The sequence below is a fragment of the Acinetobacter sp. ANC 4779 genome, assembly GCF_004331055.1.
GTDB lineage: Bacteria > Pseudomonadota > Gammaproteobacteria > Pseudomonadales > Moraxellaceae > Acinetobacter.
This window is the reverse complement of record NZ_SJNU01000008.1, coordinates 1-57,671: the sequence shown is the minus strand read 5'-3', so window position 1 is coordinate 57,671 and position 57,671 is coordinate 1. Positions and strand designations below refer to the sequence as shown.

Below are 57,671 nucleotides of genomic sequence, written 5' to 3'. Positions count from 1 at the left end.
TATTCCTGCGCCGTGTTGAACACGCTATTCAGGCCTTGAATGACCAACAAACCCAGTCCTTGCCAAGTGAGCCGGATTTACGTCAGCGTATGATTGAAACTTTAGGTTTCGCTGATTGGGATGTTTTCATCGCATACCTAAATCAGAAACGTGCCAAAGTTATTTTTCAGTTTGAACATCTGATTAAAGAAAAAGAACCCGATCCTTTGATTGAAAGTTTTAGCTTGTTGGAAAAACGGCTAAATGAGGTGCTGGATGAGAATGCAAAAAAGCTCATCCACGAATTTTGGTATGGGCATGCGCTAAAAAAATTGCCAGCAAAGGCCGTACAGCGTTTAAAAACCTTTTGGCCGCATCTGATTGAAGCAATTTTACAGTCGGACAAGCCGCAAGTCGCACTCTTGCGTTTAATGCCCTTGGTAGAATCAGTGATGCGCCGTACCGTGTATTTGGTGATGCTGATTGAAAGCAAAGGTGCACTGCAGCGTCTGGTGAAAATGTCTACCGTGAGTCCGTGGATTTGTGAGGAACTCACTCACTATCCAGTTTTGCTCGATGAATTCTTGTCGATGGATTTTGAATTACCGAAACGTCAAGATTTGGAAGATTCACTGCGCCAGCAACTGCTCCGTATCGAAATTGATCAGGTTGAAGATCAAATGCGGGTGCTGCGATTATTCAAAAAATCCAATGTGCTGGCGGTTGCCGCCAGCGACGTTTTAGCCGAAAGTCCACTGATGAAAGTATCGGATGCACTCACCGATATTGCAGAAGTCTCGGTCAATGCAACCTTACATTTGGCATATCAAATTACCGCTAAAAAACATGGCTATCCGCTGGATGCCGAAGGTCAGCGTTGTTCGCTCGATCACATGGCATTTGTGGTTGCCGGTTATGGCAAAGTGGGTGGAATTGAACTGGGTTATGGTTCGGATTTAGATTTGGTGTTTATTCACTATATGAGTGAGCAGGGCGATACTGACGGCACCAAGCAAATTAGCGGTTTTGAATTTGCCATGCGTGTCGCACAAAAATTTATGTCACTGATGACCACGCAAACATTAGATGGCCGTGTCTATGAAATAGATACCCGTTTGCGTCCTTCAGGCGAAGCAGGATTATTGGTGACCAGCTTAAAAGCTTTTGAGCAATATCAACTGAAAAGTGCATGGTTGTGGGAACATCAGGCTTTGGTGCGTGCACGCTCCATTGCCGGTGAAAAAAGTTTACGTGAAATATTTGAAGCATTACGTTGCCGTATCCTGACTCAACCACGCGACGAAGCCAAAGTTCGTGAAGAAGTTTTGAAGATGCGTCAAAAAATGAAAGACCATTTGGGTTCATCTAAAGAACAGCAAAAAGATGGAATTTTTCATTTAAAACAGGACGCAGGTGGTATCGTTGATATCGAATTTATGGCACAGTATGCGGTGTTAGCCTGGAGTGGGTCGAATCCCGATCTCGCCCATTACTCCGACAATGTACGAATCCTTGAAGATGCCGCAAAAGCAGGTTGCTTATCCAGCGACGACGCGACAGCATTGATTCAAGCTTATCTCAGTGAACGAGCCGAGAGCCACCGTTTAGCCCTTGCAAATCAATCCATGCAAGTGAATGCTGCGGACTGGCACGATACCCGCGTGATCGTTTGCAAGTTATGGCAAAGATTAATTGATCCAACTGCAAATATTTGTATTGGATAAAGATGACTGTGTATAAAAATTTGGAGAGTGCGCCATGAACTTGGCTGATCGTGATGGTTTTATTTGGCAAGATGGACAAATGGTTGATTGGCGTGAGGCTAAAATTCACGTCTTAACACATACCTTACATTATAGTATGGGTGTGTTTGAAGGTGTCCGTGCTTATGAGACTCCGAATGGAACTGCAATTTTCCGTCTTCAGGATCATACAAAACGTTTGCTTAACTCTGCAAAAATTTATCAAATGAAAGTTCCATTTGATCAAAAAACTTTAGAGCAAGCTCAAATTGATGTCGTACGTGAAAATAAATTAGCGTCTTGCTATTTGCGTCCAATTATCTTTATCGGTTCTGAAAAACTGGGTATCGCTGCAACTGACAATACCATTCATGCCACTGTTGCTGCATGGAGCTGGGGTGCTTACCTTGGTGATGAAGCGATGGCAAAAGGTATTCGCGTTAAAACGTCATCGTTTACCCATCACCATCCTAATGTGACCATGTGTAAGGCAAAAGCATCGGGTAACTATACTTTGTCGATTCTTGCACATCAGGAAGTAGCACATTCTGGTTATGACGAAGCAATGTTGATGGACCCACAAGGCTATGTATGTCAGGGTTCAGGTGAAAACGTATTTTTGGTAAAAGATGGCGCTTTGCATACACCTGATATCTCGGGCGGCGCATTAGACGGGATTACCCGTCAAACCATTATTACCATTGCCAAAGACTTGGGCATTGAAGTGTTCGAACGCCGTATCACCCGTGATGAATTCTACATAGGTGATGAAGCATTCTTTACCGGTACTGCAGCTGAAGTCACCCCAATTCGTGAATATGATGATCGCGAAATTGGTTGTGGTTCACGTGGTCCAATCACCACACAAATTCAAAAAGCATTCTTTGATGCAGTGCAGGGTAAAGACCCTAAATATGCACATTGGTTGACTTACGTAAAATAAGTTGATCAGGTAAGATCAAAAGGCGAAAACTCGGTTTTCGCCTTTTTTATTGATTAAGATTTGAGTTATTTTCTTTTAAGGACACTTTTTATGCATATTGTCTATGTTAGTGATGGCAAAGCAGGACATCGCTCGCAAGCAGTCGGCTTATATAAAGCAATGCAAAGGCAAAGTGCAGATGAAGTCAGCTTTGAGGAAGTCTTAATAGATCAATTGCCAATTTTTAGCCTGTTTTCAGGAATTTTAAAAAAGAGTATAGCAGCGCTCAAGCAACCGCCAGATTATATTTTTGGTGTAGGCAGTCATACTCAATTGCGCGTTTTATTGCTTGGTCACGCTTATCCTGAAGCGAAAACGATTATTTTAATGAAGCCAAATTTTCCGGTGACCTGGTTTGATTACGCCATTATTCCTGAACATGACGGTGTAGCAGCATCAGAGCAGGTGATTGTGACTAAAGGTGCGCTAAATCCGATTATCAATGAAGGACGGCATCAAGCTAACCGAATTCTGATAGCTCTAGGTGGTTCTTCAAAAAGGCATCAGTGGAACGAAGCAAAAGTTTTAGTTGCAATTCAACAAATCGTTAATCGACATCCTCTAGCTGAGATTATTCTGACCACTTCACGACGTACACCGAAAGAGTTTTTGGCTCATTTAAATGAAAAATCATTTAAAAGTCAGCTAAAAATATTTCCTGTTGAGCAGACTCCGCAAGGCTGGATTTTTGAAGAAATGCAGAAGGCTGAAGCGGTTTGGGTAACTGAAGATAGTGTTTCGATGATTTTTGAAGCCTTAACAGCGGGATGTCGGGTGGGTATCATTGAAATAGACCGGTTGAAATCTGATAGAATTACCCAACTGTTAGATCAGCTTTTAACCCAGGCGTTATTGGGTGAGAATAAAGTTAAATTGTTAAATCTAAAAATGGATGAGGCAACGCGAGTTTCTGATATATTATTGAAAAAATAGAGTTTTTATGAAAATTTTACATATTGCGAATTTTGGTTTTAATAAGCAAGGCGCACATTTTTATTGTACAGACCGTAAAATTTCTGCAGGTCTGATTGAAAATGGTCATTTTGTTTATGACTTTAGTTTTCGTGATATGGCGCGCATGGGCACAGTATTTAAAACTAAAAAACTGGGTGCAAGTTGGGCCAATAAAGAAATTTTAAAAATTGTGGATAATATTGAGCCAGATTTAGTTTTGATTGGTCATAGTGATTTAATGAGTCCGGATGTACTCAAAGAAATCAAACAGCGTTATCCGCAAACTAAAATTGCCTTTTGGTATGTTGATCCATTGTATTTAGAACATAAACTAGGTTTTGTACGTGAATTTTCACCTTATCTAGATGCAATTTTTTGTACTACTGGTGGTGAATATCTTGAAAAACTCAAACAACCGCATTTAAAAGTGGCTTATATGCCTAATGTGGGACACCGTAATGTTGAACAATTAAAACAGTTTGAATCAAACAATATAGATAAAGAATTTATTTTCTGTGGCGTGGTTTATAAAGAACCGGAACGTGAAAAGTTCTTAAAAGATTTAGCTGAGACTTTAAAAAACAACCATGTGCAATATCAATATTATGGCTGTTTTCAACAGCCAGGTGTTTATGGTAAAGGTTATTACAAGGTACTATCCCAATCCCGCATGGGCTTAAACTATTCACGTAAAAACGATGTGACTTTATATAGTTCAGACCGAATTGTGCAGCTTACAGGAAATGGGTTGCTGACTTTTACTCCGCGTATTCCGGGTTTCGATAAACTCTATACCGAACAAGAAGTGGTTTATTTTGATGATCAGTTCGACTTAGCTGAAAAAATTCAATTTTATGCAACCCATCCACAAGAGGCAAAGCGTATTGCTGAAGCGGGTTGGAATAAAACACGTACAAGTTTTAATGGCAAACGAATTACACAGTTCATGGTTGAGGTGACTTTTGATCAACCTTTGTCTGAAGCCTATGAATGGGCAAATGAGGTTTATCTATGATCTGGCTACTTTATATGGTGATTGGCATAATTGCTCTGACTGCGGTGCTCTATCTATTGGGTAACTATACTTTTTGGTTACCTTTTCGCGGTGCGAAATTGCCTAGAATTGTAATGTTGCATCAAGTGACACCACATGAAGCCGCCTCCGGGATGAATATGCCCCCCCAAAAGTTTGAACAGCTACTGCAATATCTGGTTAAAAAACGGACTCATTTTTGTTTTGTCTCTGAACTAGATCAGTATCGGGGAAAAAAAAATGTTGTAGCGTTATCTTTTGATGATGGATTTTTAGATAACTATCAATATGCCTATCCATTAATAAAAAAGTATAAGGCTAAAGCCACGATATATCTTGCGACACAAATTGAAGGAATTGATACATTAAATGCTCAGCAGATTCATGAAATGTTTGGTTCTGGTGTAATCGAGTTTGGTGCGCATACGCAACATCATGTGAATTTACTTAAACTGGATGATGAAGAAGCCTATCAAGAAATACAAAACTCTAAACGTGATGTTGAGGCATTAGTCGGACGTTGCACAAGTTTTGCTTATCCTTTTGGGCGTTTTAATGAAAAACATCAGCAAATGGCAAAAGAGATTGGTTTTAAAAATGCAGTATCCACACGTAAGAAAGTTGAAGCCTACACCGAATTAAATCAATTTAATATTCCCCGAGTTAGTACGCATGGGGCGATGAATGCTTTACAAATGCGTATTGCGTTAGCCAAAGGACGTTATAAATTATGAGTATTCCATGTAGTGTTTATATCGTCACTTTGAACTGTGGTGCATGGTTGGAAGATACCTTGAACAGTGTTGCTGATTTTGCGGAAGTGATTATTTTAGATTCAGGCAGTACCGATCATACTTATGAAATTGCGCAAAGCTTTCCCAATACACGAATTTCTCATCAGGACTGGCTGGGTTATGCAGCACAAAAAAGTCTTGCTTTAGCCCAGTGTCAAAACGACTGGGTGCTTAATTTAGATGGCGACGAAGTGCTATCTGATGAACTCAAACAAGAAATAGCCAAAACCATTCAAGCCAATCAAATTGATGCCTTAATTATCCCAATTAATGATGTTTTTTTAGGGGTGCCGAACAGTAAGCATACTAAAAAACATGCCAAAGTCCGTTTTTTTCGTAAAAATAAAGGCCAATATGACCTGGAAAATAAGGTCCATGAAAATGTGATTGTGGATGGTCAAAGTATTCGTGCCGAAGGTGATATTTACCACTATGGCGAATCAAGTATTTTTGTCAAAGTCGAAAAAAATAATCAATATTCAAACTTGAAGGCAGCAGAGAAATTTCAGAAAGGTAAAAAGCCAAGTCTATTGAAATTAACGTTGGTCATGCCAGTAACTTTCTTAAAGTCTTATTTTATTCGTCGTAGTTGTTTAAATGGTTGGCGTGGCTTTGTAAACAGTATGATCAATTCTTTTTATGCTTTTCTAAAAGAAGCCAAGCTTTTCGAACAGCATTTGCAGGCAAAAAAGACCAAGCGGGATGATGCATGAAGATTGTTCAAATCCTTGCAAGCAGTGGCGGTATTGGCGGTTTAGAGCAGCATACCTTTAATTTGACCAACCAGCTGGCCGAATCCAATGATGTTCATGTAATTGCACATCCATGCTATGCCGAAAAGTTTAATGAAAATGTCCAATTTCATGCGGTCGATTTTTCTAGAAGCCGCTGGAATATTAGGTTGCTCTGGCAGCTAAAGACACTGATCACTCAAATTCAGCCCCAGATTGTACATGCCCAAGCGGGTAAAGTATCTGAGCTGATTGCTAGAATTCATCCATTTTTAGCAGATATTAAAATTGTGACGACAGTGCATGGAACTAAAAAGAATAAGTCTGGCTATTTAGTCGGAGATGCGGTGATTGCAGTCAGCCAAGCATTGACACTTGGTATTCCAGAGTCAAAAGCGCATATTGTTTATAACGGTGTTTATCCGCAAACAGCATTGTCTGTAGATGCAAAGCAGAGCTTGAAACACAGCATTGACCAACAATTTCCACATTTGGATTCAACCAAAAAAATAGTCATGTGTATTGGGCGTTTGGAGCCAGTTAAGAATATCGCTTTACTGATCCAAGCAATGCAGGGCATTGATGCAAATTTGTGGATTATCGGTGATGGTTCATTGCGACAATCACTTGAAGCCCAAGTCAAACAACAAAACATGCAACATCAAGTGGCATTTTTAGGTTTCAGAACGGATGCTCGTGATTTAGTCCAGCTTGCAGATGTGGTTGCTTTATCTTCAGAACGTGAAGGTTTTCCTCTGGTGATGGTGGAAGCTTTGCAAGCGGATAAAGTTATGGTATCCACCAAAGTAAATGGCGTAATTGAGTGGTTACCAGAAGCCTACCTTGCAGAAATTGGCGATAGTACAGCATTGCAGCAAGCACTCAAGAAGGGTTTGGAAAGTACGGCACTTGCTGATTTTGAAAAGTTATTTACGCGCGCTAAAAATGAGTTGACTGTGGATGCTATGGCGCAGCAAACGCTTCAAATATATGAGCGTTTGCTAAATAAATAATTAATTATGCTTTGGGTGATAGTCGAATGGCGTCAAGAACCACAAAGTCATGTTCAGCATTAATGGTATGACAGCCATCATCCTGATTATTCCAATGGGGTAAAATCACTTCTAACAATTGTTCCTGATATTCTGTGGGGCTTAATTTGATAATTTCTTTAAGCTCAATATTGCCGCCATAGCGTTTCAACGAGTCCTGGCTTGGGCGAACCAGTTTATTTTGATAAATAAAAGGCTTACCAGCCATTCGAAACTGTTGATGTCCTTTACATACAGGGTTTTGTGGATGTTCTCTCCAGACAGGTTGTAAAATATCTTCGGTGTAAAATAAATCTAGGCGATCACCAAATTTTTTACAGTTGCGACGGGTGGAGGTAAATAAATACCACATGCCTTCATGATAAAAAGGCGTTGTATCAACAGCTTCCATGTCCTCTAAAAGGTTGGAATGTTTTTCCCAATGCGACGGAAACTCAGTGCATTTCCATAGCTCAACAGTTTTATTGGCGCTGGTTTCAGGAATCATGTACCAATCATTTTTAACTTTGAATATACAGGGATAAGACAGATGATAATCCAGTTTTAAAATGGTCTGTGGTTCTGTGTAGGTGCCATCTTTAAATATTTCTAAAACAGATAAAAAACCAACGGGGTGTTGCTCATCGACTTCTTCAAAGAAAATGAAATGTCGCTCATGATCTTCCACATAAAAACAATCGGCAAAAGTAAACTTTTTAGGCGAATGGATTTCAAATAAATGAGTTAATTGACCTTGATTGGTCAGTGGCTCATTCAGCCAGCCAAAGCGAATATACCAATGAGAGTCGTAGTCTTTACTCTTGTTGGTTTGAGAAATTTTATAAAATTTCTTTTTTAACAGACGCATCAGAGGCATTGAATTTTCCTTATATTTCTAAATTTCAGTTGGATATAAATCACTTTTTTATTTTTAGAAAGTCAGCTAATCGAATGATCTTTTTAAAGACAAATAGTGAAATAAATCTAGAAATGACATCATTTTTAATTTTATTAAAATTTTTTTTGAATCGATTAGGTTTTTTCATAAAGTTTTTACGATCATTGGCAATATGACTTTCTTGAGCATCATCATGTTCAAAACAATAATAAAAAGGTGTACTTATTGAACCCGCTAGCAAATATTTCCAATCATCAATATAGGTTAAACTTTTGATTTGTTTGTATACAAAATTTCGAGCAGTTTCAGGTGTTAATGAATAAGCATAAGTTGCTGTGTAGAGATCTTTAGGACCCGTCATATTAAAATACTGTTGATCTTTACTTACATATCCTCGAATCCGTCTGCGTGATGGCTCAGAATGTCCACCTAAAAATGCAAATTCAGGATTTTCCTTTAACAGTGAATTTAGTTTTTGATGGATATTTTTAAAGTCTAGGATAATGTCATCTTCAATTATAATGACTCGATCATAAGTTTTATAGTCCCCTTGAGAAAGTCTTTGCCAAAGTATCATATGGCTTAAAAAGCAGCCTAGTTCGCTGGGTCCTAAATCATGCTCACATTGATTGGCAATCTGCCGACTTATATTCAAAAAAGTAAGATATTCTGGCTGAAGTTTTTTCCCATATACGGCATCAAAAAAAGAAAATTCAATTTGAATATCTTGAATACTATTTTTTAGTGTAATTAATTGTTTCGTAATTTTTTCTTGACGATCTAAACTTTCTTTTAAAGAAACACATAATATAAGAATTTTTTTCATGATTATTAAAGTTGAAACACTACAGTTGAGGTATTCTATACTGCTGTACGTATGGTTGAAAGAGTCGATATGATAGATATAGCGATACAATGAAATTTTTACGCTTTAGATAAAATGCCTCTATTTAATATAAGTTCTTTAATCATCATATATTTATTTTATAAAATATGATGTTTATTTTATATGTTCGAATTTTATATCATTAAGAAAAAATGAAATAAGGTTGTAAATGATGTCAACAAATTTACCTGTAATTCATGCACTGTGGATTGGAAATAAGCTTGGAGCTATTTCTAGTAGTTGCCTTCGTTCTTTTGTTATGAGGGGACATAAAGTTCAGCTACATACATATGCAGATGTTGAGGATATTCCAGAAGGTGTCACAAAAGTAGATGCAAACAAAATAATATCAGAAGATAAAATTATTAAGCATAATGAAACGGGCAGTTATGCGCTCTTCTCAGACATATTTCGTTATGAATTAATGCGTAAGGTAGACGGCATTTATGTGGACTGTGATGTTTATTGTTTAAAACCATTAACAATACCGGAACATGGGTATCTACTTGGTTTTGAAGACGATAATTGGATTAATGGAGCAGTTCTAAGAATCCCATCAGATAGTAAACTTTTAAAGAGTTTATTAAAGGCTGCTTATGATCCACAGTTTATTCCACCCTGGTTTTCTCATAGCCGTAAATTTAAGCTTAAAATAAAAAAAATATTTGGGATTGGTACGAGTATAGCTGATATGCCTTGGGGGGTAATTGGGCCTAAAGCTATTACGCACTATGTACGTGAATATCAAAATGTTAGAAATGTTCAATCTATAGATATTTTTTACCCAGTGCATTATCAGTGTATTAGTCAATTGTGTGATCCAAATCTAACTGTTCAAGATATTACAACTTCACGGACTTTAGCTATTCATTTATATAATGAAATGTTAAGAGGAATCGATTTATTAAGTTTAGACTCCAGTTCTACTTTAGCTCGATTATTAAAAAATGAAATATAAAGGATGATAGTGAGATGATTAGAGTTGGATTAATTATTGATGAATTTTTTGGTGGTGCAGGAACTGCATTTGGTGGATATGGATTTTTAGCTCGGGAATATATCTCTAAATATATCCCTAATGAAGACATTGAAGTAGATGTTTTATTAGGTAAAGGTTCAAAAAAGCTCTGTGTTGAAGAATATGAAATTGATAATATTTCTGCTTATCGTTTACCTCGAAGAAAATGGTTTGCAAAAAGATGGCTTAAAAAAAGAAATTATGATCTTTATTTAAGTATTGAACTTACAGATAATTATATCTTAATGAATGAGCCAAATAAAAACAAGAAATTAATTTTATGGATACAAGACCCAAGACCAAAATATGAATGGGATGAAATTGAGACTGTAAAATTGTTTCCTGAATATAACTACTATAATCAAAATATTTATGATTTGGTTCATGATTGGTATAAACAAGAGCGTGTAAAGTTTATTTCACAAGGGAATTTTTTGAATCAAAAAGCAATCGATTTATATAATTTGGATAAAGATGTAAATATACAATATTTACCGAATCCTATTGATATAGATGAACGTTTTGACGTACAAAATTTTCCAAAAAAAAATATGATTATTTTTCTAGGAAGAATTGAATCTGTAAAACGTGGTTGGCTCTTCTGCGAAATTGCGAAAAAGATGCCTAATTATGAGTTTTATGTATTAGGCAAAACGCATCGTGAAGAAAGTAAGAATTCAGAAATTATGTCCGATTATTACGCTATTTCAAATTTGCATTTCGTAGGCCATGTAAAAGGTTTGGAAAAAGAGAGGTATTTGAAAGAAGCTAAAATTTTGGTCAATACTTCAATTCATGAGGCTCTACCTATTTCTTTCTTGGAGGCTTTATCTTATGGAACATTATTGGTAAGTAATAGAAATCCAGAAGACCTAACATCTAAGTTTGGGATTCATGTGGGGGATGTATTAGGGGATGGTTTTGATAAAGTTGATTTATATGTGGATGCAATTAATCACTTACTATCGAATAATGAAGAGAGAGAAAAAATTTCAAAAGAGGCAATTGAATATATTAAGACTATTCATAATGTGCCAAAATTTATAAGTGATCTTAGAAAAGTCATTGTTGAAGAGTCTAAATAATTAGAATTTATAAAACAGGAACTGTAAACGTTCCTGTTTTTTGCTTTAAATCCAGATAATCATATAAATCAAGCCAAAAAAAATTACAAAAGCACTAGGCATACTATTTATGCAGAAATATAAAATATGTTGGTTAATCTCGACTACAAAAGATTACTCACACAAAATGTAACGCATGAAAAGCAATTGCATTATAGAAAAACACAATGAGCATGATGCCTCGATTACGAGCAGTAGTACATATAGCTATGCGAGGATTTACTGTACTCAATCATTCAAATATTATGCCATTTCGAGGATTTATCTCAATTGTATAATGAACGGCATTAAAGGATATTAGACTAAACTGATTTTTTGATAAATATTTTCTTGACCTTCAACTTTACGAAACCGCTTATAAGACCAGATATACTGCTCAGGTGCGACATTAATCATATCTTCTAAATTTTGATTCAAGCTATCCACAGAAGTCTGCAGATCTTTTGATAAAATATCATCCGATAAAGGTAGGCAATGTACATTAAATCCTGATGTTTCATCACGAATACAACTGAGTCCAATCACATTGCATCGGATTTTACTGGCTAGTTTTGAAACCAGAGTAGTGGATAAGGTCTTTTGCCCAAAAAACTCTGAATAAATACCGCCTGATTCTTTAGGGAGATGATCAGGTAATATCACGGTCAAGCCACCTTGTTTAAGGTGTTTAAAAATCGCACGTACGCCATTTTCATCCGTTGGAACAAGAGTCGCATTCACGCGTTGTCTTGCTTCCAAGATAAAACGGTCTATTGCTTTATTTTTATGGGGCTTATACATAATCATGGGGGAGCCGTACTGATTAAGCCATGCATTTAAAAGTTCCCAACAACCAAAATGGGCAATCACCACAATCACGCCCTTTTTATTGGCTAAGGCTTGAGTAAAGTAGTGTTCACCATAAATATTTTTCAACAGCCCCAGATTATATTCAGGCGACATACCCCAACATTTAATCGACTCAATGTAAGTCATACATTGGCTTTTTAAACTGCTTTTGGTTAAGGCTTGATGTTGTTGCTGAACCGTTAAATGCGGATAAGCCAATTTCAGATTAATCTGGGTAATCTGTTTCATGGATGAATTATAGCTATTGAGGAGGAGTGCAATGCAAGATGCAATCCATTGCAACACACAGAGCGGAAGTAAAGAAACCACTTTAAATAAAAAATACATAGAAACGCACCGCTCTTTATAGCCAAGATCAATATAAAAAGAAAATTTTGGAAAGAGTTTTATTACATCAACGATGCTGCGCCATTTCTAAACCACAGAAAATGAGGTCAAAAGTCTTGAGAACAAAATAAATAAAAAATGGGATAAAATCACTAAAAGAATTTTATCAATCCAGTGGAGACTGGAAGATGATTAAGGTTTGTCAGCGTTGCCTTTCAATACCATATAAATCAAACTCACAAAAATGATGAGCGCTCCACCTAAACTACTTACACAAAAATAGAGAATACGTTGATTAGTATCCATATTGAACAAACCATTGGCCAAGATATAACGCATAAACAACCATTGAGCTATAGCAAATACAATTAACACAAGTGCACGACGACGGACAGCAGGACGCATAGCCATAAAGTTGCTCACCACAAAGCAGAAATAGGCAGCTATTATGCCATTCTCAAGTCTTGATCTCAATGCAATAAAAAACCCTGCATAAGCAGGGTTTTTTATCACTGAATTAAAGTATTAATCTTCTACTTTAACTTCAGCTTTAGGTTTTTCACGTAAACGAATACCTAGGTCACGTAATTGATTTGGTTCAACTGGCGCAGGTGCTTGAGTCAATGGACATTCAGCAGTCTTGGTTTTAGGGAACGCAATCACTTCACGAATTGAAGTCGCGCCAGTCATTAACATGACTAAACGGTCAAGCCCAAATGCCAAACCACCATGCGGAGGCGCACCGAATTTCAAGGCATTTAACAAGAAGCTAAATTTCTCTTCCGCTTCTTCTTCAGAAATACCCAAAGCTTCAAAGATGGCTTTTTGCATTTCTAAATTGAAGATACGCAGTGAACCACCACCAACTTCAGTACCGTTTAATACCATGTCATAAGCAACAGACAATGCAGCACCTGGGTTATTCTTCACTTCTTCAACGCTTGATTTAGGCAGCGTGAATGGGTGATGTACAGAGGTCCATTTACCATCATCAGTTTCTTCAAACATTGGGAAGTCAACCACCCAAAGTGGTGCCCACTCGCAAGTCGACATTTTCATGTCATGACCGACTTTGATACGTAAAGCACCCATTGCATCGTTCACAACTTTGGCTTTATCTGCACCGAAGAAGACGATATCGCCATTTTCAGCGCCAACACGTTTCAATAAATCAAGCACGATTGGCTCGATAAATTTAACGATTGGAGATTGAAGACCTTCAATGCCTTTTTCAAGTTCGTTGACTTTGATGTAAGCCAAACCTTTCGCGCCATAAATACCAACGAATTTAGTGTATTCGTCGATCTGGCTACGTGGAAGTGAACCTGCACCCGGTACGCGAAGCGCAACAATACGGCCTTTAGGATCTTTCGCAGGACCTGCAAATACTTTGAACTCAACGTCCTGCATCATGTCTGCAACGTCAACCAGCTTCAAAGGAATACGCATATCCGGTTTGTCAGAGGCATAGTCACGCATAGCATCTGCATAAGTCATACGCGGGAATTTATCGAATTCAACGTTTAGAAGTTCTTTGAACATCTTGATGGTTAACGTTTCCATCAAATCCATAATGTCATCGTCACTCATGAACGATGTTTCAACATCGATCTGGGTGAATTCTGGTTGACGATCGGCACGCAAGTCTTCATCACGGAAACATTTTGCGATTTGGTAGTAACGATCAATACCGCCCACCATCAACAATTGTTTGAATAATTGTGGTGATTGTGGAAGGGCATAGAAACTACCGTTCGATACACGACTTGGCACTAGATAGTCACGCGCACCTTCTGGGGTTGCACGTGTCAAGATCGGAGTTTCAACATCCAAGAAACCATTTTCTTCGAAGTAGTTACGAATAAGGTTGGTCAATTTAGAACGGAAACGTAAACGATCAATCATTTCAGGACGACGAATATCAAGGAAGCGATATTTCAAACGTACTTCTTCAGAAATATTGGTATTTTCGTCATTCAATGGGAATGGCGGAGTTTCAGAAGCAGCAAGAACTTCGATTTCTTTGGCTAGAACTTCGATTTGACCGCTGACCATGTTGGCATTTTCTGTGCCTTCATAACGACGACGCACACGACCTGTAATTTTTAATACGAATTCAGAACGTACCTTGTCAGCAGTTGAGAATGCTTCGGGAGTATCTGGATCAATTACGACTTGAACAAGACCGTCACGGTCACGCATGTCAAGGAAGATCACACCACCGTGGTCACGGCGACGGTGTACCCAACCGCATAATGTTACGGTCTGGTCAATTTGGGCTTCGGTTAAAGTACCGCAGTAATGAGTTCGCATCATAGCGTAAAAAATCCAACTATATGGGTTAAGGTCAGCGTATACGTAAACAGCGTACCGCTTTTGAATAGTGAATTATGCCTCTTTGAGGATTTTGTCACAAGAACTAGATCAAGAATCACCACAATTTCAATGCTGAGATTGCCTGATCGGGATAATATGCCTTAACTTTTGATGGTTTATTTATCTAGACGATGATTTCTGTCTAATATTAAAAAGAGAACACAGCCCAGACTAAATACAATTAAGAATGCACTGGCAAATTGATTGACGGATCGGCCAATAAATGAATATAGGTCAACTGACCCTAGAGTTGATCCAAGACTCTGTAAAAATTGCAGATAATAATAAGCAGCAGTGAGCAATGAAATCAGCACAATGCATAAAGCAGAATTTTTTATTTTACTGGAAATCGGTTTTAACTGCCTATATTTCAAATAATAGTGGATTCCCATCCAGAGCATAAATGGCAAAGCCAGGATTGATGTGCCAATCTGTAATACCCGGTGCATCGGATAGATGTGGTTAAACAATGAAACCGGTCGATTCAAAAAATGATCAAAGGCAAATGTTCTAAAATCTGAATGGGTCAGTCCGTCCCAAATTAAATGGCTAGAAATCCCAACAATCAAAGCCATAATTACACTGAGAATAAATCCCGTCATTTTATCGAAAGAATCACAATCCAGTGGCTTTGTTATCCCGATCCATCGAAAAATCACTGGTCGATACAGAGAATACCACAGCAAGCAAAAACCTGAACCAATCAAGAGATTTGGAAAAATCAAGCCCTGCCATTGGTGGGTTATATTGTAAGTTTCTGAAGTAAATAGGCGGTAAAGGTCAGGTGTCATACTGCCAATGGCCAGTGCCGAAATGGGCAAGCGGTAACCGGTGAGTTTGGCAAGAGGTGGAGCCAAAACAGCATGTGAGATCGTAAAGGGCATATTTAAAGAGGTGACTGAAGAGGGTTAAAACAATGTGAATCACCATAGCAAATTATTAAAAGTAATATGTTTGAGAAAGCGGTTGTTTTGTAAAAAAATGATAAATACAGGTAACTTAAAATGAGGGGTATTTTTGATTAATTGGAAGATCGATATTGCAAAAATAATGAAATGTTATACTATAACATTATTCAGAAATTGCAGCTTTGAGCCAGTTCCATGTCCTTTCATAAGAATTTAATTACACTCTCTATTTTTGCCATCATTACGCCTGCTGTTTTTGCAGAGGACTCGAGTCAAAACCAACAATTAGAAACGATCAAGTTACAAGCGCATCCTTTGGTGCAGTCGGCTGCCGATTTTGCAGTGGCCGATCAGGTGATTGATCATCAAAAGCTTGCCCAAGGTGGAGTGACCATTGGTGATGCTTTGGCGGGTGAACTGGGCGTATCTTCAAACCAGTATGGTTCGGGTTCAAGCCGCCCAGTGATTCGCGGGCAAGATGGGCCACGCGTGAAAATTTTACAACATGCTTCTGAAACGGCCGATGTCTCCACCCTTTCACCGGATCATGCGGTAACGGTTGATCCTATTTTGGCCAAGCAGGTTGAAATTATTCGTGGTCCATCGACCTTGCTATATAGCGCAGGTACTGTCGGTGGATTGGTTAATGTGACCGACAATAAAATTCCGACCCAAATGCCGGAAAAAGGGTATGAAGGGCAAGTCGGTTTACGCTACAACTCGGGCAGTGATGAAAAGTTAGCCAGTGCCGGGGCGACCGTGGCTTTAACCGATCAAGTGGCTTTACGTATTGAAGGTTCAAAACGTGATGCCAATAACTATATTGCTCCGAATTATATTCATGAAGGTGAAAAAGAGCGTCGTGTAGACAATACCTTTGCAAAAGGCGAAACGGTGAATGTCGGTTTATCTTGGATTCATGATCGAGGCTTCAGCGGTATTTCATATAGCAATCGTCAGGATCAGTATGGTTTGCCCGGGCATAGCCATGAATATGAAGACTGTCATCCGCATAGCAATAATTTACATTGTGGTGACCATGACGACCATGTGCTGGATCACAATGGACATGCTCATGATGAAGAGCATGAGCACGCTGCTGGGCCGTGGGTCGATTTAAAATCAGAACGTTATGATTTCCGTACCGAACTGAATGATCCTTTTGCCGGTTTTCAAAAGCTGCGCGCCCATGCCAGTTATACCGACTATAAGCATGATGAAATTGAAGAAAACTCAGTCATGACCAATTTTAAAAGTCAGGGCTATGATGCACGTTTGGAACTGGTTCATAACCCCGTTGCGAATTGGGAAGGTGTAATTGGTGCTCAATATAATCAGCAAAAGCTCGATATTACGGGCGAAGAATCTTTGCTGGATCCGAGCAAAACTCAAAAGTGGAGCCTGTTTGCTTTAGAGCATAAGCAGTTTAATGATATTCATGTTGAACTGGGTGCACGTCTGGATCAGCAAAAAATTCAGATTGATTCAAACAAAAAAGATTTTGATGATTATGGCTTTTCTTACTCGGGCGCTGTGAACTGGGAATTTGCACCAAGCTATAAATTATCGCTGGTCGGTTCTCACCAAGAACGTCTGCCTTTGGCGCAAGAACTGTATGCCAATGGCAAACATTTCGCGACCAATACTTATGAACGCGGGAATGAAAATTTAAGCGCAGAAAAATCCAATAATCTGGAGCTTGGCTTGCATTATGAGCAAGATAAGTTTGATTACCATGTGCATGTTTATCACAACTGGTTTGATAATTACATTTATGCAGATACCACGGCATACTACAAAGATTTCCGCTTGGTGGATTACACCCAAGATAAAGCCAAGTTTTATGGTACAGAAGCCCAAGCATCTTATGCCTTAAACGATACTTATAAAGTGGGAGTATTCGGTGACTATGTCCGTGGCAAAATTGACAGTGAAAATGCACCCCGTGTTCCGGCAGGTCGACTCGGTACTAAAGTCGATGCGAATTTTGATGACCACTGGTCGGGTCTAGCCGAGTATTACCATGTGTTTAATCAGGATGAAATCACTAGTTATGAGCAGGAAACCGCTGGTTATAATATGCTGAATCTTGGTGTCTCTTACGCTGGACAATATGCTAAAAATAATGATTACCGTGTGTATTTTAAAGCCAATAACTTGCTGGATGAACAGGTCTATTCACATGCTTCATTCCTGTCGAATATTCCGCAAGTCGGACGTAACTTTAGCGTCGGTTTAGAATTTGGTTTCTAGGAAAAAGTTGGATTAGATGAGTTTGTTCAAGATAGAGTCACAGAAATCCTCTTGAAAAATAAAGCAATAAAACCTAGTCTGATGACATTGAACTAGGTTTTTTGTTATGCGTATTTTTCAACGAATTCATCACAAACTGCATTGGTCACGCCGCCATTATGTAAGCGTGATCATCGGTTTATTGGCTTTAGGATATCTCTCCTCTGCAATTTATCACACCTATAAACCTTTGCCAGAGGGTTTGAATTTTACCGGTAATTTGCGGCATGCCGAGGTGAAGTTTTTAGCAGATCAAACCTATATTGATGCAAGTGGCAAACAGCAACAAAATCAGGTCATTTTTAATGAAATGTTAAAAATGATTGATGACGCGCAAAGCACGATTGTACTGGATATGTTTTTATTCAATAAAGAGGTCGGGGAATCGAGCTTGGTACATCGTCCACTGACGCAACAGCTCACTGATGCCTTAATTGCAAAACGTGGTGTTCAGCCCAATATTGACATTAAAGTCATTACCGACCCGATTAATTCCGTTTATGGCGGTGTTGCACCAGCGCATTATCGTCAGTTACGTGCAGCCGGTATTGATGTGATTGAAACCGATTTAAGACCGTTACGCGCATCTAATCCTTTATGGTCGGGTTTCTGGTATCTCTGCTGTCAGGATGCGGGCAATAATTCTGAAAAAGGCTGGCTTGCCAATCCATTTGGCCATGAAAAAATCACTTTGCGCAGTTATTTCAGTCTGTTTAATTTTAAGGCCAATCATCGTAAAACTCTGGTCGTCGATACGGCTCAGGGCTGGAAGGCTTTAGTCACGTCTGCAAACCCGCACGATGGTAGTTCACGTCATTCTAATGTAGCTTTGGTGGTTTCAGGTAATACTGCCATTGATGTATTAAAGACAGAACAGGCTGTGGGACGAATGTCCAAAGGCGACATTCCGATGGTAATTGTTGGTGAGTTTGAAGGCGAAAAATCGTTGCCGCAAGTTCAGGTGCTGACTGAAAAAGCCATTTTTGATGAAACATTGAAGTTGATTAAAACAGCCAAGCCACAACAGCAGATTGATTTGGCGATGTTCTATTTGTCTGAACGCCATATTGTAAAAGCTTTAATAGCAGCGCATGAACGTGGGGTAAAGCTTCGTGTGTTACTCGATCCCAATAAAGATGCTTTTGGTCGTCAAAAGAATGGTATTCCCAACCGCCAAGTGGCCTCTGAATTGAATGATGCAGGTGTGCCTGTGCGCTGGTGTAATACCCAAGGGGAGCAGTGTCACAGCAAGATGATTGTGAAGCGAGATGCACAGAACTCGGAATTGATTTTAGGTTCTGCGAATTTCACTGCACGTAATCTTAAAAATTATAATCTGGAAACCGATTTGCATGTTGTGGGTGCATCAAAAGCGCCAGTCTTTATCGATGCCAAGCAATATTTTGATAGCGCCTGGTCAAATCTGGACGGTAAAAATATGAGTGTCGATTACAGTCAGTATGCAGATGAATCGAAATTCAAATATGGTATTTATTGCTTTATGGAGTGGAGTGGGTTGTCTACGTTTTAAATCAGTTTCATCTCCTTGCGGAATATATTCCTCATCCAGAGGAGGAATATATTCCCTCTCTTTTTAGAAGAGAGCCAGGGAAAGGTGAATAAAAAAATTTATAAAGGATTCGGTGGAATTAATTTATCCAGATCGGCATCTTTCATTTTATCAAGTTCTTTTAAGTCCGTCTTGATTGTCCACTGACTTTCATCTTCAACCGGTTGCGGTAAACGCGCTTCTAACCAGTCACAAACCACATCAGGTGAAAAGTCAGGATGATTGCATTGAATCACCCAAGCCAAAAATTCTTTCGCTTCACCGTTCATATACGGCGGGGGTGAAACAGGCAAAAACTGGGTTGGAAGACGTTCATTCTTGGAAATGTAATTCAGCACATGAGCCAGTTCCTGAACAGTTTGCCATGCAAGCGGGTGTTCCACATTGATTTGAAATTTAAACCACCATGCATGTTGACCATCTGAACCATAAGCATCAATCAATACTTCTTGTACGCTCGGTACTTTACAAAAAAATTGATGTAGGCGGTCAAAACTTAAATCAGCCACTCTGTTTGATCCAGTAACAAAAAAGAATATCTTAGCATAAACATAACAACTGCCTAGATGCACTAAAGCATCAAATTACCCGATGATTTAATTTACAAAACATTGCACTAGATGGTTTTTTATTCATTCTTTATCCTAAACTAGGGACTAAAATAGGCTTTATAAACTATATACGATGTATGTCGTTCGGAGGCTCTAATGAAACTAGCAGTCATTTGTGCTCTTGGGGGCATGGTGCTCTTGGGGGCTTCTGCGACTACGCAAGCGGAAAATCAATGGTCTAATTATCGCGGTGTGGATACCAACAAGTATCAACATCGGCCTAATTATCCGCAAAATAACTATCCACAGCAGCGTCCTAGCTATCCACAAAATAGTTATCCATATAATCATTATCCTCAAAATAATTACCCGCAAAATCGCCCCAATTACCCGCATTATCCATCACGTCCCCCACATGGTGGATATCCGCCGATACAAAATGGCATAAGTATTCAATATCAGGCACCAACGACGATTACCCAGAATTCGCAAAGTTATAGTTGGGTAAATGGCGATCCCAATACGACACGGATTGAAAGTTCAAGCTATACTTTAATTACGGACTGGAAACGTTTAGGGTTGCCGCCACCACCGACTGGAACCTATTGGATTTTTGAAAATGGGCGCTATGTATTAGTGCCAAATCGTTAAAATAAAGATTAAAAAAGCAGGCATAGGCCTGCTTTTATTTTGTCTTTATATCCAAATTGGAATTTAGCCTCTCCCTTGCGAACTCAGAATATATTCTGATGATTCTCATCTCCTACAAGGAAAGTGAATGAAAGGACATTAAGCCAACTCGTCATCTTGTGGACGTGGCGTTTTACCTTCTGGTAATGAATTCTCACTATGTTTGTCACGAATCACCGATGGATAGGTCCAAGACGCATAACGCACCACCAAAATTGCAAACGCCATAATCAGAATTGAACCGGTAATAATCACCAGATCCATATCTGCTTTATGGTCGTGCTGAATATCTGAAATGAGCAAGCGAGTGAGGGCGGTAATGGCAATATAAATCAGGAAACGTACTGGCATATGATTGGTTTTAAAATAAATACCCACCATGGCACCCAGTTCAAGATAGATAAATAGCAGCAGAATATCGTCAATGGTAGCGAATTGTTTTACGGTTAAAATGTGGAATACGGTATGACCTGCAGACCAGATCACCATACAGCCAATAATAAACAGCGAAATATAATGAAAGCTTTCTACAGCAATATTGCCGAAACGGTCGAGGAGGGTTTCAATTCTTTCAACTTTAGCATCACGTTTTTGCATGTTCTACCTCCTTTATATTAGATCAGTATTCGTGTGAAACTGCTATTAAACAGTATGCAAGTTTCATGCACATTGAAAGTTAAAAAATTGAAAGTTATAAATAATTCAATGGAGTGTGTTTTTTTTATACCGAATTGATATATTGTAGGGGTGGTTATTCATTAATCAGGGAAACGAAAATGTTAGAAACAATTCAAACAAAAATTAATAGTCTACAAAATGGAAAAAAACTCATTCTAGGTTCGGGTATTAAAGTTGATGAAATGCAGAAGGTGATTGCATTATGTGAAAATTTACAATCCGAGGGAGTGATTAAAATTGTGAAAATTCATCAAGATGCACAAAGCAGCAAAAAAATCTCAGATTCCATCATTGTTGAAAAAATCTGATTCATTTTGATAAAAAACGCCTGACAATGCAGGCGTTTTTTATTTCATTTAAATTAAGACTGGTTAGTAAAATAATCTTCACTAAAGTTCATGATCACTTCCGAACCTGCTTTTACTTTGGTAATGCGTAGTGCAAGTTCAGGCAAAATACGTTGCGCAAAGTATTGAGCAAGCGACACCTTGTTTTGATAGAATTCACCATCTTTGGCTTTCGCTGCATTGGCAATTTTTGCGAACATGTAAGAGAAGCTTAAAAGACCTACGACATGTAGGTAATCTACCGCAGCAGAGTTCGGGAATTCAATATTTTCACGCGCTGCTTCAATCACGTATTGAGTTACCGATTCAACTTCAGTGGCGGCATCTAATGTTGCATCTTTAATGAAGTTAAGATCTGCATCTAAACTATTTGCGAAGTCACGAATTTCCTGAATATATTCAGCAATAAATTCACCATTGCATTTAATGGTTTTACGACCAATCAAATCTTGCGACTGAACACCGTTGGTACCTTCGTAAATTTGTGCAATACGTAAGTCACGTACGCATTGTTCCATGCCCCATTCACGAATGTAACCATGTCCACCAAACACCATTTGCGCATCAATCACGGCATCAAAAGCAGTATCGGTTAGATAGGCTTTTGCAATTGGGGTAAGTAGGGCAACGCGATTATTGGCAGCTTTCACTGCTTCAGGATCGGTAGAGAACTTGGTGATATCCAGTTGTTGACCGACATAAACTGCGAAAGCACGTGATGCTTCATTATTGGCACGGGCATTGAGTAGCATGCGACGTACATCACCATGTACCAGAATACTGTCCGCTGCTTTGGCTGGAGATTTCACGCCAGACGCACTACGACCCTGAATACGGTCAGTCGCATATTGTGCAGCATTTTGGTAAGCAAATTCAGAAGCGCCCAGACCTTGAATTCCCATGGATAGACGTTCGTAGTTCATCATCACGAACATTGCAGCCAAGCCTTCGTTTTCTTTACCCACAAGGTAACCTTTGGCGCCGTCGAAGTTCATAACACACGTTGCAGAGGCTTTAATCCCCATTTTGTGTTCAATTGAACCTGGGCCTGCATGATTACGCTCACCTAGTGAACCATCTTCATTCACCAGGAATTTCGGTACAATGAACAACGAAATCCCGCGTGAACCTGCAGGTGCATCCGGGGTTTTTGCCAAAACCAAGTGAATGATGTTTTCAGCTAAGTCGTGGTCACCGCCCGTAATAAAGATTTTAGTACCCGTGATGTTATAGGTACCGTCTTCATTACGTTCAGCTTTGGTTTTAATAATGCCTAAGTCAGTCCCTGCATGTGGCTCAGTTAAGCACATGGTGCCTGACCATTCGCCAGAGTAAATTTTAGGTAAATAGGTTTGTTTTTGCTCTTGAGATGCATAGCTGTTGAGCGCCATACCTGCACCGACAGAAAGAAGCGGGTAGAGCAGGAACGATGGATTGGTTGCGAACAGCATTTCATCTGCAAGCACAGTCAGCATTTTAGGCATGCCTTGACCGCCCCATTCTTCGTCTGCACCTAAGCCGATCCAGCCACCATCTGCATATTGTTTGAATGCTTCCTTAAAGCCTGCAGGCGTGGTTACATTGCCATTTTCAATTTTAGCGCCTTCTTCATCACCGCTACGATTAATCGGTAAAGTGACGTTTTGCGCAAATTTCGCCATTTCTTCAAGAATAGCTTCAGCTGTTGCAGCATCTACGTGGGCAAGGTTTTCATTGGCTTGCCAGAATTGCTCTGCATTAAAAACATCATTCAGGATGAATTTCATGTCTGCAAGCGGTGCATTATAAATTGGCATAAGGTGTTACCTGTTTATTGTTTGAGTCAGTTCGGTTTAGTTGAGTCTAAGCGATGAAAAGTATTGTTGTTAGACGACTAAAGATTAATTTTTGCATCTTTTATAAAGAAAAAGGACTGCCAAATCAATGACCGTCCTTCTCCTGTTGATCAAGTTAAAACTTGATAAAAATTAAAATGCGAAATGTTCAGCATCTAATGCAAGTAATGGGTCTACACCACCTGCAATCACGTCTACGTGTGAACGTACGCGTGGCAGGATTTTCTTGAAGTAGAAACGCGCAGTGGTAACTTTAGCGTTGTAGAAGTCAACTTCAGTGGTGCCTGCAGCAAGCGTTTCTTGAGCGAGAAGCGCCATACGAGCCCATAAGTAAGCGAGGGTTACATAACCCGAGAAGTACAGGTAATCCACTGCAGCTGCACCGACTTCATCCGGATTTTGCATTGCACGCATACCAATCTGCATGGTCAAGTCGCCCCACTCTTTATTTAGAGCAGCAAGCGGTTCAATGAATTCTTTCATTGCAGCATTGTCTTTGTTTGCTTCAGCAAATTTGTGGATGATCTTGGTGAAGTCTTTCAACATTGCACCTTGAGTACCCAAAACTTTACGGCCTAACAAGTCAAGTGCCTGAATTTCAGTCGTTCCTTCGTAAAGACATGCAATACGTGTATCACGAACAATCTGTTCCATGCCATGTTCAGAAATGAAGCCATGACCACCGAATACCTGTACACCATGTTTTGCAGATTCAGAACCTGTTTCAGTCAAGAATGCTTTAGCAATCGGGGTAAGAAGAGACAACAGGTTGTCCGCAGATTTGCGTTCTTCTTCAGTGGTAGCGTGTTCAACCACATCGGAATATTGAGCTAACAGGTAAACCAGTGCACGACCACTTTCTGCATATGCTTTTTGAGTTAAAAGCATGTTACGCACAGCAGGGTGAACAATAATTGGGTCTGCTTCTTTTTCTGGCGCTTTAACACCTGAAAGTGAACGCATTGCCAAACGATCTTTGGCATAGGCAAGGGCACCTTGGAAAGATGCTTCAGATGCAGCAAGACCTTGTACAGCAGTACCAATACGTGCACTGTTCATAAAGGTGAACATGCAGTTTAGGCCACGATTTTCAGGACCAATCAAGAAGCCTTGAGCTTTATCAAAGTTGATTACACACGTTGCGTTACCATGGATCCCCATTTTGTGTTCGATTGAACCACAACGTACAGGATTACGTTCACCCACTGAACCGTCTGCATTTACAATGAATTTAGGAACAATGAATAACGAGATGCCTTTCGTGCCTTTTGGCGCACCAGGGAGGCGAGCAAGAACGATATGGATGATGTTATCCGCCATGTCGTGTTCACCAGCAGAGATAAAGATTTTCTCGCCAGAGATTGCAAAGCTACCATCAGCATTTGGTTCAGCCTTGGTACGGGTAATACCCAAGTCAGAACCTGCATGAGATTCAGTCAAGCACATGGTGCCTGTCCATTCACCTGAAACAAGTTTAGGCAGGTAAGTGTCTTTTTGTTCTTGAGAACCGTGGTGTTCCAAAGTACGTACCGCACCATGGGAAAGACCCGGATACATGCCCCAAGACCAGTTTGCAGTACCGACCATTTCAGAAATGGTAATACCTAAAGAATTCGGTAAAGCTTGACCGCCATATTGCTCTTCAGCAGATAACGATGGAAAGCCAAGTTCGATATATTTTTTATATGCTTCTTTAAAACCGGTAGGCGTTGTTACAACACCGTCATTCCAAGTACAACCTTCACGGTCGCCCACTTGGTTAAGAGGAGAAAGTTCATTTTCACAGAAGTCAGCAGCAGCTTCTAAATATTGATCAACCAACTCACGGCTTACGGTTTCTTGAAATGCAGGGAGTTTTGCATAATGTTCTTCAGAGTTTAGTAACTCATGGAGAACGAATTGCATATCACGTAAGGGCGCTTTGTATTGTGGCATATCGGTTTCCTCAATACTGGTTTAACCAGCTTATAATCCTAATCAACATTTGAACGTGCCTTCTATGACACGTATTTGTATGGCTTAATCGTGCAACATCTTCTGGGTTGGTACAAGCGTTTACATGCTTTTTCTTAGTGACTGTAAAGTCAAAGATTTCTGCCTTGAAATTGCTAAGTATCTTGAGTGTAAATGCTTTTATGCTTTATTCGATGTCATAAATAGTCAAATAGATACATTTTTATGTCCAATAAAAAAGACGCTCGAAAGCGTCTTTTTAAATTTAGCTAGAACTCTTTATGCGGCAGATTTAACTGGAGCAGCTGCAACAGCTACGGGTGCCTTAGGCTGGAAGCGAACTTCGCATTTACCATTGATGGTTTGAGTACCAACTTTAATTTGAACCGCTTTGCCATTTGCTTGACCTTGACAGGCTTTTAAAATGGCCTGTTGTTTGGCTTGACGTTCAGCCAGGCGTTGATCGTATTGCTTGGTCAATTCTGCACGTTTGGCATCCGTCAACGGGTGACCCTGTTGCATACGCATGCCTTTCATCTCGCCACGCATTGGGCGATGTTCACCTTTCATTTGATGGTGTTCAGCACGCATTTTTTTCATTGCTTGATGGTCAGCTTTAAAAGTCATCACGCAAGTACCTGCAATGGTTTTATCGCTGGCCTTGATTTGCACTGCGCTACCTACAGCTTTGCCATCACATGCCTGTTTGATTTGTTCACCGATTTGTTTGCGTTCTGCACGCACTTGCTTGAACTGTTCACGTTGTTCTGGCGTCATTTTACGATCATGCTTTTGCTGATGGCCGTGCATCATGCGAGCTTGGTCGCTATCTTTATCTTTCACCGTATTGGTAGACTGACAGGCAGTTAAAGCACCGATACTTAGAACACTTGCACTTACTAAAGCAATTTTTGTCATGGAATTCATTGTTTTTATCTCCAATGAAAAATAATGTAATTTCGATAGGTTAATAATAAATAATAATGATGTAGAAACAATGAAGAGTTTTTTGGGACAGTGTTGGTTACAATAATCAATTGAGAAGAAATATTGAGACTTTGCTTTTGAATATTCGCCGTGTTCCGATCGCCTTACGCCTGTTTTTGACCGTATTACTCACGACTTTAGTGATTACCACTGTCAGCCTGGGTGTTTTGCACTGGACCATGCAAAAGAATTTTGCCAAATATGTGGCGGATGTCGAAATGCAAAAGCTGGATCATGTCATTGATAATTTGGCCGGGGTATATACGGTTTATCATGACTGGGGCAACGCAATTCAGGCGCAAATTTTGCAGATTGAGGGCAAGGCCGATCCTGATGACTATGACAAGTTGTCGCGCTGGTGGTTACGTCGTCAATATGACATTGCTATGCAACAGCGCTATTTTCAGGAAAATACTTTAATCAATGCTTCACCCAGTTTAGAAAAACCGGGGCAAAGCAAACCGATTATAGATGAAGAAGAACTACGCTTGATGGAATTAAATTTGCCTTCGGAATATCAGCCTTTTGGCGGACTGAAATTTCCTTTAAGTTCTAATGAAAATATGTTTCGGCCTCCTCAAAAAAATGCAGGAGTGCAAACAAATTCAACAAATAACTCAAAACAGAAAAAGCAATTTGTTTCCATGCCTGACCGTCTAGGCCTAAGTTCCCGATTATCCTTATATGATGCCAATAAACAGTTTGTGGTCGGTGAACCATCCGATAGTCCTGTGTCCTATCGTCCAATTATGGTGAACAATAAAATTGTCGGCTATTTGGGGTTGAAACCGGTGCTGGATCAGGATGATGCCTTAAGTATCAATTTCTTTAGCAATCAGAAACGCTATTTATTACTGGTGTATGGCTTAACTTTCTTAAGCAGTTTAATTGCCGCGTTATTGTTGGCAACCTATTTTAAAAAGCCGATTCAACGCTTGCTCAATGCGACCCGTGAATTGACCAAAGGGCATTACCAGCATCAGGTGAAAATTAACCGTAATGATGAGCTAGGCGATTTATCCAATGAAATTAACCAATTGGCAGTGATTTTAGATCAGCACGAACAGTCGCGCCGTCAGTGGGTAGCCGATACCTCGCACGAGTTAAAAACACCATTGGCGGTGCTGCAAGCACAAATTGAGGCGATGCAGGACGGCATTCGTAAACCAACGCCGGAACATTTTGAATCCATGCTGCGTCAGGTGACCAGCCTGAAAAAACTGACTCAAGATCTGGCAGATCTGGCGCAGGCCGAAGCCATGCAGCTTACCTGCTATATGGCTGAAATAAATCCCTGGAATGTCGTATTCCAAGAAGTGGAAAACTTTAAACCCAAGTTTGCCCAAGCCGATCTCTCTATTTCCGTTCAGGGAGAAGGTGTAAATTTACAATTAGATATAGATCGTTTTAAACAAATTATGGTCAACTTACTCGGCAACAGTATTCGTTATACTGAAGCGGGTGGGGAAGTTCGTGTGCATACCGAACAATCGGCGACCCATTGGAGCGTGATTGTCGATGATAGTCCGTTTGGACTGAGTGATGAACAACTGGCACGTTTAGGCGAGCGTTTTTATCGCGTTGATGATTCGCGTACCCGTAGTACTGGCGGTACAGGGTTGGGTTTAGCATTATCTGGTAAAATTGCGCAGGCATTGGGTGGGAAGTTGAGTTTTGAACATTCTCCATTAGGTGGTTTGCGTTGCAAATTGACTTTTCCAAAACAGTTAAATAAATAAAAGGATGAGATCCATGAAACATGTCATGCTGGTTGAAGATGAAGTTGAGCTTGCACAACTGGTGCGAGACTATCTGGAAGCGGCTGGTTTTGAAGTCAGTATGTTTCATGATGGTCAAGAAGCGTATGACAGCTTTATTCAGCGTAAACCAAGTTTGATGATTCTGGACTTGATGGTTCCACGCATGGATGGTTTGACCATGTGCCGTAAAGTACGTGAACAGTCTGATTTGCCAATTATTATGGTGACGGCACGAACTGAAGAAATTGACCGTGTTCTGGGCTTGAACATGGGTGCAGATGATTATATTTGTAAGCCTTTTAGCCCGAAAGAACTGGTGGCTCGGGTCCAAGCCGTGTTACGTCGTTTGGATCGTCATGCAGAACCTGAACAGAACAGTTTGTTCCGTATGGATAAAGCCCAGCAACGCATTTGGTATCAGCAAAAAACCTTGAACTTGACGCCTACTGAATTCCGCTTGCTTGAGTTGTTCTTGGAACATGTCGGACAGGTTTATTCACGTGCGCAATTGCTCGATCATATTAATCCTGACAGTTTTGATGTTGCAGATCGCGTGATTGACAGCCATATTAAAAACCTGCGCCGTAAAATTTCCGATGCCGCTGAAACCGGTAACCGTCATGAATGGATTCAAGCAGTGTATGGAGTGGGTTACCGTTTTGAATATCCTGAAGATTGATTCAGAATAAAATGTAAAAAAGCGAACCGGAGGGTTCGCTTTTTTTATGGAGCTGTTTTTAATAGAGCGATACGTTTTTGCTGCATTCTATTCAATTTGCTGACCACTAAATCATATGAGTTCAGTATTAAATCCTGAACCAAAGCTTCATCCATATTTTCATCTTCATAAACCGAAATCCAATGCTGTTTATTCATATGCCAACCTGCACGAATATAGGGATAAATATCTCGCAGCATTGCACCATCATCCGGAATGACTTTTAAGTTAATGGCTGCTTTAGCTTCTAAATGAAAACTCAGCATAAAAACTTTATTTATGATTTTAAATACGTCACAGCCATCGCCAAAAGGCTGAGTCACAGTAACCTCAGGAAATTGGAGGGCGGTTTGGCTGGCAAGAAGATGTAAGCACATGGTTAAATTCTTGATTTGATCTTTATATTTTAAATAGCACTGTGGATAATGCTGAAATTATCCACAGTTCACAGGTTTTGTTGATCAATCTTAAGATGAACAACTCACCATCACTTCCGGAACATCACTTGGTAATGGTGCTAAATCTTCAGGCTGCTCTAAATTAGGCTGTTTAATATAAGGCTGACTGAGCAATTTAAACAAGCGATCTACTTCGGAAAAATCATCCCGTTCCGCCAGCTCAATCGCTTTCTGCGCCATATGGTTGCGTAAAATATATTGCGGATTGGCGTTAAACATCTCAGCATCCAATTCATCAGTATTCTGATGTGCTCGAATACTTTCATACTGAGCCAAGAAACTGTCAAACTGGTGTCGGTCTAGACAGTCATCTTTAATCACTTCAAATTCTTTGTTCTGAAGTCGAATAAAACTTTGGGTGTAGTCGAGCTGTTCACTTTGCAGCATTCGCAGGAAAGCCATAGCACAATCAAAACTGTCTTTATGGAAGTTAGGTAGCCCCATCTTTTGACATAGCCCAAGAGTATAATGTTCCAAGAAAGTCGCTTCAAAATGTTCCAGACATTGAGCTAAATCTTCTTTGAACTGTTCTTTCTCGCTTGAATCTTTTTTTAGCGCAATAAGGTTGTTTAGCCAAGTCCATAAATTCCAATGACCAATACTCGGTTGCTGCTGATAGGTATAGCGTCCTTGATAATCCGAGTGATTGTTAATCCAGTTCGGACGGAAACGCTCCATAAAACCATAAGGTCCGAAGTCGAGCGTTGATCCTGTAATATTCAGATTATCCGTATTCATCACACCATGCGCAAATCCGACCAGTTGCCATTTGGCAATCATCACTGCAGTACGCTGGATGACTTTAGTTGCAAAAGCCAAAACAGGCTGTTCAGCCTCGAGACATTCTGGATAATGCCATTCAATACATTTTTCCACGAACTGAGGCAGTAACTCAGGTTGATACTGATTAATCCATTCGAAATGACCAAAGCGAATATGGCAGTCTGAAGTACGCAGCATCATTGCCCCAGCTTCCATTGTTTCGCGCTGTATGCCTTGGGTTGAAGAGGTGAAGCCAACGGCATTACTGGATGCAATACCCAACGCATTGAGTGCATGACCTGCCAGATATTCACGAATAACCGAGCGTAAAACTGCACGGCCATCGCCCATACGCGAGTAAGGTGTTGAACCTGCACCCTTTAAATGCAGGTCGATGGTTTGATTGTTTTTATCTAGAATTTGTGCAATCAGTAAACCGCGCCCATCACCCAGTTGTCCTGCCCATTGTCCAAACTGATGTCCTGCGTAAACCATCGCCAGAGGTTCAAATTCAGCAAAAGTTTTTTGTCCACTACAGATTTTTACCCATTGAGCTTTATCTTCATCTGACCACTGTAATTCGTCCGCCAGCGCCTGATTAAAATGACCGGCTTTTGCTCCTTTTAAGGGAACAGGCATTTGATGGTGAAAAAGCTTGGGATTGAGCGAGGAATAACGCGGATTAAATTGCATAGGACAATCTAAATAGTGGGGAGAGATGACCTCACTATAGCAAATTTAAACGGTCAAAATAAATAAAGCCCCAAGAGTGGGGCTTTATATTGAATCAGATTTTACTCGGAAATGGTGTTCTTTTTAATATTGCGCATCAGAATTTTTAAGGTATTGCGATGATGAGAAAGACGCTGTTCAACCAATTGAAAATCAACTTTAAGTTTGCTGTCGATTTGGTGAATCTTTTCAGCAACGGAGGCTTTTTTCGCTTGAATCTCTTGTTCTTTCAGCTTTGCCCAGTCATTTAATGTGTGGGTAAACGCTTCATATTCCTGTGCAATACGGAGTTTTGCTGTCGCCATATCTTCATTGACATTATGACCATAAACTGCCAAATCCTGTTCAGCATATTTAAAGCGCATCGCCAATTCTGCTTTTTTAATATTAAAGCTTGGAATACGACGTAAGTTCTTGGCTAAACCAAGTTTTGAACATGACCAGATCAGCCATTTCGTTGGATCATACTGCCACCATTTCACACCATTTCGGTAGTCATACTGGAAGATGTGATGATAGTTATGATAACCCTCCCCCCAAGTTGCAATCGCTAAAACGAAATTGTCACGTGCAGTATTTTCGTCAGTATATGGACGTTTGCCCCACATGTGGCAGAGTGAGTTAATGAAGAAGGTGACATGATGGCTCAAGATCAGGCGCAGTAAACCACCCAATAACAATACGCCCCACATATCGCCAACTGCCCAGCCTACAGTAGTAAGAATCACGGCATGTACAGCAATAACCAAAGGAACATAATACTTGTCTTGGAACATTACCACTTTGTCATTTAACAGATCGGGTGCATTTTTATAGTTTGCTTCTGCTGCTGGATAGTTGCGAAGCATCCATCCGATATGCGCATACCAAAAGCCGTTATTAATTGAATATGGGTCTTGTTCGATATCATCAACATGACGGTGATGGGTACGGTGACCTGAAGCCCAGAACAAAATGCTATTTTGAACGGCAAAAGTACCCATAAGCATTAAAATAATTTTTAATGGCAAGGTTGCTTCATAAGCACGATGTGCCCATAAGCGGTGATAACCCGCAGTAATCCCTAAACTACTCACACCGAGTAGTACAAATAAGCTGATCCATGCGCCTAAGCTAAAATCATGATGATAAGCATATAGTGGGATAGCGATTACAGCCACAATGGGTAAAAGTACCAGTGCGAACATTGCAATCCAGTTAATTGGGGCTTTGGGTAGGGGAGCATTCATCTCCAACAGCACTCCTAGAACCTTTTAAAAAGGTAAAGGTAAAGTATAAGAATTTCTTAATTCAATACAGTTTGTAAGGATTAAGATTTTTTCAATATTAGCATGAGCGAACAAATATTAACTAGCATTATTCTACAGGTGTATTGTACTAAACAGTAACAGAATACTGGTTTATGTTGATTGATTTTATCGAAGACTTAGACCTCTTATTTATAGATCTACGATAAAGTTTAAAAAACGATATTTGAACAATAGATTAAGAGATTGTTCTGCTTGGAATTATCAAATCCCCTCCATTTTTTTGCTTCAATTTGAGGACACTATTTTCTTCTCTTGTGACCTTATCCTGATAAGTGTTGCAGCATCATTTTAGGAAAATCAGTAATCAATCCCTCAATGCCTAAGCTTTGCAGATGCCGGGCGCGTTCAATATCATTCACCGTCCATACACTGATGTTTAAATCCGCTTTTTGGATGGCTTCAATGATTTCATCTGTAGCCAATTGATTCATCCAGCCCATTTGGCAACAACCCAGTTCCAAAGCCTGCTCGATGGCACGTTCTTTAATGTCTTCTTCAATCAGTAGACTACGTTTGAAGATCGAGTACTGCTGTTTTAAGGCCTGATGGATTTTTAAATCGAAACTGGTGATCACTACAGTTTGTACAAAACCGTGCAATTGTTTTTCTAATTCTAAAACCAGTTTCTCAGCTTCCGCCATAGTTGCAACCGCTTTGACTTCAACTTCAATATGTTCAAAATCTTGCATGATTTTAAGCGATTGTTGCAGGGTGGGGGTTACTTCAAAGTATTTCCAGTCTAACCAAATCGACGCTTGGTTATATGACTGTAATTCAGAACTGGAACATTGGTAAATATTTTTATCGATACCTGTGGTACGCAGAAAATTGTCATCGTGCATGATCACAAGTTCGTCATCTTTAAGCTGGCGAACGTCGAATTCAACGGCTCGAATCCCCAAGTCATGAATATATTGAAAGCCACCAAGTGTGTTTTCAGGGGCTTCACCACGTGCACCACGATGTCCGATGATTCTCATTCAATATTCTCGATATGCTTTCTTTTAACCTCAGATATTACAGCGGCGTCTTACTCTTTGTAATAGGGGGAAAGGAGTTCATAGCTTACTTTTCTTTCGGAAAACCAGAAGCAACACTGCGCAAGGAAATCATCTTGCGGAATATTGCTTCTCAGCGCTGAACTCCTTCACTACCGGCGCACATTTATAGCGTTGCAGAAACAAAGCTTTTAAAAGAATAACCTGTCTCGATCAGCAGCATATGACATTTTTGCCTGTCAGATTGAATATCAATCCAATAATGAATTATTTTATTTAACTATATTTATGAATCGAAATTCAGATCGTCTCATTAATATTTTTCTGCCACAGTACTTCAGATCCGCCTTCAGCACGTTGCAAAGTACGCGAAGCTACAAATAACCAGTCAGAAAGACGGTTTAAAAGTTGCAATGAAGTGGCCTGAATATTTTGATCGCGGTTCTGTACCGTCAACAGGCTACGTTCAGCACGGCGACATACGGAACGAGCTTGATGTGCATAGCTGCATGAAAGTGTGCCTGCAGGTAAAATAAAGTCTTTCAGCATCGGTAAAGCTTCATTCATCCGGTCAATTTCATTTTCCAGAAATTCAACTGAAACCGGGAGCACCATATTGTAGTTGGGAATGCAGACTTCCCCGCCCAAATCAAATAACCAATGCTGAATCAGGCTAAGTGATTTATCCCAAGTCGCTTTGTCTTCTATCGAGCTGACTGCAATTTGTGAACGTAAGATCCCGATGCAAGAATTCAGTTCATCGACATCGCCTAAAGCAGCAATACGTAAATCATCTTTGGCGACACGGGAACCGTCGCCTAGTCCAGTTGTGCCAGAGTCGCCGGTACGGGTATAAATTTTACTTAAACGGTGGCCCATTTGAATTCCTTAAATTTTTGATCTCTGAATATAAAAAGGATAATGCCATAGGCATGACATTATTCTACAAAAGTATTTACTTAAACTTGGCTGAAATTAGTATTTGAATGTCACACCCGCAGAAGCTAAACGACCACCATTTAAATAGTAGTAGCCTTGATCCTGATAAGACGCTTTATATTCTACATCACCAATATTTTGAATATTGGTGAACAATTTGACATTGGGATTTACATTCCAATATGCATTTACATCTATAGTTGCATAACCGGGATTTTGATAATTTTTATCCCAATCTTTTGAGTGAGATTTAGCAATTAAAGATGCACTAATACCATATGTTTCATTTCGAATACCCGTCGTTAAAGTTAAGCCTTGACGCGGACGACGGCCTAAATCTTGATGAGTTTCATCATTTTTGGGTTTGACATAGCTATAGGTGGCTTGAGCAAATAAATCATTTTGTTGCCAAGCTAAATATAGCTCGCCACCTTGATAGGTTGCTTTATCAATATTATCCAGTGGACCATAGTTTTCTGATGAAATCAGGTCTTCAACCTCGGTGTAATAGGCCGATAAACCTGTTTTAAAGCCAAAAGGCAAAGCTTGGTCGATGCCTGCTTCATAAGAAATACTTTCTTCTGGCGCAAGATCGGGGTTGCCGTTCCAGGCATTGTAGAGTTCATTTAAAGTCGGTGATTTAAATGCTGTTCCAATATTGGCATAAAGACTGGTAGATGAAACTATCTGATAGCGTGCTGCAACTTGCCCTACAGTATGTGTGCCATACTTTTCATTATCTTCTACCCGTATACCGACTTGGGTATTCAGCTTTTCACCATTAAATTGATGTTGCACATAATATCCAGTGGAATCGACATCTTCCTTATAAGGTGCACCATAGGATAGGATATCTCCATCAAGATTACGGTGTGTTACACCGGTAAGGAGGATGTGTTGAGGTTTGAAGTTCCACTTGCCGTAAAGTTCAGCTTCTTGTGTCGTACTATGCACAAAATCGGTTGAATCTTTTTGATCGACTTGATCTTTAAATTGAGATACTCGTCCATTTAGTTCAATATTTTCTGAAACGTTAACGCGACCGCGCAAATTGACAATTTCATTTTCAAAATCTTGTTTAAGCAAGCTGCCATCAAATGCATAGGCATCATACAAACTTGTACCTTTATTTGTACTGTAATCAATAGATGCCGCAAATTGCTGTTTTTCTACGCCCAGTTTGGCGCTATAACCTTTTTGATCAAATGAAGCTGTTTCCGTACTATTCGTTTTTTGGTTGGTAACTTGGGTTGCGTCAGACTCTAGGCGTTGGCCACGAATCTGGGCATAAAAGCCATCGTCAAACAAGTCTGCGCCAATAACCGATTTATAGGTTTGATGTTCGCCCACTTCACCTGTCATAAATGCACTGGTTTTTTCAGGTCTCTTAGAAACCAGCTGGACAACACCACCAATGGCATCTGTGCCATAGAGTACCGATGCCGGCCCTTTGAGCACTTCAATCTGCTTGATATCTGTTGTATCAATAAAGGTTAAATTGGCAGTACCAGATGAGGGGGTGTTCAGTCGAATACCATCACGTAATATCAGGGTGTGGTCAGATTCCGTACCGCGTAAATACATATCTGCAAGTTGTCCCATTCCACCATTTTGCACTATGTTAATTGCCGCATCATGTTTGAGCAGGTCGGGAAAAGATGCAATAGGTGATTGTTCAACAATATGAGGTTGAATAATTGAAATACGGGCTGGAACATTCTCAATTTTATCTTCAGAACGTGTGGCTGTAACCACCAAAGTTTCTAAAGCTGAATTTACTGCAGTTTTGGTAGGAGTTGCATTTGCAGAAACGCTGGTTGAAAAACCCAGTGCAATAGCGATTGCACCTACAAGAGTAGTAGGTTGAAAAAGAGTAGACATGTTTTTTACGCTCCATACATTCACCCCCCGTGAATGATTGAGTTTAAGGGCGCAACAAGAGGTATCCGGACTTAAATATAAATATTGATATTCAATATTGGCATATCCACCTTCCCACATTTCTGCAGTGGTGTAAGTGAGAGCTTATAAAGATATGTTGTTCATTTTACCGTTGCGGGGGCAGTGTTGGATTCTCACCAACTTCCCTAAAGCCTGAGCTTGGACTCGTTGCAATTGCGCGCAGTATAAGGTTTGTGTATGCATTAGACAATCATGTCAATATTATTCCGGATGAACTTTACTCAAGCTTTTAAAATTGCATTACAATGATTCGGCCCATATTTATAGACTGTTTATGAATCGGGTAAAGTTTAAGCCCAAGAATTAGAGCGAAGTGTATGCGAACCCGTGCCAAAATTTGTGGAATAACACGAATAGAAGATATACATTCTGCTGTGAATGCAGGGGTGGATGCGATTGGATTTGTCTTCTATGCACCCAGTCCACGAAGTGTAACCATCGAACAAGCGAAAGAATTGGCAAAGCATGTCCCGGCTTATGTACAAATTGTAGGATTATTTGTGAATGCAACCGCTGACGAAATTACTCAGGTTGTAGAACAAATACCTTTGGATATGGTGCAGTTTCATGGGGATGAAACTGCAGAACAATGTCAGCAGATTGCAGTACAATCCAAATGCCGTTGGTATAAAGCCATTCAGGTTAAACCTGAGCTAGATATTATAAAAGCCATAAAAAACTATCAACATGCAGGTGCAAGCGCAGTATTATTAGATGCCTGGCATCCTGAGCTAAAAGGTGGAACAGGGCACCAGTTTGACTGGTCACAGTTCCCGAAACTGAATGTTCCTTTAATTTTGGCAGGTGGTTTAAAACCTGAAAATATTGAAGACGCTATAAAGACGACTAGGGCTTATGCAGTAGATGTCAGCGGAGGCGTAGAATCCGCTAAAGGTATAAAAGACCAACAACTCATTGAACACTTTATGCAAGGAGTCCAGCGTGGATCAGCAAACTGTTAATCAGAAAGATCAGGTGACTGACTATACCCAATTCCCCGATGAGCGTGGGCATTTCGGTATCCATGGCGGACGTTTTGTGTCAGAAACACTGATGGCAGCATTAGAGGATTTAGAAAAGCTCTATTTCCGCATGAAAAATGATGCACAGTTTTTGGCAGAATTCGACCGTGATTTAGCCTATTATGTAGGTCGTCCTAGTCCACTTTATCATGCTGAACGATGGTCAAAAGAGTTGGGCGGTGCGCAAATTTATTTAAAACGTGAAGACCTGAATCATACCGGTTCGCACAAAATCAATAACACCATCGGTCAGGCACTACTTGCCAAACTTTCTGGTAAAAAACGGATTATTGCAGAAACTGGCGCAGGTCAGCATGGTGTGGCTACAGCGACTATTGCTGCACGTTTAGGGCTTGAGTGTGTGGTATTCATGGGTGCAGACGACGTTAAACGTCAAGCCATGAACGTGTACCGTATGCGTTTGTTGGGTGCGACTGTCGTGCCTGTACAAAGCGGCTCAAAAACCCTTAAAGATGCCATGAACGAAGCGATGCGTGATTGGGTCACCAATGTAGACAGCACTTATTATATTATTGGTACTGTTGCGGGTCCGCATCCGTATCCGCAACTGGTTCGTGATTTCCAGTCGATTATTGGCCGTGAAGCGCGTAAGCAAATTCAGGAACAAGCCGGCCGTTTACCCGATGCTTTAGTGGCGTGCGTGGGTGGTGGTTCAAATGCGATGGGCTTGTTCTATCCATTTTTAAATGATGAAGATGTGAAAATGTATGGCGTCGAAGCAGCAGGAGATGGCATTGAAACGGGTCGTCATTCTGCACCCCTCAATGCAGGTCATGTTGGCGTACTGCATGGTAATCGCACTTACTTGATGTCGGATGAACAAGGTCAGATTATTGAAACGCATTCGATCTCTGCGGGCTTGGATTATCCGGGTGTCGGTCCTGAACATAGCTTCTTGAAAGATATGCAACGGGTCAATTATGTGCCAATCACCGACAATGAAGCGCTGCAAGGTTTCCGGGATTTAACCCAGATTGAAGGGATTATTCCGGCGCTTGAAAGTGCACATGCCATGGCGTATGTGACTAAACTTGCGCCAACGATGTCTAAAGATCAAATTATTATTGCGACTGTTTCAGGTCGTGGCGATAAGGACTTGATGACTGTTGCGCGTATTGATGGTGTTGAGATGGTTGAGATGTAAATTCTTTTATAAGCCTCTTCCTTAGGAGGGGTTTGCAGAGTATGAATTATAGAATCGTGTTGGATTAATTCAGCACGATTTTTTTTACTTAAATCAGTATAAAATTTAGAATACTTGCCTTTCAATAAAATGGTTTTGTTACTTTTGTCGAAACCAAAGTAATCTACTCGCTAGGACTGAAAACTCAAGTCAAATTCAACTTTGTGGTTATGAAGATCTCTATATTTGGAGTTCGCAAGAAAGGCATCTTACGGCTCAGTACACCTCATCGCAAAACCCGTCATAGACTTGGAGAGAAATAATGCTTCGCAGCAACATTTTTAGCAGATTAAGGTTGGACTCGAACAATTGCGAATAACACTAACGTGGATCAAATAGAAGTTTTAAGTCATTAGATTATTTTAGGGAATATTATGCCTAGCCTATTTATCGTCATGCTTGGCGGTCGTCATGCACGTGCCAATACCGAAGTCCATGATGTGGTACTCGCCGTGGGAGATTCATTAGAAGAGACCTATCCTCAACTTAAAACTGCATGGTTTGGGGAACAAAAAGGCTTGCATATTGATGCTTGGGCACAAATTAATGGCGTGGAATTTGAGGGTGAAAAATATCAAATCCAATTCAGTAACGCACAGCCGAATTTATCCGAACAAAAGCTGTTTTTAATTAATTTGGGTGGTTATGATGCGCGTGAATTTGGTGAATTGCATCGCTATATTTTAGTGGTGGCACAAAATGCCATGCTGGCAAAACAACGTGGTAAAGCTTACTTTGCCCAGCATTGGCAGAAACAGCATACCGACCGTGTATTGGAGGTAGATGACTGTATTGCAATCGATCAGGTGCATGGTCGTTATGTACAATTGGTGCAAGGTGAATTTAACGGGAATAGTTGGGAAAATACCTATTTAATGTTATCTGCTTACTGATTTATATCCCTTTGATTAATAAATTATATTTATTAGATATCAAACATCTGGGAATAATATGATTTTTTGTATATTTTCGATGAAAAGATGCTTTTTGATACTTTTAAGTTCGATTTATATAGGCATAATAAGATTAAGGATTTGTGATCTCTTGGCTAGATGGAATTTGATAAATGGATTTGATTCAATCAAATGGACAACCTCATTATGGACGTTTTAGTACTCTCCCAAAGACCATTGATTTAAATAAATACCAGTATAAAACACCTTATGGAAAGGTTTTAACGGGTTGGCGCAAGCGATTAAAGTATAAAAAATTTAAATTCTGCTGCATTCAACATGAACATTACACCCTTGGTTTGGCCATAGCTGATATTGCATGGGCAGGGCATGGTTTTTTCTATATCTATGATCATCAGCGCGCTGAAGTTTTAGAATGGAACGCAATTAATCTTTTGTCACGACATACTGCGGTTGATGAGCAGCCGCTTTATAACCAAAGTTTTTTCTCCAAATCACCTTTTCAAATTGATATTCAGCATGCCAATGGCGTGCGTTATATCCATGTGACTAAACATGGTGAAATTAAGCTGAGTGCACGAATCTTTTGTGCAGGCACAGATCCTTTAAGCATGTGTAGCCCGACGGGAATTAATGGCTGGACCTATACCCAAAAACTCACGACTTTGGGCTGTGAAGGCTTTTTTATTAATAAACAGGGTCAAACCATACAGTTTCATGAAAAAACTTTTGCCTCACTCGATGATACCTGTGGTTTTTTACGTCCAGAAACAGCTTGGTTCTGGTTATCCTGTAATTTTTGGGATGCCCATAATAATCGTATCGGATTGAATTTGGCTTCAGGCGTAAATGAAAGTTTTGGTAACGAAAACTGCTTGTGGATCAATGGGGTTTTATATCCGTTAAGCGATATTTTATTTCAGCATCTGGGTGATGATCATTGGACCATTCGCTCACTGGATGAAAAATTGAATCTGGATGTGAAAACGGGCTGGCGACGCTATGAAAATCTGAATTTAAGATTGGTCGGCAGTCAGTTCAGTCAATGGCAAGCCAAAATTAGCGGAACCATTCAGCAGGATGATCAGGAAATTATCTTGTTAAACGAATATGGGCTGTTGGAACAGCATTATGCCAAGTGGTAATAAAACGATTAAACCAAGTCTAGACTCATCTGGACTTGGTCGCTTTTAAACTCAAACAAGACGCTCTAGTCTTTAGCCGCCTGCCAAAAAGCCTCACCCGCTTGGATTGGATCACCGGTTTGTTCCAAGGTTTTGATCCAGATATCATACTGCGCGATAATTGGCTGCTGACTTGGATGGAAATCTTTGTTAAACCAGTCACGATATTGCTTGCTCATTTTGCTAAGCTTGCCGTTTTTACCAAAAAACCAGGGTAGGCCACGAATGTTCATTTGCAGACGCTGCAAAGATGTAAAACCATCATATTTTAACATTACGTTGGCGCGGTAAAGGGTAAAACCAAACATTAATGTGGTTGTCCATGCCAGGGTGAATTTGCGTGTAGTTTCAGGCACATTACCCACCTGTTTCATGACATCAAATGCCACATCACGATGTTCCATTTCCTCAATCGCATGCCATGCCAACAGGGCACGAACATAGGGATGTGCATCACGCAAGGTTTCTTTATGACTGTAAAAAGTTTCTGCCATCAGCGCAGTTAAATGCTCAGCTGCCGCTGTCATGGCAATGTTGTATTGAGGTGAGCGTTTTTCCAGTTCGAATTTAAAAATTTTATTTAAACGCTGAATGAATTGATCGACTGGCATGCCTTGCTCTTTCATGACCTGATTCATTTTGTCATGCGCGATACCGTGCTGCGCTTCTTGACGAATAAAATCCGCAACCCGGAGCTTTAAATCCGGATCGGTAATCTGATCGCGGAACAGACGCACAGACTGAATAAAGTAACGTTCCCCATCCGGAAAAGTCAGGCTGAGAGCATCAAATACCCGAGTGATAAAGGGATCACCTCCAAACCAGAAACGCGGCACTTCATGCAGTTTAAAATCAAGATTGCTGCGAACCACAGGTTCGACGTGGTATTGGGCAAGAGCATTCATTTTATTTTACTTAAATCGCCTTGGATAATTACAGTATGTCGGGCTTTTTTAATTTTGTTTTGACAGGACTTGCCATTTTTTATACATTTCACGACAAGCTAAGAATTTAAAATGTCAAAAAAACAAGGATCAATTGTGCAAGAACTGCAGATTCCCAATGGTTATTTTCAGCTGCTAAATATGTATTTGCTGCAGCAAGGCATGGATATTTTTGCCTTGCCCTTTCTGCAACAGCATCACACCCAATTGCGTCATGTCTTGTCCTTGCCGATTGATTCGCAATCGACCTATTCATTTTTTTTAGAGGTGGTAGAACTTACCCGTCAACACTTACATTGCCCAGAACTGGTTTTGGAAATGGCCCGGTTGATTCGTCCTGAACATTTTGGTGTGTTGGGCTATATGGCCTCGCGTAGTAATAGCGTGGCGGAAGCCTTGCACAACATTATTCGTTTTAGCCGTCTGGTGATTGATGGCGCAGCAGTGATTCCTATGCAACTGCTGCATCAGGAGAAAAAGATTTATCTCTCTTGGCCGCTACATGATGCACGATATGCAATGATTAATGAGCTGACCGCAGCATGTATGGCACATTTGGCCAAGCAAATTTTCCCTGCCTCTTTGCAATTGCTGAGTATGCAGTTTGCGCATACCCCTCAGATGGCGCGCTATCATTATGAAAAGTTTTTTGGCTGCGAAGTTGGCTTTGGTCATACCCAATATTCTTTTGTGATTAGTTCGGACAGTCTAGATTTAAAATCGGAACTGGCTGATCCTTCTTTAATGCAACTTTTACTGCGTCAGGCAGAAGAAGCCATTGCTTCCAAGCCCCGTTATGAAAACTTAGATCAGCACATTCATATGAGAGTAGCGGAGTATTTACGTGTGCAAAAGAGTGTGCCCAAAATTGAGCAGATTGCGAATGAATTGCATGTCTCTGCGCGGACACTGCAACGGCAATTGAATGACCTCAATTGCTCTTTTAAGAGGATTGTTGAGATGGAGCGGATGAAGCGCTGTGAACAATTGCTACAGCAGGACATACCACTGAGCGATATTGCCATGCAATTGGGCTACTCAGATCAGTCTGCCTTAGCACGGGCCTATAAAGCCTTTAGCGGCCAAACCTTATTGCGCAGAAAACAACAGTTGAAAGCATCAGCTGAGTGATAAAAAAAACGACCCAATTGGATCGCTTTTTAAATATCTACTGAAATCAAGCGGGTTTGAATCGAGGGAATTGAAATGCGATGGCCAAGATCGCCACGATGGCCAATATCCAGCAATAGTAAATGTTCCCGATCAGCTCGATAGGCGACATCTTCGCAATAGAACAGGCGAGCAGTAATTGCGCACCATATGGAATGATGCCTTGAACCACACAGGAAAAAATATCCAGTAATGCTGCGGCACGTTTCGGATCTACGCCGTATTCTTTGGCTACTTCACGTGCCATGTCACCCGACAAAATAATTGCAACGGTATTATTGGCAACAAATAAATTGGCGAATACCACCAGAAAACTTAATCCCAACTCACCGGCACGCTGGCGCCCCACTTTAAATAAACGGGTCATGCTGTAAATACGTTGGATAAGCCATTGCAGTCCACCTTCTTTTTGCATGATGGCGGACAGGCCGCCTAACAACATCGAGAGTAGCGCAACCTCAAACATGCCAACAAAACCATTATAAATCGTATTGTTAAGCTTTAAGACACCGAAATCAGGGTTGACTATCATCCCCATTAGCCCAGAGAGTAAAACGCCAATCGTTAAAACTGCCAGTACATGTAAACGTGAGAATGCCAAAAAGAACACCGCCACATAAGGCAAAATCAGCCACAGGTCATAAGTTTTGTATGCAATGCTCTGTGAGTCATGGCTAATAAATGCATAAATCAAAATACTGAGAACTGCTGCAGGAACCGCAATCCAGACATTGACTTTAAATTTATCGCGTAGCTGAACTTTTTGACTGCTGGTTGCGGCAATGGTGGTGTCTGAAATCAAGGATAAGTTGTCGCCAAACATAGCACCGCCCACCACTGCCCCAATGGCATAGACAGCTTCAATACTGGTGACTTGGGAAAAACCAAAGGCAATCGGGGCGCAGGCAGCAATGGTACCCATTGAAGTTCCCATCGCTGTTGCGATAAATGCCGAAATAATAAACAGCATTGGAAGCACAAATGACGGCGGAATAATCGAGAGACCCAATTGTACCGTCGCGTCGACACTGCCGATGGCACTGGTAGTGCTGGCAAATGCCCCGGCCAGCATAAACACCATAAACATCAGAATTAAATTGGGATGACTGGCACCTTTTAAAAATTCATCAATGGCAGTATTTAATTTTCCACGGTAAAGCACTACGGCCACAATAATGGCCGGTAGAGCCGCCACCGGTGCTTTAACCTGATAAAAAGCAAACTCGCTACCAATGAGGGAATGATAGATACCACTGCCTAAAAAAATGGCTAAAAATACAATAAGAGGTAGCAGTGCCAACGCACGAGCGTGCACTTCACCTTGAGATTCGGGAGTCATATAAAATAAGAAAAAGGAAAATCGTGCGTAGTATAGAGCAGGTTTTGCTATTAGATAAAACATTAAATTTAAAAGCTAACTCAATTATTTTTATCATTTTTTTAGCAATAAAAATAAGTTTATCTTAATGCTGGATATTTTTTTAAATAGCAAAATTAGGCATCTTTGATCATTGAGAAAAAATCGTAAATATCAGTAAATGGTGTTCTCGGATTGTTCTGAAAAAATGAGATTGTCAGTTGAATGTAGCGCGAAAGGTTTGGACTCTGTTCAATGGGTAAAAAATAGCGTTACAATACGTTGTCTTGTATTTCTACAAAGCCAACTCCTCAGTTTTTAAATAATTCAAGGAAAGCATAGCCTTATGTCACGTTTAGCCACTCGTTTTGGACAGCTTAAATCTCAGCAGCGTAAAGCGCTAGTTTCTTATGTAATGGCAGGTGACCCTCATCCAGAAGTAACTGTTCCCTTGTTACATCAAATGGTTGAGGCAGGAGTAGATGTGATTGAGCTTGGTCTTCCATTTTCAGACCCTATGGCAGATGGTCCAGTGATTGCCCTTGCAGCAGAACGTGCATTGGCAGGTGGGACCAATACCCTGGACGCTTTGAATATGGTGAAAGAGTTCCGTCAGAAAGATACCGAAACACCAGTGGTTTTGATGGGTTATTTAAACCCAGTCGAAGTGATTGGTTATGAAAAGTTTGTATCGATTGCCAGTGAATGCGGTGTTGATGGGGTACTTCTGGTGGATTTACCGCCTGAAGAAGCAAAAAATCTGGACGATGTGTTGAAAAAATTCGACATGGATCAAATTTTCTTGCTTGCACCGACCTCAACTGATCAGCGTATTGAGCATGTGGCGAAACAAGCCCGTGGTTTTATCTACTATGTGTCCTTGAAAGGGGTAACCGGTGCAGCAACTTTAGATGTGTCTGAAGCTGCAGCCCGTATCCAGAAAATTAAAGCTGTGACTGATATTCCTGTTGGTGTGGGTTTTGGTATTAGCGATGCTGCCTCTGCGAAAGCCATGGGTGTAGCGGCTGATGCGGTAATTGTGGGCAGTGCTTTTGTCAAACAGTTTGCGAACCTGGCACCCGAACAAGCTGTTGTCGAAACGGTTAATAAAGTCAAGGAGCTTCGAGCTGCGCTCGATGAGTTAGTATGAATCAAGAAGTGAAAGCAGGCCAAATTCTTAGCCCAGCGACGCCGTGGACGGAACGTCATGTTCCGGGTATTCACACCCCCGATGAGCAAACCGCACTCAAAGCAACTTTTACAGAGCCAACCATTGAGTGCCCTGAGTGTCACGCACTGGTTACCCGTACGGCCATGTCATTTAATGCCTATGTTTGCCCGCAATGCGACGAACATTTGCGTATGAAAGCACGTGAACGTTTAAACTGGTTCTTCGATCAAGTTCAAAATGAAATGGGTCAGGAATTTGTTGCCAAAGATCCACTGAAATTTGTCGACAGCAAGGCATACCCAGACCGTATGGCTGAAGCACAAAAGAAAACCGGTGAAACTGAAGCATTAGTGGTTATGCAAGGTTTACTCAAAGGTATTCCTTTAATCGCATGTGCATTTGAATTCGACTTTATGGGCGGTTCAATGGGCACTGTGGTCGGTGACCGTTTTGTGCAAGCTGCTGAACGCGCCATTAAAGAGAAACAGCCTTTAGTCTGCTTCGCGGCATCAGGTGGTGCGCGTATGCAAGAAGGCATGTTGTCGCTTATGCAAATGGCACGTACTTCAGCAGCAATTCAACGTATGAAAGATGCAGGTTTGCCGTATTTGGTGGTATTAACTCATCCAGTTTATGGTGGCGTAACCGCTTCACTTGCAATGTTGGGTGATGTGCATATTGCTGAACCTAAAGCCATGATTGGTTTTGCGGGTAAACGTGTGATTGAGCAAACCGTACGTGAAAAACTGGAAGAACCGTTCCAACGTGCAGAATATTTGCTTGATCATGGTGTAATTGATCAAATTGTTCATCGTCACGCATTACGTGATACAGTCTATCGTATTGTCGCGAAACTGATGAATTTGCCTTGAACACAGCACCACTTGCAACAGACTCTTTAAACACATGGCTCGATTATTGGAGCCATGTTCACGTTACGGGGATTGATTTAGGTCTGGAACGCGTCATTCCAGTGGCTGAAAAGCTGGGTGTGACACGACCACAGGCAAAAGTACTGACCGTAGCGGGAACCAATGGCAAAGGTTCAACCACCACCACTTTAGCTGCCATTTTAAATGCGCAGGGCTATCAAGTGGGATTATATCAATCGCCGCATATTTACCGTTTTAATGAACGGGTGAAATTGTCGGGCATTGAAGTGGATGACCAGACGTTGGTGGATGCATTTGTTGCAGTGGATCACGCTCGTCGTGATTGTAATCTTAGCCTGTCTTTCTTTGAAGCCACCACACTGGCCGCTTTTGTTATTTTTAAAGCTAAACAATGTGATGTCTGGGTACTTGAAGTCGGACTGGGCGGCCGCTTAGACGTGGTTAATGTGATTGAGCCAGATGTTGCAGTGATTACCAATATTGGTTTAGACCATACCGATTGGCTGGGCGACACCATTGAAAAAATTGCCTTTGAAAAAGCCGGAATTATTCGCCCGAATATTCCTGTGATTTTCGGTGGTTTACAGCAACTTCCACAAGCCATTCAAAATAAAGTTGATGCATGCAAGGCGACATTATATGTGGCTGATCGTGATTATTTCTATCAATACACGGACGATGCTCAGTCGTGGCTGTTTGCATCTTCAGGTACAACTTTAAAATTACCGACAGGTGCTTTGGCGTTAGAAAATATTTCCACGGCTGTGGCCGCAATTTTGCTCAGTGGTCTAAAAGTGACTCAAGATGCCATTGCACAAGGCATTCAAAATGCAAAATTGCCAGGTCGCTTTGAAATTCGCCAGATTCAGGGCAAAACGGTGATCTTTGATGCCGGCCATAATCCGCATGGCGTAGATTTTTTGTTAAATCAGTTGCGAAAATTCCTGGAATACAATAAACAGTACACAGAAGTGATCAGTGTTTTTTCCATGTTGGCAGATAAAGACATCAATTCTGTCGCAGAGTTGTTGAAAGATACTGTTTTAACATGGAAAATTGCCCCATTAGCGGTTCCGCGAGCAGCTTCAATCGAACAGCTTGATGAAGCGTTACAGGGTGAAACAGTACAGCACTTCGAAAGTGTTCAATTGGCTTTTAAATCAGCGCTGAATGAAACGAAGAATAATCAGCTGATCTTGGTATGTGGTTCATTTCATACCTTAGAAGCGGTATGGGAGTATTTGGAAGAATGTCAATGAATAGCAAACAACGCTGGATGGGTGGCGTTGTTTTATTAGGTGGTGGTGTTTTATTGGCAGCATTGCTCCTGAAAGGCAAAGAAGAAATATATCAAAACGAACAGAGAACCCCAGAGCTTGCAGCTCAAGTCACGCAACAAAAGCCTGCTCCAGAAGGTGAAATAGTTCAGCTGCAACCTTTAACGGTCGATGTTGAAACAGAAAAGCGTTTGCTTGAAGAGCAACGCCGTGGGCGTGAAAAAGCAGTTGCAGAACAAGAAGCACGTGCCGCTGAATTTTTAGTAATGCAGCAGCAGGCTGAAGCAGAGGCTGCACGTAAAGCTGCAGAAGAATATGCGGCTTTAAATGCCCATCGTACTGGCGCACAGCAGAGTTCAGACAATATTCCTCCTGAACTGATTGAGGATGAAAAGGTTAAACAAAAGCGTTTAGCTGAAGAAAAGCTGCTTGCACAAAAAAAGTTGGATCAGCAGAAAGCTCAACAACAGCGAACTGATGCTGATAAAAAAGCAGTTGAAGATCACCGTAAAGTCGAAGCGGATAAAAAATTAGCAGATATTAAAGCGGCTGAAAAGAAAGCAGCAGAGAAAAAAGCGGCTGACGAAAAAGCTAAACAGGATGCCGACGTAAAACGTAAGGCAGCTGAAAAACAAGAAGCAGAGAAGAAAGCCGAGGCTGAACAGAAAGCGCGAGCAGAAAAGAAAAAAGCAGAAGAAAAACGTGAGGCGGATGCCAAGAAAAAGGCAGAGGCTGAAAAGGCACGTGATCTGTTGGAAAATGGCGAAAAACAGTGGATGGTACAAGTGGCTCTGGCCGCCAATGAAGCCAATGCTGATACTGTTGCAGCCAAGTTACGGGCTAAAGGCTACAAGGTCACCAAAAGTCCAACCTCGAAAGGGATTCGCATTATGGTCGGACCCTCTAAAGACCGAGACTCTGCAGATGCTGCACGCAAGAAAATCAACAATGATGCCAGCTTGGGAATGAAGTCGGCTTGGGTAATTGAGTGGGTGCCTTTAGACAAACGCTAACTCAAGGCTAAGTTAAAAATTAAGATGGATTCGACAGTTGCTGTTGAATCCATTTTACATTTTCAGGGCTGAATATTTTTTCGATATTCATCCAAACCGGATGAAAGCCATAGCCGCCATATTTCATCTCACTCAGTGCATCTTCAATTTTCCAGTTTTCAAAAATAATTCGATACATGGCAATGCTCGCACCGGTACGGTCTGAACCGTGATAACAATGAATCAGTACCTTTTGATCGAGTGCTTTGGCTTGCTGAATCTGTCGCATCACCTGTAACAAATCTTCACGCGACATTGCCCAGGTATGAATGGGTAAATGAACCAATTTGAAATCGGGGGAGGGCAATATATCTAGATCGGCATTTCTGGATCTTAAATTAACCACCACATTAATGTGGTGGGCTTTTAATTGCGGAATCAGTTCAGCTGTGGGTTGTTCACTACGAAACATATGCTCGCTAATTTGATAAAAATTATCTGTTTGATTCAGCATGACTCCCCAGTATTGAGGACGCTGTTCCGATGAAAGTGGGGGCGAAGTCATGCATCCCACTAAACTTGAGCTACTCAGTAAAAGGGTAACCACTGTTCTTCTCATCATGCTAAATAACGCGCCAGTTCAATAGGATCATGAGCACAAATGATTTCAATATTTTTTCCCGTTTGTGCCAGCTGTTGAATTTTATGCAAGTTATCTACGCGCATTTGATTATTTTCAGCAAAGAAGTGTTCCATCTTATCTAGCGTTCGCAGCTTATTTTTTGGGTCGAGTTGCAGGTGGGAGTAATAGGCATCCCCACAGAAGAATAACCAGCCCTCCTTTTGTTTAATCGCAATCCCGCAATGTCCTTTGCTATGACCCAGTAATGGAATCATTAAAATTTCATCTTGAAATAAGTGGAAGCCTTGGACTTGATGTAAATTAAACCAGGCTTCTCCTTGTTCAGGTTCGATGAAATTCCAGTAACGATGTTGCTTGAATTGTTGGATTTTATAGCGCGCTTTATTTTTTAGGGAGAAAAGACTTTGCGTTGCATTATATTCGCTAGATAGTACATGTATGGTGGCGTGTGGGAAGTCTGAAATCCCCCCGGCATGATCAAAATCCAGATGTGAAACCAGGATATGCCTGACATCTTGCGGGCTAAAGCCTAAGCGCTGAATTTGTGCAATTGCAGTCAATTCTAAGTTGTTTTCTATCCGGCCCACTCGTGAAACCAGCTGGCCCAAGCGGGCTGTGGTATGCAGATAATCCTGTATGCCCAAGCCGGTATCTACCAGTACCAAGCCTTGATCGGTTTCAAGCAGCAGGCAATGACAAACCACTTTGGCATGTAACCCTTTTTGACCAAACAGAGGACCGCAAACAGGACACATGGTGCCGCAGTGCAAATGATGAATCTTATAAATCACAATATTTATTCTTAAGATGATTAGGCGTATTTATAAACTGCCTATGAAATAAACACTAACTTGATTTTGTAATTCAATTTCTTAGCAGAATGAAAAAGCCTGTCATGAGACAAGCTTTAGCAAGATCAGGATCTGGTTCGTCATTCTTGTTCTGTATTTGTTGTATGCTCGAAGCACGACTTCTCGTCTTGCGCAAGAGCAGAGCAGTGTCCAATTCTGAAACTATACGCTTCGTTTGTCTTGGGGCAAAATAAGACAGTGATTTTGATACTACGCACTCGTTTGTCTTGCGAAAAACTAAAGCAGCGATTTAGTTTTTCTCAGGATGTGGCGTTAAACGCAAATAGGGTTTAACTGCGGTATAACCTTTAGGGAAACGCTGTTTGATTTCTTCTTCATCTTGAAGAGAGGGTACGATCACGACATCTTCACCTTGTTGCCAGTTGGCAGGGGTCGCCACTTTATGCTTGTCTGTCAGTTGTAGCGAGTCCACGACACGTAAGATTTCATGAAAATTACGTCCTGTTGAAGCCGGGTAAGTAATAATCAAGCGCACTTTTTTGTTTGGATCAATAATCACTAAAGAACGAACAGTTAAAGTTTCGCTCGCATTGGGGTGAATGAAATCATAAAGCGTAGACACTTTACGGTCTTTGTCGGCAATGATCGGGAAATTGACCGTAGTATTTTGAGTTTCATTAATATCGTTAATCCAGCCTTTATGTGATTCGACATCATCAACTGACAGGGCTATGGCTTTTACACCGCGTTTATCAAATTCATCTTTCAGCTTTGCGGTATAGCCCAGTTCAGTGGTGCATACCGGAGTGTAGTCGGCAGGATGGGAAAATAAGATTCCCCAGCTGTCACCCAGGTAATCGTAGAAATTAATTGTGCCTTCACTTGAGTCCTGCTCAAAATTCGGTGCAGTGTCGCCTAAACGTAATGTCATTTTTATAGCCTCACATTATTTGTTATAAACCTTGATGAAACCTAATATGGCGTAATTTTTTTTCCAAGGAAAATAGCGTTTTTGTATTTCTTTATGAGTAAATGGAATATAGGCGAGTGATTTGATTTGTAAAATCTGCATAAATGACGGATTTTATGACTATATTGGTTGTTTAAAATTTGTTACATTAATTTTCCTTAGCGGTCATGTGCTAGAACGAATGATCAGAATTTTTTTATCGGTTTTGTGCAAAACCCTTGTACTTCAAATTTCTAGCACCATAATAACGACTGAGAAAAAATTTATTCATTCGATAAGCAAGATTTAGAGAGTCTATTCATGTTGGCAAGTCTGATCGGAGGCATCTTCGGTACCAAAAATGAGCGCGAACTCAAACGCATGCGTAAAATCGTAGATAAGATTAATGCGCTCGAGCCGACGATATCTGCACTAAGCGATGCAGACTTATCTGCAAAAACTGAAGAATTCAAACAACGATATAACAATGGCGATGGCCTGGATAAATTATTGCCTGAAGCATTTGCGGTTTGTCGTGAGGCGGCAAAACGAATCATGGGGATGCGTCATTATGACGTACAGCTGATTGGTGGTATTACGCTTCACGAAGGTAAAATTGCAGAAATGCGCACCGGTGAAGGTAAAACCCTGATGGGCACCTTGGCGTGTTATTTAAATGCGATTAGTGGTCAAGGCGTCCATGTCATTACCGTGAACGATTATTTGGCACAACGTGACGCCGAATTAAACCGTCCATTATTCGAATTCTTGGGTTTAAGCATTGGTATTATTTACTCAATGCAAAATCCGAGCGAAAAAGCAGAAGCCTATCGTGCCGATATTACTTACGGTACCAACAACGAATTTGGTTTCGACTATCTTCGTGACAACATGGTGTTCTCGCTGGCTGAGAAAAAACAGCGCGGCTTAAGCTATGCCATTATTGATGAGGTCGATTCGATCCTGATTGATGAAGCACGTACACCATTAATTATTTCGGGTCAAAGCGATGATTCGTCACAATTGTATGCGGCGATCAATAGCATTCCACCAAAACTGACTCCGCAAAAAGAAGAAAAAGTGGCCGATGGCGGTCACTTCTGGATTGATGAAAAACAACGCTCTGTCGAAATGACAGAAATTGGTTATGAAACAGTCGAAGATGAACTGATTCGTATGGGCTTGCTCGCAGAAGGCGAGAGCTTGTATTCATCGGCTAACTTGAATCTGGTTCATCATGTTTCTGCGGCCATTCGTGCACATTATCTTTATCAACGTAACGTTCACTACATCATCAATGATGGTGAAGTGATTATTGTGGATGAAAATACCGGTCGTACCATGCCGGGTCGTCGCTGGTCAGAAGGCTTGCATCAGGCAGTTGAAGCAAAAGAAGGTCTAGAAATTCAACCTGAAAACCAAACCCTTGCAACTACAACTTTCCAGAACTATTTCCGTTTATACAAAAAGCTTTCAGGTATGACCGGTACTGCTGATACCGAAGCTGCGGAAATGAAAGAAATTTATGGGTTGGATGTCGTGCTAATTCCAACGCACCGTCCAATGATCCGTAATGACCAAAACGATTTAATTTATTTAAACCGTAATGGTAAATACGACGCGATTATTCAAGAAATTCAAAATATTCATGAAGCCGGTGTTGCGCCGATCCTGATTGGTACGGCAACCATCGAAGCCAGTGAAATTCTTTCTGATAAATTGAAAGAAGCCGGTATTGTTCACGAAGTATTGAATGCAAAACAACATGAACGTGAAGCTGACATTATTGCGCAAGCGGGTTCACCCAATGCGGTCACCATTGCCACCAATATGGCGGGTCGTGGTACCGATATTTTGCTCGGTGGTAACTGGAAAGCCAAACTTGCCAAAATTGAAAACTATACTGCTGAAGATGAAGTACGCCTAAAAGCCGAATGGGATCAAAGTCATGAAATGGTGATTAGTTCTGGCGGTTTACATATTATTGGTTCAGAACGTCACGAATCCCGTCGTATCGATAACCAGCTCCGTGGTCGTGCCGGACGTCAAGGTGACCCGGGTGTTTCCCGTTTCTATTTGTCTCTTGAAGATGACTTGATGCGGATTTTCGCGGGTGATCGTGTTGTCGGCATGATGCGCGCGATGGGTTTGCAAGAAGATGAAGCCATTGAACATAAAATGGTGTCCCGTTCAATCGAAAATGCGCAACGTAAAGTAGAAGCACGTAACTTTGACATTCGTAAGAACTTGTTGAAATACGATGACGTGAATAACGAACAACGTAAGATCATTTATTCACAACGTGATGAAGTTCTGACTGAAAGTACCTTGCAAGAATATATCGAAGAAATGCATCAAGAAGTGATTAAAGGGGTGATTGCAAATTATATTCCACCTGAATCAATTCATGATCAATGGGATATTGATGGCTTAGAACGTGCATTACGTGACGATTTAGGTATCGATTTACCGGTGAATCAATGGCTGGAACAAGATCGCCGTTTAGATGAAGAAGCTTTGGTGGAACGTATTTCTGATGAAATCGTGAAGCGCTATCGTGATCGCCGTGAACAAATGGGTGATGAATCTGCAGCAATGCTAGAACGTCACTTCATGCTCAGTGCTTTGGACCGTCACTGGAAAGAGCATTTGGCGGCGATGGATTACTTGCGTCAAGGCATTCACTTGCGTGGTTATGCACAAAAGAATCCAGAGCAAGAGTATAAGAAAGAAGCATTTAACTTATTCGTAAATATGCTTGCAGTGATTAAGTCGGATGTCATTACTGATCTTTCACGCGTTCATGTGCCTACAGCTGAAGAAGTGGCTGAAATGGAAGCACAGAAACAGGCTCAAGCTGAGACGATGCAGTTGAACCTTTCTCATGCGGAAGTAGATGGCTTAACGGGTGATCTGACTGAGGATAGCGATGCACAATACACCCCAGTCGATGAGCAAAATATTATTCCACCTGCCAACCGTAATGCACCTTGTCCATGTGGTTCAGGTTTAAAATACAAACAATGTCACGGTAAAATTTAATTTTACCCAGACTGCTAAGCCACTTTAAAAATTCCTCTTGTTTATAGAGATGAGTATTTAAAGTGGCTTTTTTATTCCTTTTAAATAGAGGATTTAGTTTTTCAAGATATGAATAGGTTTGCAGAGAACTAAATTAAGTGTTATTTAGTTGCATATCGAACACTGAAAAGCGGAAAAAGACAATGAAAAAAGTATTACAACCATTGATGATTGCAGCTTTAGCTATTCCTACTTTGACTTTTGCAAATAATGCAGCTCAAACAACAACCATAGAAAAAGTTCAAGCTGCGCGTGGCGCAACCACAGCTCCCGCAGTTGCTCAGGACGGTAATATTACAGTTGCAAGCCCGCGCACTGGTATTCGTTATACTTTTGCTAATCCGAATCAACGCCCGGTGATATTGAAAACTGCAGCGGTGACTGCTGCCAATGCTGCGAATGCAGATCGTATTGTGGCATCAAATCCTGCTTTATCTACAGCAAGTCAGGAAAAAGCCAAACAAGCCTTATTGTCAGAAGCTAGCCAGTTGGCCTCTAATTAAGCCGAGGGCGTGATTTAAACCAGTCCGTGGACTGGTTTTTTTATGCCTGAAAATGTCAATTGACTAAAAAATAAATCAAACAAAGTGTTGTGCTCGATTTTTTAGTTAATTTCTACTAAGCTGTCTTTTTATCACCAACTTATTTGGAAGTTTAAAAATGGCGGTCGGCGACGTAACAATGCCACAGATGCATGTGGTTAAAGGTGTGAAAATTGGTTCAGCTGAAGCCTATGTGCGCTATCAGAACCGACGCGACCTGGTCATTTTTGAATTTGCTGAAGGCTCCAATGCAGCTGGGGTATTTACTCAAAATGCATTTTGCGCTGCACCTGTGAATGTCTGTAAAGCACATCTTCAGGCAGGTAATCCGCGCTATTTAGTAATTAATACCGGCAATGCCAATGCAGGTACCGGTAAAATTGGTATGGCGAATGCTGAAGCGACTTGCGCGAAGTTGGCTGAACTTGCTGGTGTATCTGAGAGTGAGATTTTACCTTTTTCAACCGGTGTGATTGGCGAACAGCTTCCCCTCGAACGCTTAATGACAGGGTTGCAACCGGCACTGGACTCATTACGCGATGATGCCTGGTTAGATGCAGCAACTGGCATTATGACCACAGACACTTTGCCAAAAGGTGCATCTGAACAGTTTGAACTCGCTGGGGTGACTTACACCATGACCGGTATTTCTAAAGGTGCAGGCATGATTCGTCCTAATATGGCGACCATGCTGAGCTATGTTGCAACAGATGCACCAATCAGCCGTGCATTGGTACAGCAGCTGTTAAAAACCACGGTTAATGTTTCTTTCAACCGTATTACGGTCGATGGCGATACCTCAACCAATGATTCCTGTATTTTTGTGGCCACAGGTCAAGCCGGTGGAACAGAAATCACCTCAACTCATGATCCGCGTTATGCAGTAGTTCTTGAGGTTCTAACACGGGTAATGAAACGCCTGGCACAACTGATTGTTCGCGATGGTGAGGGGGCAACCAAATTTATTACGGTTGCAGTAGAAGGCGGTGCGGATACTCAAGAATGTTGCGATATTGCTTATAGCATTGCCCATTCACCTTTGGTGAAAACTGCAATTTTTGCATCCGATCCAAACTGGGGACGTATTCTTGCAGCAATTGGTTATGCTGGGGTTAAAAATTTAGATGTTGAAAAAATCCAGGTTTGGTTAGATGATGTGCAAATCTGTAAAGATGGCGGTGCGGCAGCGGACTATACGGAGGAAGCTGGCGCGCGCGTGATGTCTCAAGCTGAAATGACCATTCGTGTTGATTTAGGACGAGGTCAGGCAAAAGACACGGTCTATACCTGCGATCTGTCTTATGACTATGTGAAGATCAATGCAGATTACCGTTCTTAAGTTTAGTTGAATGAAAAAAGCCTCCGTTGTGAGGCTTTTTTATAAAGCAAATTTTTTAATGACTGGTCAAAAAAGCTTGATGCCATTCTGATCAGTGAATTGAGTGTACGGCTTGTGGTCTTACAAGCACTAAGGATAGAGAAGACGTTTATGAATAATGCGACCAATTTAATTGCCAATGAGGCTAAATCGATTGTACAGGCGCATTTAGATCGTTTAGGCGAGCCTAAAGATATTCATTTGAGTGATGAAGTCAAACAGGAAAAGTTTGCGCAAATTCTGGCAGAACTCAAAAAACGCGATGCTGTCCTTGTCGCTCACTATTATTGTGATCCTGAAGTTCAAGAGCTCGCTGAACTATCGGGCGGTTGTGTTTCAGATTCATTAGAAATGGCCCGTTTTGGCCGTGACCATCCAGCTTCAACATTGGTTGTGGCTGGTGTGAAATTTATGGGGGAAACAGCAAAAATCCTTTCTCCTGAAAAAACTGTGCTTATGCCCACCTTGGAAGCCACCTGTTCTTTAGATTTGGGCTGTCCGGTAGATGAGTTTACTGCGTTCTGTGATGCTCATCCTGATTATACTGTGGTGGTGTATGCCAATACTTCTGCAGCAGTCAAAGCCCGAGCTGATTGGGTGGTAACCTCAAGTTGTGCAGTTGAAATTATTGAACATCTAGATAGTTTGGGCGAAAAGATTATTTGGGCACCAGATCAGCATCTTGGTCGTTATATCCAGAAAAAAACCGGTGCAGACATGTTGCTTTGGGATGGTGCTTGCATTGTGCATGAAGAATTTCGTGCACGTGGTATTGCCAATATGAAAGCCCTTTATCCCGATGCAGCTATTTTGGTGCATCCAGAGTCCCCAGAATCTGTGGTCGATATCGCAGATGCCGTTGGAAGTACCTCGCAACTGATTAAAGCTGCACAAATGCTGCCAAATGAACGTTTGATTGTGGCAACCGACCGTGGCATCTTCTATAAAATGCAACAAGCCGTGCCCAACAAGATTTTGATTGAAGCACCAACAGCAGGTGAGGGGGCAACTTGTCGCTCTTGTGCACATTGTCCTTGGATGGCAATGAATGAATTAGAGGGAATTTTAGCGGTTCTACAAAAAGGTGATCAAGAAATACACGTCGATCCCATCCTTGCGGAACGAGCGAAATTACCTCTCGATCGTATGTTGAACTTCAGTGCCAATTTAAAACGCTAGTATTTGTATAAAAAATGTCTAAAGTGTTTGATAAATATACATTCGAAGCGTTTTTTTGATTTTTTTTGACTATAGGTGTTGACGTTGCTAAGCGTCACGCCTAGAATGCACACCGTACCGCATGAACTGCAGTATGAAGCTAAGATGAATCGGAGCATGGCGCAGCTTGGTAGCGCACCTGGTTTGGGACCAGGGGGTCGTAGGTTCGAATCCTACTGCTCCGACCAATTCTTCAAGGCGAAGGTTTCATGGTATTTAATATCATAGGTCATGCGCCTGTAGCTCAGTAGGATAGAGCATCCGCCTTCTAAGCGGATGGTCACAGGTTCGAATCCTGTCAGGCGCACCATTTATGGTTGCTTGATATTTTAGAATCTGAAAATGTTGTAACGGTGGATGTAGCTCAGTTGGTAGAGCCCCGGATTGTGATTCCGGTTGTCGTGGGTTCGAGCCCCATCATTCACCCCAATTCGGAGCATGGCGCAGCTTGGTAGCGCACCTGGTTTGGGACCAGGGGGTCGTAGGTTCGAATCCTACTGCTCCGACCATCTTTTTAAAAGATGATATAAATAATCCGCTTAAATGCGGTTTTTTTATGCCTGAAATTTAATAACGTTCAACATTCAACATTCAACATTCAACATTCAACATTCAACATTCAACATTCAACATTCAACATTCAACATTCAACATTCAACATTCAACATTCAACATTCAACATTCAACATTCAACATTCAACATTCAACATTCAACATTCAACATTCAACATTCAACATTCAACATT

50 protein-coding genes, 4 tRNA genes and 1 riboswitch (1 of these 55 running past the window's edge) are annotated in these 57,671 nt (G+C 40.9%); of the genes, 32 read left to right on the top strand and 22 right to left on the bottom strand.

Features of this window, described 5'->3' with window-relative positions:
• The 7 genes from glnE to E0H80_RS10395 all read left to right on the top strand — a co-directional run.
• Positions 1-1,703, top strand: the 3' portion of a protein-coding gene (gene glnE, locus E0H80_RS10425; protein WP_131365555.1) for a bifunctional [glutamate--ammonia ligase]-adenylyl-L-tyrosine phosphorylase/[glutamate--ammonia-ligase] adenylyltransferase. The gene continues 1,042 nt to the left of window position 1, outside the view; only the last 1,703 of its 2,745 coding nucleotides appear in the window; its start codon lies beyond the left edge, outside the window; its stop codon occupies positions 1,701-1,703.
• A 34-nt stretch (positions 1,704-1,737) separates the two neighbouring features.
• On the top strand, positions 1,738-2,664 hold the full coding sequence (locus E0H80_RS10420) for a branched-chain amino acid transaminase (RefSeq protein ID WP_067870548.1): 927 nt from the start codon (positions 1,738-1,740) through the stop codon (positions 2,662-2,664).
• A 90-nt stretch (positions 2,665-2,754) separates the two neighbouring features.
• On the top strand, positions 2,755-3,636 hold the full coding sequence (locus tag E0H80_RS10415) for an ELM1/GtrOC1 family putative glycosyltransferase (RefSeq protein ID WP_131365552.1): 882 nt from the start codon (positions 2,755-2,757) through the stop codon (positions 3,634-3,636).
• 7 nt (positions 3,637-3,643) lie between these two features.
• Positions 3,644-4,672 carry a glycosyltransferase gene (locus tag E0H80_RS10410; RefSeq protein ID WP_131365550.1) on the top strand — a complete coding sequence of 343 codons (1,029 nt, stop codon included), beginning with the start codon at positions 3,644-3,646 and terminating at the stop codon, positions 4,670-4,672.
• Complete coding sequence (locus tag E0H80_RS10405; protein ID WP_131365548.1) at positions 4,669-5,424, top strand: polysaccharide deacetylase family protein; 756 nt, start codon at positions 4,669-4,671, stop codon at positions 5,422-5,424. The genes E0H80_RS10410 and E0H80_RS10405 overlap by 4 nt, the downstream gene beginning before the upstream one ends.
• Complete coding sequence (locus E0H80_RS10400) at positions 5,418-6,197, top strand: glycosyltransferase family 2 protein (RefSeq protein ID WP_131365546.1); 780 nt, start codon at positions 5,418-5,420, stop codon at positions 6,195-6,197. The genes E0H80_RS10405 and E0H80_RS10400 overlap by 7 nt, the downstream gene beginning before the upstream one ends.
• Positions 6,194-7,228, top strand: a complete 1,035-nt coding sequence (locus tag E0H80_RS10395; protein WP_131365544.1) for a glycosyltransferase — start codon at positions 6,194-6,196, stop codon at positions 7,226-7,228. Before E0H80_RS10400 ends, E0H80_RS10395 begins: the two co-directional genes overlap by 4 nt.
• A 4-nt stretch (positions 7,229-7,232) precedes the next feature.
• Here the strand turns inward: E0H80_RS10395 and E0H80_RS10390 are convergent, their stop codons facing one another.
• Positions 7,233-8,123 carry a hypothetical protein gene (locus tag E0H80_RS10390; RefSeq protein WP_131365542.1) on the bottom strand — a complete coding sequence of 297 codons (891 nt, stop codon included), beginning with the start codon at positions 8,121-8,123 and terminating at the stop codon, positions 7,233-7,235.
• Between the two features lie 40 nt (positions 8,124-8,163).
• A complete protein-coding gene (locus E0H80_RS10385; protein ID WP_131365540.1) occupies positions 8,164-8,970 on the bottom strand; it encodes a glycosyltransferase family 25 protein in 807 nt (268 codons plus the stop codon).
• Positions 8,971-9,199: 229 nt separating this feature from the next.
• Between E0H80_RS10385 and E0H80_RS10380 the strand changes: the two genes are divergently transcribed.
• Together E0H80_RS10380 and E0H80_RS10375 are read left to right on the top strand one after the other, a co-directional pair.
• Complete coding sequence (locus E0H80_RS10380; protein WP_131365538.1) at positions 9,200-9,988, top strand: glycosyltransferase; 789 nt, start codon at positions 9,200-9,202, stop codon at positions 9,986-9,988.
• 14 nt (positions 9,989-10,002) lie between these two features.
• Positions 10,003-11,133 carry a glycosyltransferase family 4 protein gene (locus E0H80_RS10375; protein ID WP_131365536.1) on the top strand — a complete coding sequence of 377 codons (1,131 nt, stop codon included), beginning with the start codon at positions 10,003-10,005 and terminating at the stop codon, positions 11,131-11,133.
• A 336-nt stretch (positions 11,134-11,469) separates the two neighbouring features.
• On the opposite strand, the gene E0H80_RS10370 is transcribed toward E0H80_RS10375, so the two are convergent.
• The 4 genes from E0H80_RS10370 to E0H80_RS10355 all read right to left on the bottom strand — a co-directional run bounded on the left by E0H80_RS10370 (position 11,470) and on the right by E0H80_RS10355 (position 15,608).
• Positions 11,470-12,348 carry a lysophospholipid acyltransferase family protein gene (locus tag E0H80_RS10370; RefSeq protein WP_131365534.1) on the bottom strand — a complete coding sequence of 293 codons (879 nt, stop codon included), beginning with the start codon at positions 12,346-12,348 and terminating at the stop codon, positions 11,470-11,472.
• 192 nt (positions 12,349-12,540) lie between these two features.
• The gene (locus tag E0H80_RS10365; protein ID WP_067870578.1) at positions 12,541-12,759 is read right to left on the bottom strand and encodes a hypothetical protein; all 219 of its coding nucleotides are present in this window, start codon (positions 12,757-12,759) and stop codon (positions 12,541-12,543) included.
• 114 nt (positions 12,760-12,873) lie between these two features.
• A complete protein-coding gene (gene aspS / locus E0H80_RS10360) occupies positions 12,874-14,664 on the bottom strand; it encodes an aspartate--tRNA ligase (RefSeq protein ID WP_131365532.1) in 1,791 nt (596 codons plus the stop codon).
• Positions 14,665-14,840: 176 nt separating this feature from the next.
• Complete coding sequence (locus E0H80_RS10355; RefSeq protein WP_131365530.1) at positions 14,841-15,608, bottom strand: DUF4184 family protein; 768 nt, start codon at positions 15,606-15,608, stop codon at positions 14,841-14,843.
• A gap of 219 nt (positions 15,609-15,827) precedes the next feature.
• On the opposite strand from E0H80_RS10355, the gene znuD reads away from it, so the two are divergent.
• Both znuD and E0H80_RS10345 read left to right on the top strand, forming a co-directional pair.
• Positions 15,828-17,885 (top strand): zinc piracy TonB-dependent receptor ZnuD, encoded by a 2,058-nt coding sequence (gene znuD / locus E0H80_RS10350; RefSeq protein ID WP_131365528.1) that lies wholly within the window; start codon positions 15,828-15,830, stop codon positions 17,883-17,885.
• A gap of 106 nt (positions 17,886-17,991) precedes the next feature.
• Positions 17,992-19,455, top strand: coding sequence for a phospholipase D family protein (locus E0H80_RS10345; protein WP_131365526.1), 1,464 nt, complete (start codon positions 17,992-17,994; stop codon positions 19,453-19,455).
• Positions 19,456-19,553: 98 nt separating this feature from the next.
• Here the strand turns inward: E0H80_RS10345 and E0H80_RS10340 are convergent, their stop codons facing one another.
• Positions 19,554-20,003, bottom strand: coding sequence for a hypothetical protein (locus tag E0H80_RS10340; protein ID WP_131365524.1), 450 nt, complete (start codon positions 20,001-20,003; stop codon positions 19,554-19,556).
• 198 nt (positions 20,004-20,201) lie between these two features.
• Between E0H80_RS10340 and E0H80_RS10335 the strand changes: the two genes are divergently transcribed.
• A complete protein-coding gene (locus E0H80_RS10335) occupies positions 20,202-20,696 on the top strand; it encodes an RcnB family protein (RefSeq protein ID WP_131365522.1) in 495 nt (164 codons plus the stop codon).
• A 138-nt stretch (positions 20,697-20,834) separates the two neighbouring features.
• Here E0H80_RS10335 and E0H80_RS10330 read toward each other — a convergent pair whose 3' ends face one another.
• Positions 20,835-21,332 carry a phosphate-starvation-inducible protein PsiE gene (locus tag E0H80_RS10330; protein WP_131365520.1) on the bottom strand — a complete coding sequence of 166 codons (498 nt, stop codon included), beginning with the start codon at positions 21,330-21,332 and terminating at the stop codon, positions 20,835-20,837.
• 179 nt (positions 21,333-21,511) lie between these two features.
• Here E0H80_RS10330 and E0H80_RS10325 point away from each other — a divergent pair, with 179 nt between their 5' ends.
• Positions 21,512-21,721, top strand: coding sequence for a hypothetical protein (locus E0H80_RS10325; protein WP_067870592.1), 210 nt, complete (start codon positions 21,512-21,514; stop codon positions 21,719-21,721).
• Positions 21,722-21,774: 53 nt separating this feature from the next.
• Here E0H80_RS10325 and E0H80_RS10320 read toward each other — a convergent pair whose 3' ends face one another.
• From E0H80_RS10320 to E0H80_RS10310, 3 genes are all read right to left on the bottom strand, one after another.
• On the bottom strand, positions 21,775-23,556 hold the full coding sequence (locus E0H80_RS10320; protein ID WP_131365518.1) for an acyl-CoA dehydrogenase C-terminal domain-containing protein: 1,782 nt from the start codon (positions 23,554-23,556) through the stop codon (positions 21,775-21,777).
• Positions 23,557-23,727: 171 nt separating this feature from the next.
• The gene (locus E0H80_RS10315) at positions 23,728-25,530 is read right to left on the bottom strand and encodes an acyl-CoA dehydrogenase C-terminal domain-containing protein (protein WP_131365516.1); all 1,803 of its coding nucleotides are present in this window, start codon (positions 25,528-25,530) and stop codon (positions 23,728-23,730) included.
• Between the two features lie 297 nt (positions 25,531-25,827).
• A complete protein-coding gene (locus E0H80_RS10310) occupies positions 25,828-26,475 on the bottom strand; it encodes a hypothetical protein (protein ID WP_131365514.1) in 648 nt (215 codons plus the stop codon).
• A gap of 137 nt (positions 26,476-26,612) precedes the next feature.
• Between E0H80_RS10310 and baeS the strand changes: the two genes are divergently transcribed.
• Both baeS and E0H80_RS10300 read left to right on the top strand, forming a co-directional pair.
• Positions 26,613-28,274, top strand: coding sequence for a sensor histidine kinase efflux regulator BaeS (baeS, locus tag E0H80_RS10305; RefSeq protein ID WP_131365512.1), 1,662 nt, complete (start codon positions 26,613-26,615; stop codon positions 28,272-28,274).
• Between the two features lie 13 nt (positions 28,275-28,287).
• Complete coding sequence (locus E0H80_RS10300) at positions 28,288-28,974, top strand: response regulator (RefSeq protein ID WP_131365510.1); 687 nt, start codon at positions 28,288-28,290, stop codon at positions 28,972-28,974.
• Between the two features lie 44 nt (positions 28,975-29,018).
• On the opposite strand, the gene E0H80_RS10295 is transcribed toward E0H80_RS10300, so the two are convergent.
• From E0H80_RS10295 to E0H80_RS10270, 6 genes are all read right to left on the bottom strand, one after another.
• Positions 29,019-29,390, bottom strand: coding sequence for an MmcQ/YjbR family DNA-binding protein (locus tag E0H80_RS10295; protein ID WP_131365508.1), 372 nt, complete (start codon positions 29,388-29,390; stop codon positions 29,019-29,021).
• Between the two features lie 90 nt (positions 29,391-29,480).
• Positions 29,481-30,926: a protein adenylyltransferase SelO gene (locus E0H80_RS10290; protein ID WP_131365506.1), complete on the bottom strand. Its 1,446-nt coding sequence runs from the start codon at positions 30,924-30,926 to the stop codon at positions 29,481-29,483.
• A gap of 101 nt (positions 30,927-31,027) precedes the next feature.
• Positions 31,028-32,194 carry an acyl-CoA desaturase gene (locus tag E0H80_RS10285; protein ID WP_131365504.1) on the bottom strand — a complete coding sequence of 389 codons (1,167 nt, stop codon included), beginning with the start codon at positions 32,192-32,194 and terminating at the stop codon, positions 31,028-31,030.
• A gap of 341 nt (positions 32,195-32,535) precedes the next feature.
• The gene (locus E0H80_RS10280; protein WP_131365502.1) at positions 32,536-33,255 is read right to left on the bottom strand and encodes a glycerophosphodiester phosphodiesterase; all 720 of its coding nucleotides are present in this window, start codon (positions 33,253-33,255) and stop codon (positions 32,536-32,538) included.
• Positions 33,256-33,573: 318 nt separating this feature from the next.
• Positions 33,574-34,152 carry a cob(I)yrinic acid a,c-diamide adenosyltransferase gene (locus E0H80_RS10275; protein ID WP_131365500.1) on the bottom strand — a complete coding sequence of 193 codons (579 nt, stop codon included), beginning with the start codon at positions 34,150-34,152 and terminating at the stop codon, positions 33,574-33,576.
• 96 nt (positions 34,153-34,248) lie between these two features.
• A complete protein-coding gene (locus E0H80_RS10270) occupies positions 34,249-36,093 on the bottom strand; it encodes a TonB-dependent receptor plug domain-containing protein (protein WP_131365497.1) in 1,845 nt (614 codons plus the stop codon).
• A 38-nt stretch (positions 36,094-36,131) separates the two neighbouring features.
• Positions 36,132-36,338: riboswitch (cobalamin riboswitch) on the bottom strand.
• A 153-nt stretch (positions 36,339-36,491) separates the two neighbouring features.
• On the opposite strand from E0H80_RS10270, the gene E0H80_RS10265 reads away from it, so the two are divergent.
• From E0H80_RS10265 to E0H80_RS10250, 4 genes are all read left to right on the top strand, one after another.
• Positions 36,492-37,136: a phosphoribosylanthranilate isomerase gene (locus tag E0H80_RS10265; RefSeq protein WP_131365495.1), complete on the top strand. Its 645-nt coding sequence runs from the start codon at positions 36,492-36,494 to the stop codon at positions 37,134-37,136.
• On the top strand, positions 37,117-38,361 hold the full coding sequence (gene trpB / locus E0H80_RS10260; RefSeq protein WP_131365493.1) for a tryptophan synthase subunit beta: 1,245 nt from the start codon (positions 37,117-37,119) through the stop codon (positions 38,359-38,361). The genes E0H80_RS10265 and trpB overlap by 20 nt, the downstream gene beginning before the upstream one ends.
• A gap of 413 nt (positions 38,362-38,774) precedes the next feature.
• Positions 38,775-39,293, top strand: coding sequence for a DUF1543 domain-containing protein (locus tag E0H80_RS10255; protein ID WP_131365491.1), 519 nt, complete (start codon positions 38,775-38,777; stop codon positions 39,291-39,293).
• Between the two features lie 173 nt (positions 39,294-39,466).
• Positions 39,467-40,459, top strand: a complete 993-nt coding sequence (locus E0H80_RS10250) for a DUF2804 domain-containing protein (protein WP_131365489.1) — start codon at positions 39,467-39,469, stop codon at positions 40,457-40,459.
• Positions 40,460-40,524: 65 nt separating this feature from the next.
• On the opposite strand, the gene E0H80_RS10245 is transcribed toward E0H80_RS10250, so the two are convergent.
• Positions 40,525-41,403: a metal-dependent hydrolase gene (locus tag E0H80_RS10245; RefSeq protein ID WP_131365487.1), complete on the bottom strand. Its 879-nt coding sequence runs from the start codon at positions 41,401-41,403 to the stop codon at positions 40,525-40,527.
• 135 nt (positions 41,404-41,538) lie between these two features.
• Between E0H80_RS10245 and E0H80_RS10240 the strand changes: the two genes are divergently transcribed.
• The gene (locus tag E0H80_RS10240) at positions 41,539-42,573 is read left to right on the top strand and encodes an AraC family transcriptional regulator (RefSeq protein ID WP_131365760.1); all 1,035 of its coding nucleotides are present in this window, start codon (positions 41,539-41,541) and stop codon (positions 42,571-42,573) included.
• Positions 42,574-42,619: 46 nt separating this feature from the next.
• Here the strand turns inward: E0H80_RS10240 and E0H80_RS10235 are convergent, their stop codons facing one another.
• Entirely contained in the window at positions 42,620-43,951 is a 1,332-nt protein-coding gene (locus E0H80_RS10235) for a Na+/H+ antiporter NhaC family protein (protein WP_131365485.1), read from the bottom strand.
• Positions 43,952-44,315: 364 nt separating this feature from the next.
• Between E0H80_RS10235 and trpA the strand changes: the two genes are divergently transcribed.
• The 4 genes from trpA to E0H80_RS10215 are packed head-to-tail and all read left to right on the top strand — an operon-like array spanning position 44,316 to position 48,323.
• The gene (gene trpA, locus E0H80_RS10230) at positions 44,316-45,119 is read left to right on the top strand and encodes a tryptophan synthase subunit alpha (RefSeq protein WP_131365482.1); all 804 of its coding nucleotides are present in this window, start codon (positions 44,316-44,318) and stop codon (positions 45,117-45,119) included.
• Complete coding sequence (gene accD / locus E0H80_RS10225) at positions 45,116-46,012, top strand: acetyl-CoA carboxylase, carboxyltransferase subunit beta (RefSeq protein ID WP_131365480.1); 897 nt, start codon at positions 45,116-45,118, stop codon at positions 46,010-46,012. Before trpA ends, accD begins: the two co-directional genes overlap by 4 nt.
• Positions 46,009-47,292, top strand: coding sequence for a bifunctional tetrahydrofolate synthase/dihydrofolate synthase (gene folC, locus E0H80_RS10220; RefSeq protein ID WP_131365477.1), 1,284 nt, complete (start codon positions 46,009-46,011; stop codon positions 47,290-47,292). The genes accD and folC overlap by 4 nt, the downstream gene beginning before the upstream one ends.
• Positions 47,283-48,323 (top strand): SPOR domain-containing protein, encoded by a 1,041-nt coding sequence (locus E0H80_RS10215; protein ID WP_213073404.1) that lies wholly within the window; start codon positions 47,283-47,285, stop codon positions 48,321-48,323. The genes folC and E0H80_RS10215 overlap by 10 nt, the downstream gene beginning before the upstream one ends.
• Positions 48,324-48,342: 19 nt before the next feature.
• Here E0H80_RS10215 and E0H80_RS10210 read toward each other — a convergent pair whose 3' ends face one another.
• The 3 genes from E0H80_RS10210 to E0H80_RS10200 all read right to left on the bottom strand — a co-directional run bounded on the left by E0H80_RS10210 (position 48,343) and on the right by E0H80_RS10200 (position 50,688).
• Positions 48,343-48,921 (bottom strand): dual specificity protein phosphatase family protein, encoded by a 579-nt coding sequence (locus tag E0H80_RS10210; RefSeq protein WP_131365758.1) that lies wholly within the window; start codon positions 48,919-48,921, stop codon positions 48,343-48,345.
• Complete coding sequence (locus E0H80_RS10205) at positions 48,921-49,736, bottom strand: MBL fold metallo-hydrolase (protein WP_131365472.1); 816 nt, start codon at positions 49,734-49,736, stop codon at positions 48,921-48,923. The genes E0H80_RS10210 and E0H80_RS10205 overlap by 1 nt, the downstream gene beginning before the upstream one ends.
• Before the next feature lie 310 nt (positions 49,737-50,046).
• Positions 50,047-50,688 carry a peroxiredoxin gene (locus tag E0H80_RS10200; RefSeq protein ID WP_131365470.1) on the bottom strand — a complete coding sequence of 214 codons (642 nt, stop codon included), beginning with the start codon at positions 50,686-50,688 and terminating at the stop codon, positions 50,047-50,049.
• A gap of 339 nt (positions 50,689-51,027) precedes the next feature.
• On the opposite strand from E0H80_RS10200, the gene secA reads away from it, so the two are divergent.
• The 8 genes from secA to E0H80_RS10160 all read left to right on the top strand — a co-directional run bounded on the left by secA (position 51,028) and on the right by E0H80_RS10160 (position 57,434).
• Positions 51,028-53,748, top strand: a complete 2,721-nt coding sequence (gene secA / locus E0H80_RS10195; protein ID WP_131365468.1) for a preprotein translocase subunit SecA — start codon at positions 51,028-51,030, stop codon at positions 53,746-53,748.
• Positions 53,749-53,930: 182 nt separating this feature from the next.
• Positions 53,931-54,290, top strand: a complete 360-nt coding sequence (locus E0H80_RS10190) for a hypothetical protein (RefSeq protein ID WP_131365466.1) — start codon at positions 53,931-53,933, stop codon at positions 54,288-54,290.
• Positions 54,291-54,447: 157 nt separating this feature from the next.
• Positions 54,448-55,668 carry a bifunctional glutamate N-acetyltransferase/amino-acid acetyltransferase ArgJ gene (gene argJ / locus E0H80_RS10185; protein ID WP_131365464.1) on the top strand — a complete coding sequence of 407 codons (1,221 nt, stop codon included), beginning with the start codon at positions 54,448-54,450 and terminating at the stop codon, positions 55,666-55,668.
• Positions 55,669-55,818: 150 nt separating this feature from the next.
• Positions 55,819-56,886 (top strand): quinolinate synthase NadA, encoded by a 1,068-nt coding sequence (gene nadA, locus E0H80_RS10180; RefSeq protein WP_131365463.1) that lies wholly within the window; start codon positions 55,819-55,821, stop codon positions 56,884-56,886.
• 150 nt (positions 56,887-57,036) lie between these two features.
• A tRNA-Pro gene (locus E0H80_RS10175) sits at positions 57,037-57,113 on the top strand.
• A 45-nt stretch (positions 57,114-57,158) separates the two neighbouring features.
• Positions 57,159-57,235: transfer RNA gene (locus tag E0H80_RS10170), tRNA-Arg, on the top strand.
• A 43-nt stretch (positions 57,236-57,278) separates the two neighbouring features.
• Positions 57,279-57,354 (top strand) — tRNA-His (locus E0H80_RS10165).
• Positions 57,355-57,357: 3 nt separating this feature from the next.
• Positions 57,358-57,434 (top strand) — tRNA-Pro (locus tag E0H80_RS10160).
• Positions 57,435-57,671 lie beyond the last annotated feature (237 nt).

Bases quoted from the DNA above. Each gene is read 5' to 3' on its own strand.
- E0H80_RS10420 (WP_067870548.1), top strand. From the start codon at position 1,738: ATGAACTTGGCTGATCGTGATGGTTTTATTTGGCAAGATGGACAAATG.
- E0H80_RS10415 (WP_131365552.1), top strand. From the start codon at position 2,755: ATGCATATTGTCTATGTTAGTGATGGCAAAGCAGGACATCGCTCGCAA.
- E0H80_RS10410 (WP_131365550.1), top strand. From the start codon at position 3,644: ATGAAAATTTTACATATTGCGAATTTTGGTTTTAATAAGCAAGGCGCA.
- E0H80_RS10405 (WP_131365548.1), top strand. From the start codon at position 4,669: ATGATCTGGCTACTTTATATGGTGATTGGCATAATTGCTCTGACTGCG.
- E0H80_RS10395 (WP_131365544.1), top strand. From the start codon at position 6,194: ATGAAGATTGTTCAAATCCTTGCAAGCAGTGGCGGTATTGGCGGTTTA.
- E0H80_RS10390 (WP_131365542.1), bottom strand. From the start codon at position 8,123: ATGCCTCTGATGCGTCTGTTAAAAAAGAAATTTTATAAAATTTCTCAA.
- E0H80_RS10385 (WP_131365540.1), bottom strand. From the start codon at position 8,970: ATGAAAAAAATTCTTATATTATGTGTTTCTTTAAAAGAAAGTTTAGAT.
- E0H80_RS10380 (WP_131365538.1), top strand. From the start codon at position 9,200: ATGATGTCAACAAATTTACCTGTAATTCATGCACTGTGGATTGGAAAT.
- E0H80_RS10375 (WP_131365536.1), top strand. From the start codon at position 10,003: ATGATTAGAGTTGGATTAATTATTGATGAATTTTTTGGTGGTGCAGGA.
- E0H80_RS10370 (WP_131365534.1), bottom strand. From the start codon at position 12,348: ATGTATTTTTTATTTAAAGTGGTTTCTTTACTTCCGCTCTGTGTGTTG.
- E0H80_RS10365 (WP_067870578.1), bottom strand. From the start codon at position 12,759: ATGGCTATGCGTCCTGCTGTCCGTCGTCGTGCACTTGTGTTAATTGTA.
- aspS (WP_131365532.1), bottom strand. From the start codon at position 14,664: ATGATGCGAACTCATTACTGCGGTACTTTAACCGAAGCCCAAATTGAC.
- E0H80_RS10355 (WP_131365530.1), bottom strand. From the start codon at position 15,608: ATGCCCTTTACGATCTCACATGCTGTTTTGGCTCCACCTCTTGCCAAA.
- znuD (WP_131365528.1), top strand. From the start codon at position 15,828: ATGTCCTTTCATAAGAATTTAATTACACTCTCTATTTTTGCCATCATT.
- E0H80_RS10345 (WP_131365526.1), top strand. From the start codon at position 17,992: ATGCGTATTTTTCAACGAATTCATCACAAACTGCATTGGTCACGCCGC.
- E0H80_RS10335 (WP_131365522.1), top strand. From the start codon at position 20,202: ATGAAACTAGCAGTCATTTGTGCTCTTGGGGGCATGGTGCTCTTGGGG.
- E0H80_RS10330 (WP_131365520.1), bottom strand. From the start codon at position 21,332: ATGCAAAAACGTGATGCTAAAGTTGAAAGAATTGAAACCCTCCTCGAC.
- E0H80_RS10325 (WP_067870592.1), top strand. From the start codon at position 21,512: ATGTTAGAAACAATTCAAACAAAAATTAATAGTCTACAAAATGGAAAA.
- E0H80_RS10320 (WP_131365518.1), bottom strand. From the start codon at position 23,556: ATGCCAATTTATAATGCACCGCTTGCAGACATGAAATTCATCCTGAAT.
- E0H80_RS10315 (WP_131365516.1), bottom strand. From the start codon at position 25,530: ATGCCACAATACAAAGCGCCCTTACGTGATATGCAATTCGTTCTCCAT.
- E0H80_RS10310 (WP_131365514.1), bottom strand. From the start codon at position 26,475: ATGAATTCCATGACAAAAATTGCTTTAGTAAGTGCAAGTGTTCTAAGT.
- E0H80_RS10300 (WP_131365510.1), top strand. From the start codon at position 28,288: ATGAAACATGTCATGCTGGTTGAAGATGAAGTTGAGCTTGCACAACTG.
- E0H80_RS10295 (WP_131365508.1), bottom strand. From the start codon at position 29,390: ATGTGCTTACATCTTCTTGCCAGCCAAACCGCCCTCCAATTTCCTGAG.
- E0H80_RS10290 (WP_131365506.1), bottom strand. From the start codon at position 30,926: ATGCAATTTAATCCGCGTTATTCCTCGCTCAATCCCAAGCTTTTTCAC.
- E0H80_RS10285 (WP_131365504.1), bottom strand. From the start codon at position 32,194: ATGAATGCTCCCCTACCCAAAGCCCCAATTAACTGGATTGCAATGTTC.
- E0H80_RS10280 (WP_131365502.1), bottom strand. From the start codon at position 33,255: ATGAGAATCATCGGACATCGTGGTGCACGTGGTGAAGCCCCTGAAAAC.
- E0H80_RS10275 (WP_131365500.1), bottom strand. From the start codon at position 34,152: ATGGGCCACCGTTTAAGTAAAATTTATACCCGTACCGGCGACTCTGGC.
- E0H80_RS10270 (WP_131365497.1), bottom strand. From the start codon at position 36,093: ATGTCTACTCTTTTTCAACCTACTACTCTTGTAGGTGCAATCGCTATT.
- E0H80_RS10265 (WP_131365495.1), top strand. From the start codon at position 36,492: ATGCGAACCCGTGCCAAAATTTGTGGAATAACACGAATAGAAGATATA.
- E0H80_RS10255 (WP_131365491.1), top strand. From the start codon at position 38,775: ATGCCTAGCCTATTTATCGTCATGCTTGGCGGTCGTCATGCACGTGCC.
- E0H80_RS10250 (WP_131365489.1), top strand. From the start codon at position 39,467: ATGGATTTGATTCAATCAAATGGACAACCTCATTATGGACGTTTTAGT.
- E0H80_RS10245 (WP_131365487.1), bottom strand. From the start codon at position 41,403: ATGAATGCTCTTGCCCAATACCACGTCGAACCTGTGGTTCGCAGCAAT.
- E0H80_RS10235 (WP_131365485.1), bottom strand. From the start codon at position 43,951: ATGACTCCCGAATCTCAAGGTGAAGTGCACGCTCGTGCGTTGGCACTG.
- trpA (WP_131365482.1), top strand. From the start codon at position 44,316: ATGTCACGTTTAGCCACTCGTTTTGGACAGCTTAAATCTCAGCAGCGT.
- accD (WP_131365480.1), top strand. From the start codon at position 45,116: ATGAATCAAGAAGTGAAAGCAGGCCAAATTCTTAGCCCAGCGACGCCG.
- E0H80_RS10215 (WP_213073404.1), top strand. From the start codon at position 47,283: ATGTCAATGAATAGCAAACAACGCTGGATGGGTGGCGTTGTTTTATTA.
- E0H80_RS10210 (WP_131365758.1), bottom strand. From the start codon at position 48,921: ATGAGAAGAACAGTGGTTACCCTTTTACTGAGTAGCTCAAGTTTAGTG.
- E0H80_RS10200 (WP_131365470.1), bottom strand. From the start codon at position 50,688: ATGACATTACGTTTAGGCGACACTGCACCGAATTTTGAGCAGGACTCA.
- secA (WP_131365468.1), top strand. From the start codon at position 51,028: ATGTTGGCAAGTCTGATCGGAGGCATCTTCGGTACCAAAAATGAGCGC.
- E0H80_RS10190 (WP_131365466.1), top strand. From the start codon at position 53,931: ATGAAAAAAGTATTACAACCATTGATGATTGCAGCTTTAGCTATTCCT.
- argJ (WP_131365464.1), top strand. From the start codon at position 54,448: ATGGCGGTCGGCGACGTAACAATGCCACAGATGCATGTGGTTAAAGGT.
- nadA (WP_131365463.1), top strand. From the start codon at position 55,819: ATGAATAATGCGACCAATTTAATTGCCAATGAGGCTAAATCGATTGTA.